The sequence below is a fragment of the Pseudomonas sp. GW823-FHT02E01 genome (assembly GCF_058797535.1).
This window is the reverse complement of record NZ_JBXAJS010000010.1, coordinates 1-57671: the sequence shown is the minus strand read 5'-3', so window position 1 is coordinate 57671 and position 57671 is coordinate 1. Positions and strand designations below refer to the sequence as shown.

The window sequence follows — 57671 nt, the reverse complement described above, 5'->3', positions numbered from 1 at the left end:
TGCCAGGCGCTGGTATCCGTCGGATGCCGAATGCGCCATTTCTTCAGCGAAGGGTCAAAGGTTGTTTCGTAGACCTTGCCACCCTGCCGAATGAAGGTTTTGCCATTTATCCGGTGCAGCCCCGACGCATCAGGGACTGAATGACGAGGCAGGATGAGGTTGCGTTCGTAACCGCTCAGGTCAGGTTTCCATAAGCGGGTTTTGCCGTCGTCGCGTTTGATGGATTGCAGGCGCTCGACCAGCGGTTCGGGTTTCACCGCCGTCAGCTTGGCCAAGCCTTTGCCCGCACCGGCCATCACCGCGGCCAGCGCCAGATTCTCGGCCACATCGACCAGGTGCGCCTTGGCCGCCGTTCGATCTCCTTCACTCCACTCGATCACCCCCTCAAACGACTCGTACAGCAGCTGACCCGCCATGACCGTCAGCATGATCTCCCCCAGTATCGGCACGAACATCGACACCATGTTCAGGCCCAGCATGCCTAATTCCAGCAGATGATTGAGCTTTTGCGCCCGCACTCGCGCATCGACGTCCGCCGTGGGCACCGCATGGCTGCGTGCGTCGGCGATGACTTTCTTGCGGTTTTGCTCGTAGAGATAAGTCCACAGATCACTGTTGGCGGACCAGATGCCCGCCACGCCTTCGCGAATCATCCCGAATGGATTGAGATAAGGATCTTCGACCGGCTCACGTTTGCCCGCAGGTTCTGGCGGCAGCTCTTTGATGCGGGCGACGGACGACAACGGGGGCACGTACTGGAGGACCTTCAACCAGAATGAATGCAAAGGATCAGTCGGAGAGTCGGCGGCCTTGCGGGTGAACTGGCTGAAGTAATAAGGGCGGTCGGCGTAGGCGACGAACTGGCTGAAAAAGCGCTGGTGGGCGGTCGGCCCGCTGCCACTGGTGGGCAATGCGTCATGGGCGGTGAACTGGCGCTTGAATTCTTCACGCAGCTGCTCAGAAGTATAGCGTTTGAGCGGGTGCTCGGGATCGTGGGGAATGTAGACGATGTAGTCGTTGGTATAACGATATTGTTCACTGATGCTGAACACGACGCAGCCCGTCATCCTGCGCTTCATCAGGTTCAGGTCACGAAACCAGACTGGCCTGCTGCCTACACGGGGATGGACCTCGCCATTAACCACCGAAAGGATCATTGCGTAATCGTCGGGTTCGATTTCTTTTTTCAGCAGCGCCAATTCAGCGGCTGCTCTCATTGCCGCTTTCTGACTGGCAATGAATTGCTCGGACACTGTCGATTTCTTCTGCGCAGCCGTTGCCTGGAAAAACGCCTCGACACGGGTTTGATACTGCGCGCCGATATCCAGCTTGCGGCAGAGTGAGAGGAATTGCGTGACCGACATGTTGAGGGCAGTGACCTCGAACGTACCAGGCGTGGAAGTCTCGACTACAAAGCCCGACCCGCGATGAAAGGCGCCCGCCTCGCATTCGGACGCTTCGAAGTTATGCAGTGCCGCCTGCAACAACGAAAGCTTCATCACCTCGAATGTGCTGATCTCGATTTCAAGATCGCTGACTTCCAGCGCTCGCCTCAGACACACCAGGGTTTTGTTGACGTCGACCTCGACCCCGAACTGATCCTTCAGCGCCTTTTGCAGTATCGGCTCGGCAAAGCTTTCGGCATCTGGCAGCGACGACATGGTTTTGTCGAGCAGGGTCTGGCAAACCAGGCTGTCGTTGAAACGGTCTTTCAGTGCCTGCTGTTGCTCGCGGGAGGCTCGCGTGTACCAGTTCGGCGCGAGCGAGCCGCTGGCTTTTATGGCCGCCCGCCGCTGCGGCGTGGCATCGACCAACCAATCAGGCGTCAGCTGTTCAAGTAGTTCGCGGTGAATGCTGGTTTGGCCCGCAACCAGAGGTTGACGGGGCACAGAGGGGGGATGGGTAGACATTGTGTCGCTCCTGAAAAATGGAACGACAGAACATCATTTCAGTGAACCGTATCTGCGGTAGATAGTTATCGCATCGGCCCAGACTGATTTCAAAATGCGTCGATTCGCAGGCCGGCCGCACCACTGGCCGGCGGATTGTCTATGCTCTGAGGACTTACTGACAGGCGAGGGATTTATGGACGATCCAGTCGACAACAAGCCGCCAACCTTCTGGCAGATGTTGCACAGCGTCATGGCGGCAGCGTTCGGAGTGCAGAGCAACAAGAACCGGGCGCGGGATTTTACCCACGGCAAGCCCAGTCATTTCGTGATCCTGGGGGTTTTGTTCACCACGGTATTTGCCCTGACGCTGTTTGGCATCGTCAAACTGGTGTTGCTGTTGGCAGGGATCTGAAACGGCTCAGTGCATCAGGATTTGCAGGCTGAACGGATAGCGGTAGGACGCTGGTCGCCCCTTCGCCGACAGCTTGTGGAAATCCACCCCGAAATTCTGTGCGCGGCCCAACGCCAGCAGTTGTTTGGCTTGCGCCCGGTTAATCAATTGCAACAGCGGAAGTTGTCGGTCCCGACCGCCGTACTGGCTGATGTCGACCCCTTGGTCATAGTCATGCAGCTCAACCAGTGCCCAGCCACCCAGGCTGAAATGCCCGCCCAGCAACACGCTCAGGCGGTTGTCGAGCAGCGCTTGCAATGCTGCGGGTGAATTGTTGATGGCGCCGAACAATGCATCCTTGCCCGGAACACCGCCCGATTCGACATACGCCTGCATGACGCCAAACGCCATTTCGTCGTTGGCCGCCCACACCAGTGAAGTCTGCGGATAACGCGTGAACAACAGTTTGGCTTGCTCGTACGCGCGCTGACGTGTCCAGCCACCGTACACCAGCTGACGCAAACGCACTTGCGGGTGTTCGGCCAGCGCCCGACGCATGCCCTTCTCACGCAACTGCGCCGACGGCGTGACCTTCAAACCGGAAAAAGCCAGCAGGTCAATCATCTGGCCCGGGGCCACCGGGGGATGCAACCGAATCAACTCCTTGAGCATCAGGTAGCCGCCCTCCTCATCGTTGGGCACCAGGCTGCCGATCCAGTCGGGATACTTGTCGGGTCGGGCGCCGAGCAGTTTTACCTGATCCACAGTCAAGGCATTGTTGACCAGAAACAACTTCACCCCGCTGCCTTGTGCCAGGCGCAGCACTTCGGGGGCAACGGATTGTTCGTTGACGAACACAAGGTAGTCGGGACGATTGTGCCCCTGGAGGGCTTCGCGCGCCTGCTTGATGATGTTTTCAGGCACCCGGTCGGAGTACTGGATCCGCAGGTCCATGCCCAGATCCCTGGCGGCGGCCTGCATGAACTGCGAGTAACTGACCCAAAAAGCTTCCTTGGTGGTTCCCGGGTTAAGGAACAGCACTGACGCCGCTTGAGCGCACGGTCCCGCGACCATGCCCAGCGCCAGTAATACACCACTTAGAAACTTCAACATGTGTCGTCCGAGCCCCCGGAAATTCGCCGCGCATTATAGCCAGCGAACGTCCGTAAAACGGCGACTTTTCCGGTTTTTGTCAGACAATCGTCGGAACCGGGCCCGGACGGGGTCGCTTACTGATGACTGACCCAGAATACCGCGGTCCCCACGACCAGAATGATCAGGAACAAAATGGCCCATGCATCAACGGTGCTATCGCTTTTCCGTGCTTTGGTTGGGTTGCTCATTGCATCGCCTCTTGTCGGTTTTATCGGTGATTGCATAAAGACTCGAGCAGAGTAAAGACGACGATTGCCCGCATCACAAACAGGGTCTTTGTAACAGCGCCCCTCATTAGTCGATTTGGTTCTTTACATATGCTCAAACATCACTTTTACGCATAACTGCAAACTGGTATCGTGCCCCGGCTCCGTAGGGAGTGCGCGGCCGTGCGCGCAGAATTGCCGAGGTATTATCGGACGCCAGCAAGCCAAAAAACGCCGCTGTTTCCGACCGGCCCAAGCCTGAGAACAGGACTTATATGTACGTATACGACGAATACGATCAGCGGATCATCGAGGACCGCGTCAAGCAGTTCCGTGATCAGACCCGACGCTATCTGGCAGGCGAGCTGAGCGAAGAAGAATTCCGCCCCCTGCGCCTGCAAAATGGCCTTTATATCCAGCGTTTCGCGCCTATGCTGCGAGTCGCCGTGCCTTACGGCCAACTGACTTCGCGCCAGATGCGAATGATGGCCAGGATTGCCCGCGACTACGACAAGGGCTATGCCCACATCAGTACCCGGCAGAACGTGCAGTTCAACTGGCCGGCCGTGGAAGACATTCCGGACATTCTCGCTGAACTGGCCACCGTGCAGATGCACGCGATCCAGACCAGCGGCAACTGCCTGCGCAACGTCACCACCGACCAGTTTGCCGGTGTCGCCGCCGACGAACTGATCGACCCGCGCCCATGGTGCGAGATCGTCCGCCAGTGGACCACGTTCCACCCGGAATTCGCCTACCTGCCGCGCAAATTCAAGATTGCCGTCAACGGTTCGACTTCCGACCGTGCCGCCATCGAAGTCCACGACATCGGCCTTGAGCCGGTGCACAACGCAGCCGGCGAACTGGGCTTTCGCGTACTTGTCGGCGGTGGCCTGGGTCGTACGCCGGTGGTGGGCGCGTTCATCAATGAATTCCTGCCGTGGCAAGACCTGTTGAGCTACCTCGACGCCATCCTGCGGGTCTACAACCGCTATGGCCGTCGCGACAACAAGTACAAGGCGCGGATCAAGATCCTGGTCAAAGCGCTGACGCCTGAAGTCTTTGCACAGAAAGTCGATGCGGAAATGGAGCACCTGCGCGGTGGCCAGACCACGCTGACCGAAGCCGAAGTGCAGCGCGTCGCCACACACTTCGTCGATCCGGACTACAAGGCGCTGGACAACCAGACCGCCGCCCTGGCCGAGCTCGACCAGCAGCACCCGGGCTTCGCCCGCTGGCGCGTGCGCAACACCCTGGCCCACAAGAAGCCGGGCTACGTGGCCGTGACCTTGTCCCTGAAACCAACCGGCGTTGCACCGGGCGACATCACCGACAAACAGCTCGACGCCGTGGCCGACCTGGCCGACCGCTACAGCTTCGGTCAACTGCGCACCTCCCACGAGCAGAACATCATCCTGGCCGACGTCGAGCAGGACAAGCTGTTCGCCCTGTGGGGCGAGTTGCGCGAGCAAGGTTTCGCCACGCCGAACATCGGCCTGCTGACCGACATCATCTGCTGCCCGGGCGGTGATTTCTGCTCCCTGGCCAACGCCAAGTCGATCCCGATCGCCGAATCGATCCAGCGCCGCTTCGACGACCTGGACTACCTGTTCGACATCGGCGAACTGGACCTGAACATCTCCGGTTGCATGAACGCCTGTGGTCACCACCACGTCGGCCACATCGGCATCCTGGGGGTGGACAAGAAAGGCGAAGAGTTCTATCAGGTTTCCCTCGGCGGCAGCGCCAGCCGTGACGCCAGCCTGGGCAAGATCCTCGGCCCGTCCTTTGCCCAGGAAGCCATGCCTGACGTGATCGAAAAGCTGATCGACGTGTACATCGAACAACGTACCGAAGACGAACGCTTCATCGACACCTATCAGCGTATTGGTATCGACCTCTTCAAGGAGCGTGTCTATGCAGCGAATCATTAAGAACAACGAGGTCGTCGACGAAACCTGGCACCTGCTGCCCAAGGACTTCAACATCGACGAGATCAGCAACTGCGACGACCTCATCGTGCCGTTGCAGCTGTGGCGCGAACATAGCCGCATGCTCCTGGCCCGCGATGGCGGCCTGGGCATCTGGCTGGACGCCGATGAAGAAGCCGAGGAAATCGGTGAAGACGTGGCGCAATTCCAGGTCATCGCCCTGAACTTCCCGGCATTCACCGATGGCCGCAACTACTCCAATGCCCGCCTGCTGCGTGACCGTTACGGTTTCAAGGGCGAATTGCGGGCCATTGGTGACGTGCTGCGTGACCAGTTGTTCTACATGCATCGCTGTGGTTTCGACGCGTTCGCCATTCGCGCCGACAAAGACCCGCACGAAGCCCTTGAAGGCCTCAAGGACTTCTCGGTGACCTACCAGGCCGCTGCCGACGAACCGCTGCCGCTGTTCCGTCGTCGCTGACCGTCACCCCTTGAACCCCGACCCGGGGTTCAAGGGGTTTTACCCTTCGCGCTAAAACACCGAATTATCCACCAGCGGAATCGGACGACCCATGGCGACCCAGTCGCGGTACAGCCGGACTCGATCTTCCAGCACCACGAACAGCCTGAACGGATTGTCCGCATCGGCCATCCGCGTTTCGACACAGTGCCGCAACCAGCCCCACAACTCTTCTGACGCATCCGCTTCGTGGAGCAAGCGCCACACACGCCCCTGCAGCGACCAATAACCGACCCGGAAATCCGCCGTCAGGCTCAACCCATCCATGACCCGGAGCAACGCACTGCCCGATGGCTTGGCGGCCAATCGTTGCCAGATCTGTTGCCGCGCCTCGCGCACGCTTTCATCACCCTCCTCCAGCCAGGGCGTCGCACTGCCGTAATCGGCACCCGGCTCACTCAACCACAAATTGATACCGGTACGCTCACGATGACTCACCAGACGCAACAACGTGTCTTCATCCGTCAGCGGATTACCCCACAGTTTCACCCGGTCCCGGGACACCGCCTGACTCAGTATCGAGTAGGGAACCCGACCGATCCGGTTGCCTCGCAAGTCGAGCGAGGAGAAGTACGGCTGATCGGCGATGCCTATCGGACAATGGCTGATTCCGGTGTTTCTCAGGTTCAACACACGCAGCTCATTCATCCCCAATACCACGGGCGGTACAGTCAACGGGTTGTCACTCAGATCCAGTATTTGCAAGCTCACCAGCTCACGAAACTGCGAAGCCGTGCGCTCCTGAAGCTGCAAAAAGGTGGAACTCAGGTTGAGCGTAGTGAGGCGGGTCATTTGCCGAATCGGTGGAGGCAACACACCTTCCAGCACGCCGTCTGCGTTGAGCCGCCGCAGGTCGACACGTTCCAGGTTCAGGGAACGCAGGTTCGGAAAACTTTCGAGAAAGACGCTCAGGCTCTCGCGCTCGACCAGGTGCAAGCCCCGCATCGATAGCTCGACGACCTCATTGAAGCGCACGTTCATCGCTGGCAACCTATGGTAGTCCTCGAAACCCAGATCCAGCCTGTAACCAGAGAACGTCTCGCCGGACATGACTCTATTGATCTGGGGCGGGCATTTTTGCCAGATGCCCATCAGTTCGTCGCCCAATTCAATTCGCGTTTCACGCTCATAGCCAATCACGGTTTGCAGCAGTTCGACATTGTGTGCCGCCACCTGCTCAGGGCTCATGCCTGCGGCGTCATCATCGTCCACCGCAAGAAAATCCACCTCCATGTCATCGACATCCAGCACGGCCTGGTCGATCCACTGGCGCAGATCGGCATGCAACTGCTGCATCTCGAGAATCAGGCGATCCACCAGCGCTTGAGCGCCGTTACCCGCCATCAGGAGCAGCTCATCCGCCTGGGCATCGGTGAAATCCGGATACAGATTCTTGACCTGCAGTCGCATGATTTCATGGGTCAGCGCAGCGGCCTGTGGCGTATTCGGAAAGCCGCCGCCGCGCAACCCCGTGGCTTCGAAGGGCAACCGCGAATCCATTCGATTCAAGCCGAGTATCAGCTCGGAGCGGGGCAAGGCATGTGTGCCAATACGCAGGCGCAACTGGCTGGCCGCGTCTGGGGAGCGCAGCGACATCGCCGCGCGCTCCTCTCCTGACAATAGATCGACCAGTGCGGTAAACAGATCCGAACCCTCGCCGTCGGTAGCCGCCATCGTGGAGTACCGATAGCGATCACCGGTCTTGATCAAGCGCCGGCAATCCGCCGAATCGAGCGGGCCGCAACGGTCCAGGACCCGGCCACTGATTGACCCGTCGTGCACTTCGATGCGCAAGTCTTTCGGCCAACCGGGCAGGCGTGGCAGGGAATGCAACGCCAGGACATCGGTTTCCGGATGGACGATCGAACGCAAGTACAGACCTTCATAAGCCCGGTTGAGTCGTGCATGTTGTTGATACTCCCGCGACTTGCTGTCCAGGCGCTTGAACAGTAGCAGCGCCTCGTCAGCATCGACGGGCCGATTGATGTCAACTCCCGAACGGTCGAGGATCTGCTCCACGGCACTTTTCGGCAAACCTTGGTATTCACGCTGAAACAGGCGAACCCACTCCTGGTCCGAGTGCTGGAGCGCCTGATATCGGGCATTGAACAATCCGGCCCGTGCTTGCGGGTCGGCGACGATTTCGAGTTCCTGATCGAGCTTGAAGCGTGTGATGGTGTCGGCAAGCAACGGCGTCGGCGGACGGCCAGTCTGCATCAGGCGCAGCATATCGTCGTCGACCGTACTGACCCGGGCGATCTGCGCCAATACCTCATCACTGAAGGCAGCAAGGGGTGTGCAAACGCCACGCATCAGCTCCACACGTGTCGACACCGGCGCCGGAGCCGATCCGGGTGCGGGCTCGACCGGCGTTTCGGGATGCGGCTCGCTCCCGGGTTCCCGGGGTTCGTGCAACGTTCCGGCGATTTTTTCTTCGCCCTTGAGCGCCGCCACCGCCCCGACCAGCGGGAGTGCATTGAGCAAGCCGAACACCGTGCGCGTCACGCCCTCGGAGCGCTGCTCCGGTGTTTTACCGTTGACGGCCTGATCGAGGCCATAACCGGCGTCGATCAGGCCGGCCAGTACCAGGACGCCTTCGCCTCCCGGAATGAACAATGCCAATGGCCCCAGCCGGTTGATCCACTGCACGAGCGGTTCCACCACCGCGCTCAGGTTGTCGCGATTGACCTGGGCATCGTCGCGGATGGTTTTGACGCTGGCCATGGAGGCCTGCTTCATGGTCAGCACCAATTGCGCGAACGGGTCGGTGTCAGTCGGCGCACGCTCAAGGTCGATGTAGTCCTGCGGGTCCCAGAAACCGTCGTTGTTGAACAACCCTGCGTTCTTTTTCAGCCAGTGTTCCTTCGGGTAAACCGCCATGCCCTCCAACGCCGTCGACACCCCCGCATGGAAGGTACCGTCTTCACGATCGTCCTCGGCAAAATGCGCGACCAGCGCTTGCCGTGTGCCGGCAACCCTGCCCTGGTCCACGATCCATTGGCGCAGGTGCCGGAAGTCGGCGAATTCATGCAAGGGTGAGGAGTTGCCGGGAATGTTCAGCAAGACCCGGCCGCTGTGACGGTGGCGATAACACCAGATATCGTCCGAGGTATAGCGATAGATCGTCAGCCGCCCGACCTCGATCGGTGCGCTGATGCGGGTGGCCGCCTGCACCTGGCCGATGGTCAGCGCACTCCAGGTCTGCTGCGCTGGCAACCCGGCGGCCTGCATGGCCAAGACCAGGCCTTCCTGACTCAAACTGCCCTCCTGATGTTGCAGGCAGGCGCTCATGATAAAGGCGGCCTTGACTGAGGTTCTCAGGTCGTAAGGCGCCGCCTGGACGATACGCTTATCGGAGGGCCACGCGCGATCAAGGTAAGCCTGATAGCGGGTTTGCAGATCCAGCTCCCACACCCACTGTTTGAACGCCGCTGGCCTCAGGGCAATTTGCGTTGCCGGCCCATACACCTGTGGCGTGGTCTGGCGATAAATGCCTTCGTAGGTGTGGTGATTGCCATTGCCGTGGTCGGCGAATTCATCGACATGCTCCACGATGCGAACGGACGGACCGACATCGGGCGGTGTGTACAAGCCAAATGCGCTTTCGGCAAAACGCCCGTCACCGACGGTCTGGTAGTTCGCCAGCAACGCCTGCACCAGGGTTTGCGTGTTTGCCACCTGGCCTTGCTCGATACCGTCCTGCGGTGGGTGCCCGCGATAGCGGTAATCCAGGGTGACCAACAGGGCCTTTTGCGGGTCGATGTCTTGCCCCCATTTTGCCTTGATCAACTGGGCACCGAACTGCTCGGGAGACTGCGGCAAAGCCGCACCCACCACAGACGTCAGTGTTTCGCGCAGCGGCGCAAGATCGGGATGAAGCGGTGTCTGTTGGTCATTCATATGCGTTCCATGGCAATTATTCCGGAACACCAACATAACCAACCGCCGCATTACCGAAAGCAGGAACGGTCGCCTGCTGCCTACAGAGATTTCGCCGGGCCGTGGAGGACATCAGGCACGTATTCGCAGGCAAAAAAAAACCGGGGCTAATGCCCCGGCTGGATGTTTTGCAATATCTCCTGCCCCGTTACCAGAAGCGTTGCTGGGTCAAACGGCTCCACCAGCTCAGCAGCACACGATCGACCGAGCCGCTGGCGGCCATGCCAATGCGCTCTTGCAGGCTTTTGCGCTCGGCATAGTGCAGGTGATAAAGCTCGGACTGCCTGGCGCGTTCGGCGAGGTACTCGTCGCTGGTCTTGAGTTCGTCGACCAGGTGTTTTTCCAGCGCCGCCACGCCGAGCCAGATTTCGCCGGTGGCCACTTCATCGATCGCCAGTTGCGGGCGATAGCGCGACACGAAGTTCTTGAACAGTTGATGGGTGATGTCCAGGTCTTGCTGGAACTTCTCCCGGCCCTTCTCGGTGTTTTCGCCAAACACGGTCAGTGTGCGTTTGTACTCACCGGCGGTCAGTACTTCGAAGTCGATGTCGTGCTTTTTCAGCAAACGGTTGATGTTGGGTAACTGCGCCACCACGCCAATCGAGCCGAGGATCGCGAAGGGTGCGCTGATGATCTTCTGGCCGATGCACGCCATCATGTAGCCACCGCTGGCCGCGACCTTGTCGATGCACACGGTCAAGGGCACGCCGGCCTCACGGATACGCGCCAGTTGCGAGGAGGCCAGGCCGTAGCTGTGAACCATGCCACCGCCGCTTTCCAGGCGCAAAACCACTTCGTCCTTCGGTGTGGCCAGGGTCAGCAAGGCCGTGATTTCGTGGCGCAGGCTTTCGGTGGCCGAAGCCTTGATATCGCCATTGAAATCGAGCACGAACACCCGGGGCTTGGCCTCGGGTTTTTTCTTCTGTTTCTTGTCGGTTTTAGCCTGGGTCTTGCGCAAGGCCTTGAGCTGATCCTTGTCGAGCAACGTCTGCTCCAGGCGTTCGCGCAGCCCTTTGTAGAAATCATTGAGTTTGCTGACCTGCAACTGGCCCGACGACTTGCGCCGCCCCTTGCTGCGCAAGGCCGCAAAACTGGCCAGGACCACCAGAATGGCGATCACCAAGGTCACGGTCTTGGCCAGAAAAATGGCGTACTCGGAAAAAAACTCCACAGGGACTCCTCAAACGATGCGCGGCTTGAACGCGCGCGGGATACCTCCAGCATACCCATGCGCCGACCTTGCTACCAGCCGTGAAAGCTCTGGTAACAGGCCTGTAACGGGCATTTCAAACAAGCGTATGTTTTTTCATTGACAGCACACCGCCATCCTCATAACCTCGCCAAACCTTCAACGTACCGGGAAGACGCGGACGTGGGCAGTATCTATTTGATTCGACATGGCCAGGCCTCCTTCGGTGCAGACGACTACGACGTGCTGTCGCCGACCGGTATTCGTCAGGCTGAAATCCTGGGTCGGCACCTGGCCGAACTCGGGATCAGCTTCGACCGCTGCCTGGCGGGGGATCTGCGCCGCCAGCAGCACACGGCCAACAGCGCGCTGGAACAATTCGCCGCGGCAGGCCTGCCGGTGCCGCTGCTGGAAACCGACTCCGCCTTCAACGAGTTCGACGCCGATGCAGTGATCCGCGCGCTGTTGCCGGCCATGCTGCCGGACGAACCCGAGGCCCTGGACATCCTGCGCAACGCCGCGCAAAACCGTGGTGAGTTCCAGCGTATCTTCGCCCTGATCATCGAGCGCTGGTTGGCCGGCACCTACGACACACCGGGCCTGGAGAGCTGGCTGGGGTTTGTCGAACGGGTGAGGGCCGGTCTGCATCGCATTCTCGACCAGGCCGACAACACCCAGAAAATCGCCGTGTTCACGTCCGGCGGCACCATCACCGCCCTGCTCCACCTGATTACGCAAATGCCTGCCCGGCAGGCCTTTGAATTGAACTGGCAAATCGTCAACACCTCGCTCAACCAGCTTAAGTTTCGTGGTCGCGAGGTGTCCCTGGCTTCCTTCAACAGTCATGCGCACCTGCAACTGTTGAAGGCCCCGGAACTCATCACGTTTCGCTGAGTCCGGATTATTGTGACCCTGGCTGTAATCACCCAGCTCTTATTACCCAAGAAAGGATCGAACCATGACCTCCGTAGCTGATGCCGTACAAGCAATGAAAGCCAAGTTCAACCCAGCCGCTGCCGCCGGTCTGGACCTGGTCTTCGGTTTCCGCATCGACGACACCAAGAACTTCTCGCTGATCGTCAAGGACAGCACCTGCGAGCTGCAGGAAGGCGAGAACCCGGACGCCCAGGTGACCCTGGTGATGGACGGCGAAACCCTGCAAGGCATCGTCGACGGTTCGACTGACGGCATGCAAGCGTTCATGGGCGGCAAACTGCGCGCTGAAGGCGACATGATGCTGGCGATGAAACTGTCCGAGCTGTTCCCGTCGTAAGCACCTGGTTCCCGAACTTCGGGAGCGTGCCTGCTGCAAACGAATCCCGCCCTTAGTGGCGGGATTCGTCGTTTTTGCTGGTCCTGTGGCGAGGGGGCTCGCCCCCGTTCGACTGCGAAGAAGTTGCACAACCAGAGATTTCGACTTATCGGAAGGACGTCAAGGGCCGCTTCGCGCCCAACGGGGGCAAGCCCCCTCGCCACAGGTCAGGTGGTGCTCTTACAATGCGGGCACTTACACCACCGGCCACCCCATGGACATCGACCTCGCCCGCACCTTCCTCGAAATCGTCCGCCATGGCAGCCTGGCTGCCGCCGCGGAAAAACTCCATGTCACCCAGACCGCGATTACCGCACGGGTACAAAAACTCGAGAGCCAACTGGGCAGCACCCTGTTCGTGCGCAATCGTGCCGGCGCCCGCCTGACGCCCAATGGCGAAGCGTTCGTGGTGTATGCCAATCAGCTGGTGCAAACCTGGGAAGCCGCGCGGCGTGATTTGCCGTTGCCCGAAGGTTATCGCGATGTGCTGCACATCGGTGGCGAGGTGAGTCTGTGCAACCCGTTGATGCTCGGCTGGGCCGGTGAAATTCGCAAGAACATCCCCAGCCATGCCCTGCGCATGGAAATCCGCGACGGGGAAAACCTGCTGCGCCAACTGGAGTTGGGCGTTCTGGATGCCGCGCTGGTGTATCAGCCCGAATATTGGCCGCGCCTGCAGGTCGAGCAGATTCTCGAAGAAAAACTGATTCTCGTGCGCCTGGCCGACAAGCCCGATCCTTATGTGTACATCGATTGGGGCGCTGATTTTCGACGCCAGCACGACGCCGCGCTGCCGGAGAAGGCCAAGGCTGCGCTGAGTTTCAATCTGGGCCCGCTGGGCTTGCAGTATCTTCTCGAAAACGGCGGCAGCGGCTACTTCCGCACCCGCGTCGTGCAGAGTTATCTGCAAAGCGGCGCCCTGGAACGGGTGCCCAAGGCGCCGGAATTCAACTACCCGACCTATCTGGTCTACTCGCGCGATCGTGACTCGCCGACGCTGCAACGCGCCTTCGACCTGCTGCGCAAAGTCATCGACTCCGACGAAGACTGGTCGCAGCGATGGGATCCGCTGACCTGAGACCGGTTTGCACCGGATCATGGCCGTTGTGTCCTTAAGGTTCGGTCCGTCAAATCACCGGGATCGGCTAATCTGAAAGAGATAACAAAAACGACAGGTGATTGCAGTGAGGCAGACCACCGAAGGATTCCGCGGCCGTTACCGCGCCGACATTCATCCGCTCTACAACCCCTGGCTGCATGGCGCGTTTGTCCTGGTGTTCGGGGCACTGGCAATCAGCGTCTTCTGGAGCAACGTACAACAGGTGCGGCCAGCGGAATGGCTGGCGGTGCCCGTCACGCTGCTGCTGTTCAACCTCGGTGTGTACATGGTGCATCGCCACCTGGGGCATCATAAAAAGAGCTTCGCCCGGCTGTTTTACGCCCGTCACGCAGGCGACCACCACAGCTTCTTCACCCCCGGCCACATGACCTACGACAGCGCCCGCGACTGGCGGGTGATTCTGTTTCCGGCGTGGCTGATCGTGCTGCACACCCTCGCCGTCGCCCTGCCCCTCTGGTGGCTGCTCAAGCACATCAATACCAACGTCGCCGGATTGGTCGGCGGCCTTCTTGTCCTCGGCTACCTGACTTATGAAGTGTTTCATGCCTGCGAGCATCTGCCGTCGCGCAACCCGCTCACACGGCTGCCGTGGATCCGCCAGATGCGCCGCCTGCACGAACTGCACCACCGCCGTGAACTGATGCAGGCGCGTAATTTCAACATCGTTTTCCCGCTGATGGACTACCTGTTCGGCACCCTCTATTGGGAGCCTGAACCTGAACCGCTCAACCCGACGAGAACCCCCATGACCCGCATGCAGCATCAGGTTGTCATTGCCGGAAACCCGATCCAGGTACTTGCCTACGCCAGCACCGTGACCCTTTGGCCGCAATGGCATCCGTCGTCGCTGCGCATCGACGGGCCAAAAGGCCCGCTGCATGCCGGCGCACGTTTCGAGGAAGACATCCGTGCCGGCGGGCGCGACGGGCACTTGCGCTGGGAGGTGGCGGAGTACCTGCCCGGGCGGCGCTGGAGCGCCGAGGCCCGGGGTGACCACGGCCTGTCGCTGGTGGTGACCTATGAATGCGATGCCACCGGCGAAGACACACGTTTCGTCCGCACCCTGGAGTATCAATTCAGCGGCCTGGCAATGCGCATTGCCAACCGCTTGTTGCTCAAGCGGCGCATCGACCGGGAATCGGCGGCGTCGATGTTGGCATTGCGCGACATGGCACAGAAGTATCTGGCCGCGACAGGAGTCGGCGTGTGAGCAGAACCTTCAAATGTCTGTTGCTGGTCATCGTCGTCATCTGCGCCTTCCTGCTGCTGATGCCCACCAAGGTGCGGCCGGTGGCCTGGACACCACAAGCCGCGCCGTCCCTCACCAGCGGAATCTACGCCGACAATCAGCGGCTCAAGGAGGTGGAGCGCGTCGGCGCCGCCAATATCGACGGGCCGGAAGCCTTGTTGCTGGAAAACGACACGCTCATCACCGGCCTGCACGACGGGCGCCTGATCCGTACGAGCCTGGACGGCAAGACCACCAGTATCCTGACCGATACCGGTGGCCGGCCACTGGGCCTGGCCCGGCATCCCAATGGCCTGCTGGTGATCGCCGATGCCGTCAAAGGCTTGTTGTCCCTCGACGCCCAGGGACGCCTGGTGGCCTTGACCACAGAGGCCGACGGCGTTCCCTTCGGTTTTACCGACGACGTGGCCATCGACAAACCCGGCCACTACGCTTATTTCAGCGATGCTTCGAGCCGCTTCGGCTATGGCCACGACGGTGAGGCCGTGATCGAACACGGCGGCGACGGTCGACTGCTGCGCTACGACTTCCAGACCGGCAAAACCTCAGTTGTGCTGGATAAGCTGGAGTTTGCCAACGGCGTGACCCTGGGGCCGGACGATGCCTATGTACTGGTCAATGAAACCGGCGCCTACCGCATCACTCGTTATTGGCTCAGCGGTCCGAAGGCCGGCACCCACGACCTGTTTATCGACAACCTGCCAGGGCTGCCGGACAACCTGTCGTTCAATGGCCACGACCGGTTCTGGGTGGCGCTGTATGCCCCCCGAAACCCCTTGCTCGACGCCACGGCGGCGCATCCGTTCGTGCGCAAGATGATCGTGCGGGCCATGACCGTGTTGCCCAAGCCCGTGGAAAAACACGGATTTGCCCTGGGCCTGGACCTTGATGGCAAAGTGATCGCCAACCTGCAGGACGGCAGCAGCGACAATTACTCCCCCATCACCACCGTGCGCGAGTATGGGGACTGGTTGTATTTCGGTTCGCTGAAAGCCCGGAACATGGTGCGATTGCCGCTAAGCAAGGCATTGCAATGAACAGTCCCCCTTCCTGAATTCACCGAAGCCCCCCTGTAGGAGCGAGCCTGCTCGCGATGGACTCAAATGCACTGCGTTTAGTCAGTAAACACGCGGCATCGTTAACGACCATCGCGAGCAAGCTCGCTCCTACAGAGGGCGGTGTTCATTCTGGATCGATGTCGACACCCTCATCATCCGGCCACTCATCGATGCCCGGCTCTTCCTCGGGATTGATCGTGGTGTGTTCGGGGCTCAGGGGTTCGGGATGAGTGGGGATCGGGTCGTAGCCACCCTGTTGTTCACTGGGGTATTTGGGCTGGGTCATGAGGCACCTCGTTGAGAGCCATAACAGCGGTCTCTGAACATTCGAGGTGCCGGTTGTGATGCCGTTCCAACTTTCCCGCCACCGGTCGTCGGTGGCAGCACGCTGGGTCAGGACGACGAGCCAAGTTGCTTGACGATCTTGTCCTTGACCAGCAGACGTGCCTCCTTGAGCTTCCTTACGGTGTCATCGTTGGACTTGGCCTCCTCTGCTTTCACCACTTCGGCATCCGCCTGGGAATACTTGTTAAGCAGTGAATCCAGTAACGGATCCTTGGTGCGTTTCTGCTGGACTTCTTCCTTTGAGCGTTTCAGATCCTGATAAAGGTCATGGGGCACCGGCATGGAACACCTCCGTTTGTTGATCGGCAGCGAAACGCGATCAATTGCGTTCACCAACTATCAGAATGGCCTCGGTTAGCCTGTTCTGTCGACCACCTGTCAGACCAGCGGTGTCCGTTCGTCGTCCGGTCGCCAATGCGATAAAAACTTGCCTGCGCCGGCACCTCCACCGGTTGACGATCACTCGGTCACCTTTGAAAACCTGCTTGGAGAATCACCTGTTTTTGTCAGCCGTTAAGCACCGTGCGCACCATCTGCGTCAGTGCCTCGGGGTTGTAGGGTTTGCTCAGCAGGTGGGTGTCGGGGCTGAGCTGGTGATTGCGCGAGATAATGTCGCGGGTATGCCCCGAGGTGAACAACACAGCCACCGGTGGCTCCTGCACTTTCGCCCAGGCCGCCAGGTCCGAACTCTTGATCAGGCCGGGCATGACCACGTCGGTGAAAATCAGGTCCACCGCCAGCCCTTCCAGCAACATTTTCATGGCGATGTCACCGTTGGTGGCCGTGAGGACCTGATAGCCCTCCTCGCGCAACAACTCCACCGCCGATACCCTCACGGCCTCATTGTCCTCGACCACCAGGATGCGTTCGTGCCCGCCCCGTTGCGGCACATCAGGGCCCGGCGTTTCGCTGGGGGCCGCGCGCAAGGTGCGCGGGAAGTACAGCTGCACCCGAGTCCCCCGCCCCACGTCGCTGGCGATTTCGATATGACCGCCACTCTGCTTGACGAAGCCAAACACCATACTCAAGCCCAAGCCGGTGCCCTGCCCGTCGGCCTTGGTGGTGAAGAATGGCTCGAACGCCTGGGCCAGCACCTGCGGCGGCATGCCGACGCCGGTATCCGTCACGGACACCCGTACATAGTCCCCGGGGGCAATGCCCTTTGCGGCGCAAAATTTGCGATCGAGGACGATGTTTTCCGCGCACAGGTCAATCCTGCCCTCGCCTTGAAGGGCGTCACGGGCATTGATCGCCAGATTGAGAATGGCGTTTTCCAGTTGGTTGCGATCGACAAACACATTCCAGGAATCTTCGGGTGCCGTCATGTGAACCTGAAGGGTTTCACCCAGGGCACGCAGCAACAGCTCCGCCAGGCCATCGAAAATCTGCCGCAAGGTGAAGACCGCGGGTGACAACGGTTGGCGGCGGGCGAATGCCAGCAATTGCGAAGACAGCTTGGCACCGCGCTCGACGGCGGCAATCGACGCCGAGACCCGGCGCTGCACATTGGCGTTACCCGGTTCATGGCGCGCGAGCAGGTGCAGGTTGCCGGCGATCACTTGCAACAGGTTGTTGAAGTCATGGGCCACACCACCGGTGAGACCGCCGATGGCTTCCAGCTTCTGTGACTGGCGCAGTTGTTCTTCCGCCGCCAGCCGCGCCTCGACCTCATCGGCCACCCGCTGTTCCAGGTTGCGGGTGAACTTGAGCAGGGACTCTTCGGCGGTCTTGCGTTCGTGGATGTCGATCAGCACGCCGGGGAAACGAAACGCCTCGCCCTGCTCATTGAACTCGCAACAACCACTGGCGAGTACCCAGAGGTAGCTGCCATCCGGGCGCCGGATCCGGTATTCGACGTTGTAGGGCTCGCCCGTCTCCACCGACAGTGTGACTCGCTCCTGAACCCAACTGCGGTCATCCGGATGGATCCGGCTTTCAGCGATTTCCTGAGACAGGTTTTGCAGGTCTTGCCCGGGTGGATAAGAGAACGCGCGAGCGAAGCGCTCGTCACCCGACAGCACGTTGGCCTTGATGTCCCAGACAAAGGAACCGAGCAAGGCGCCGGCGTTCAGCGCCAGGCGTACCCGTTCGTTGTCGGCGCGGTAGGCGTCTTCAGCCGCCTGTCGCCGGTGTTCGGAGATCACCCGATCGGTGGTTTCCACCACCATGGCCATGACCCCGGCCGGGCGCCCGTCATCGTCGGCCACCGGGCTGTAGTAGAGGTCCATCCAGACATCTTCCGGAACCCCGTCACGCAGCAGCACCAGTTCTTTGTTGCGATAGGACAAGGTGCCGCCCGCCAGGCAGGTGTCGACCACGTGGCGATTGAATTCGGCAACTTCCGGCCAACCCAGTTCCACGGCAGAGCCGAGCAGATACGGATGACGCCCACCGGCAAACTTGGAATAAGCGTCGTTATAGATCATGTACCCGGACTGGCCCCAGAGCATCACCATCGGCAGTGGGGACGCGAGCATCAACTGCACCGCGCTGCTCAGGCTCCTGGACCATGAATCGAGCGGGCCAAGTTCGGTCCGGCTCCAGTCGAACGCACGAATGCGCCCGGCCATTTCGCCGTTCCACCCGGAGCACCCGTGGCTTTCCTCTAGAAACTGCATCGGCTGGCTCTATCCCGGTAAGTTGCACCCGTTTGTTTCGAGCATCCTGCACGCTATTCGTTTCATAGAGGTATAGCTGATTCTCGCGGGCCACTGGAGATCCCTTGTGGGAGCGGGCTTGCTCGCGAAGGCGGTGTGTCATTCAACATATTCGTCTGCTGATACACCGCTTTCGCGAGCAAGCCCGCTCCCACAATTTGGTCCTCGGTAACCGAGAGTCCGTGCACTACACCTCGATCAAGTGCTTTAGCGGGTTGTAACTGCTTTTCAGGGTGGCCGCGACATCCAGAATGGCCTTCTCGATGCCATTCAAATGCATGCAGGTCAGTTCGATGGCCGCACTCTGGTTGCCTGCTTCGATGTATTCGATCAGCCGCAGGTGTTCGTCGTCGCGACAGGCTTCGTGGCTGTCGTCATCCAGAGCGGCGGCATACAGCGACGCCCGGGAAATCAGCTTCTGGAACCAGTCGAGCAACACCGGGTTGTTCAGGCTGCGGGCCAGTTTGATGTGGAACTCGCCGAGCAGGTGAATCAACCGCTCGTGATCACCGCTTTGATGCGCTTCATCCTCCAACAGCAAGTGATCGCGCAGGTCCTGGGTCACCGCCGTATCACGCCGACGGCACAGTTCGCTGACGATGCCGATCTCGACCAGGCGACGGGTTTCGAACAGCGAACGGATCTCTTCGTCACTGGGCAGCGACACCGACGCACCTTTATTGGGCTCGGTGGTGACCAGCCCGTCGGCTTCCAATTGCTTGAGCGCGGCCCGGACAGACGTGCGGCTGACATTGAACAGCTCGGCCAAAGAGGCTTCGCCGAGCTTCATGCCCGGACGCAACGAACGCTTGCTGATCGCCTCGTAAACCCCTTGGTAGACGCGGTCGACCGTAGTTTCCAGTTTCTTTTCCGTCATTCATCAACTCCTTGCGCCCTGTGCAAACGCCCCTGGCGAATGAACAGCCATTGAAAAAGGGGCTTGCACGGACAGATTAATCCGGGTATTTCTAAATTGCATCCAGATTTTGCATACAATAATTAGAGGAATGCACCATAATGGGTCATCCAACAGCAATCGAAGTGCGAAACGTCTCAAAGCGATATTCCGACGATCCGGGGCTGGCTCCAGCCCTCGATAACGTCTCGGTAGACATTGCCGACAACGAATTCTTCACCCTGCTCGGCCCCTCCGGCTGCGGCAAAACCACCCTGCTGCGCACCATCGCCGGCTTCGAGCATGTCAGCGACGGTGAGATCCGCCTCGCGGGCGAGCCGGTCAACGATTTGCCGCCGTTCAAGCGTCGGGTCAACACGGTGTTCCAGAGTTACGCGCTGTTTCCGCACATGAGTGTTGCGCAGAATATCGCCTTCGGCCTCGAGATGCAGGGCCTTGATCGCAAACTGATTCCGCAGCGGGTCGATGAGATGCTCGCGCTGGTGCAAATGCAGCACCTGGCCAAGCGTAAACCGGCCGAACTGTCCGGCGGCCAACAGCAACGGGTGGCTCTGGCCCGGGCCCTGGCGCCAAAACCCAAAGTGCTGTTGCTGGACGAACCGCTGTCGGCCCTGGACCTCAAGCTGCGTAAGGAAATGCAGGTCGAACTCAAGCGCGTACAGAAAGAAGCCGGGATCACCTTCATTTTCGTCACCCACGATCAGGAGGAAGCCCTGACCCTGTCCGATCGCATCGCCGTGATGTCCGCCGGCAAGATCCTGCAAATCGGCTCGCCCAATGAAATCTACGAACGGCCGCAACACCAGTTCGTCGCGCAATTCATCGGCGACATCAACTTTCTCCCCGGCCACCTCAAGCGCGGCCAGCAGAACGAAAAGCTCTTCGTGCCCAACGGCATGCCCGTGGAAATCCCCTGCCCGGCCCAGGGCTTTGACGGCAGCAAGGTGCAACTGGCGTTCCGCCCCGAGCGCTCGCAACTGGTCGAGCCGACCCAACCGCATCACCTGCGCGGTGTGATCGAGGCCGTGCTGTATGTCGGCACGGCCACGCTCTATCAATGCCGCCTGAACAACGACATCAAGGTCATGCTGCGCGAGAACAACGAAGGCCTGAACCACGGTCGGGTGGTGGGTGATCGCGTCGCGGTCAACCTGCCGCCCCACGCCTGCCTGTTGATGGAGGCCTGAGATGAGCGTCAGCAGCACTTCCCCAGCCCTCAACCGCGCGCTGTTGCTCAGCCCGGTGGTCCTGACCCTGCTGGCCCTGATCGCCATTCCGCTGGGCATCATGGGCTACATCAGCCTGCTGCCGCGCAACGTCTATGGCGGCGTCGACTGGCAGGCCGACTGGCAATTGCAAAGCTACGTGCAACTGTTTTTCCAGGAAGGTTTCGACGGCGAACTGGAGCTGAACTGGGTCTACGCCCAAGCATTGCTGCGCTCGGTGTTCCAGGCCGGTGGCACCACGGTCCTGTGTTTCCTGTTCGGCTTCCCCGTGGCGTTGTGGATGTCGAGCCTGACACCCCGTCGGCGCAACCTGATGGTGTTGCTGATCACCATCCCGTTCTGGACCAACCTGCTGATCCGCAACTACGCCTGGCTGATCATCCTGCGCGAGCACGGCTGGGTCGCCCAGAGCCTCAACGCGCTGTTCCCCCAGGCCGGTGGCATCACCCTGCTCTACAACGACTTCGCGGTCAGCGTCGGCCTGGTCTACAGCTTCCTGCCGTTCATGATCCTGCCAATCTACTCGACCCTGGAAAAACTCGACTGGCGTCTGGTGGAAGCCGCCTATGACCTGGGTGCCAATCGCTGGCACGCGTTGCGGCGGATCATCCTGCCGCTGTCGATGCCGGGGGTGATCGCAGGTGCCTTGTTGGTGTTCGTGCCAAGCCTGGGCGCCTTCATTACCCCGGCGATCCTTGGCGGCGGCAAGACGCTGATGATCGGCAACCTGATCCAGCAGCAGTTCGGTACCGCGCGCAACTGGCCGCTGGGCAGTTCGCTGTCGTTCCTGTTGCTGGGGATCATGTTGCTGTCCCTGGTGCTCTACGCCCTCTATAGCCGCAATGCCGCCAAGACCCACCGCCCGGGAGCACAAGCATGATCGCCCTGCACCTGAAGAAACTGCCCCTGACCCGTGAAGTCAGCCTGTTGATGCTGGCCTACTTGTACCTGCCGATCTTTGTATTGATCGCCTACAGCTTCAACGCCAACCGCTCGGCGACGGTGTGGACCGAGTTCTCGTTCGACTGGTACGGGCGAATCCTGGCCAACCCGTCGATCCAGACCGCGGCGCTCAACTCGATCATCGTCGCCAGCATCGCTACGGTCTGCGCCACGGCGATTGCCCTGCTCGCGGCACTGGCGACCTACCGGCCGTTCTACGGACAGAGAATGGTCGAGGGCGGGATCAACCTGCCACTGATCCTGCCGGAGATCGTCACCGCCGTGGCCACCCTGCTGCTGTTCATGGCACTGGGGATCAAGCTCGGTCTGCTGACGGTGATCGTCGCGCACATCGGCTTCTGCATTCCCTTCGCCTACCTGCCGATCCGCGCGCGGCTCAACGACCTGGACAAGAGCCTGCTGGAAGCGGCGAACGACCTGTACGCCAACCCCTGGCAGGTGTTCCGCCGGGTGACCTTGCCGCTGCTGTGGCCGGCGGTGCTGTCCGGTTCGGTGCTGGCGTTCGTGGTCAGCCTCGACGATTTCATCATGACCTTCTTCGTCGCAGGTCCCGGTTCGACCACCCTGCCGGTGTACATCTTCTCGGCGATCAAGGCCGGCGTGACGCCAGAGATCAACGCGATTTCGACCCTGATGCTGGTGATTTCCATCGTGCTGGTAGTGCTGGCCTTCTGGCTGGGACAGCGCGGCAAACAACAATAAGCCTGGAGACTTCTATATGAGCAAGAAAGTGAAAAGCATGCGTTTCGCCGTTGCCGGTCTGGCCTTGAGTTGCTTCACCGCGTTCACGGCGTTCAGCGCCCAGGCCGCCGAGCCCAAGGAACTGTTCTTCTACAACTGGACCGACTACTACCCGGTGGAACTGTTGGCCAAGTTCGAAAAGGAGACCGGGATCAAGGTCACCATGGACGGCTACGACAGCAACGAAACCCTGCTGGCCAAGTTGCAGGCCGGCGGCGCGGCCTATGACGTGATCGTGCCGTCGCAATCGATCATGCGCACCCTGATCAACCAGGACCTGCTGCTGGAAATCGACGCCTCGGCCCTGCCCAACTTCCAGTACGTCAAGCCGGCGTTCCGCGACCCGAGCTTCGACCCCGGCCGCAAGTTCTCGGCACCGTACCTATGGGGCACCACCGGGTTCTCCTATGACAGCGCCCGGGTGCCCGGCGGCAAGCTCGACGACTCGTGGAAAGAGTTCTTCGAGCCGCGCAAGGAACTGCAAGGTCAGCTCGCCGCCCTCGACACCTCCAGCAGCGTGATCAACGCCGCCAGTCACTACCTGAATGTCGACGAGTGCAGCGAAAACCCGCAGGACGCCAAGCGCATCCTCGAACTGCTGCAAAAACAGAAACCCTTCCTGAAGATGTACAGCTCGGACAACACCGTCGACCGCATGGCCAGCGGTGAAGTGATCATGATGCAGAACTGGAACGGTTCCACCGCGCGGGCCACCTTGCAGAAGAGCACGATCAAATACGTGTATCCGAAGGAAGGCCTGGCGATGTTCCAGGACAACTTCGCCGTACCGAAAAGCGCGCCACACCCCGGCAACGCGAAGATCTTCATCGACTGGATGATGAAACCGGAGAACGCCGCCGCCGTGTCCAACGCCATCGCCTACGCCAACGGCATCCAGAGCGACAAGCTGATCGACGCCAAATGGCGGGTGATGGACGCCATCAACATGCCCGACGAATTCGCCGCGCGCCTGCGCCCGGAAAAGGAATGCAGCAACAAGGCGCGGGAGCTGCAGGACCGCATTTGGGCCAAGCTCAAGGGCTGATTGCCTTTCGACCGAGTCGCGCCCATCGCGAGCAAGCTCGCTCCCACAGGGATTTTGTGAACGTCAAAGATCTACTGTGGGAGCGAGCTTGCTCGCGATGAGGCCCGCCAAGACACCATTGAATTTGAGGTTTGCAATGAATCAACCCCGCTGGCTGCGCAACGTGCGCCCCTACGGCGCCACCGCCGAAGACCTGCTGATCGAAAACGGCCGCTTCAGCCAACGCCGCCCCGCTTCGAACGAAGCCCTGTCGGCCACCGACATCGACGGCCAGAACCAGTTGCTCACCCCCGCCCTGGTGGAAAGCCACGTGCACCTGGACAAAACCCTCTGGGGCCAGCCCTGGCGCCCCAACAGTGCCGGCCCGACCCTCAAGGACTACATCGCCAACGAACGGCGCATCCTGCGTGAAGTCACCACACCGATTGCGCAACGGGCCGGCGCCCTGCTGGAAAACTGCATCGCCCGCGGCTCGCTGACCATGCGTTGCCACGTCGACATCGACCCGGAATTCGGCCTGCGGCATGTCGAGGCCATGCAGCAACTGCGTGAAAACTACCGCGACCTGATCGACCTGCAACTGGTGGTGTTCCCGCAGACTGGTTTGATCAGCCGCCCCGGCACCGCCGAACTGATGCGCGAAGCCATGGCCCTGGGCGTGGAGAACGTCGGCGGGCTGGACCCGTGTGGTATCGATAACGACCCTGTCGCACAACTGGATTTCGTCTTCAAACTGGCCAGCGAATTCGACCGGGGCGTCGACATTCACCTGCATGACAAAGGTGAGCTGGGGCTGTGGCAGATCGCCCTGATTGCCGACTACACCGAGCGCTTCGGCCGCCAAGGCCGGGTGATGATCAGCCACGCGTACTGCCTGGGGATGTTGCCGTGGAGCCAGGTCAAACCGGTGGCCGAACGCCTCGCGACACTGGGTATTTCGTTGATGAGTTCGGCCCCGGCCGATTGCGCGGTGCCGCCGTTCCTGGCCCTGCGCGAAACCGGCGTGAATGTGTGCCTGGGCTCGGACGGTATTCGTGATGCCTGGTCGCCCATGGGCAACGGCGACATGCTGGAGCGGGCGATGTTGCTGGCGTTCCGCTTCGACTTGAACAAGGACGAAGAACTGGCGGCAGCGTTCGAGGCGGCGACCGTCAACGGCGCCCAGGCGCTGGGTTGCCAAGCCAATCGCCTGGAGATTGGCCAGCCGGCGGACTTCCTGTTGATGCCGGTACAAACACTGGGTGAGGCGGTGGTTTCACGGCCGCTGCGTCAGGTCTATCGCGCGGGTCAGTTGATTGCTGCGGGTGGCCGTTTGCTGGAAAGCCGTCTGTGAAGCGCATCGGCTTGCGGGCCAGTTGCGTGGTCGGCTTCGACGGCACGCGGCATGTGCTGTGGCGCGATGGCGAAGTGGTGTTCGCAGGCGCGCGCATCGAGTTTGTCGGGCGCGATTATCCGGGCCCGGTGGATCAGTGGGTTGATTACGGTAATGCGCTGATCGGTCCCGGCTTCATCGATCTGGATGCCTTGGGCGATCTCGATTCCACGGTGCTAACCCTGGACAACGGCGACGAGCGCGACATGGGCCGGATGTGGTCGGCGCAGTATCTGGCCCATGGATCGCGGGAAAGCTACAGCCCCGAAGAAGAAGTCTTCAAATACCGCTACGCCTTCACCCAACTGATCCGCAACGGCATCACCACGGCCATGCCGATCACCTCGATGTATTACCGCGAGTGGGCCGAGACCTACGACGAATTTGCGGCGGTGGCAGGTGTGGCCGCCGAACTGGGGCTACGCACTTACCTCGGTCCCTGCTACATGAGCGGCATGAGTTACTGGCAGGTCGATGGAACCCTGGCGCACCACTGGGACGAAGCCCGGGGCATGGCCGGGCTCGACGCCGCCGAGCGGTTTTTCCGGGATTTCGACGGCGCGCACAACGGCCTGATTCGCGGTGCACTGCTGCCCGATCGCATCCAGACCTGCACCCCGGCGTTGCTGCAACGCACCGCCGCGCTGAGCCGGGAACTCAACGCACCGATGCGTTTGCACTGCTGCCAGGGCCTCGGTGAAGTGGCGATGGTCGAGCAACTGCGCGGCACCTCGCCACTGGGCTGGCTGCAGCAGCTTGGGCTTTTGACCCCGCGCAGCCTGCTGCCCCACGGCATCTACACCCGCGGCGATGACGACCTGCAACGGGTGGTGGACGGCGGCGCCAGTCTGGTGCATTGCCCGGTGGTGTTTGCCCGGGACGGCGAGGCGCTGAATTCGTTTGGTCGCTATCGGGCCAAAGGCATCAACTTCGCCCTGGGCACCGACACCTGGCCGGCAGACTTGCTGGACAACATGCGCCAGGGCCTGAACATCGCTCGCCTTATGGAAGGCGGTAACGATCTGACCAGCACGCTGGACCTGTACAACGCCGCGACCCTCGGCGGTGCCAAGGCACTGGGCCGCGACGATCTCGGACGCCTGGCGCCCGGGGCCAAGGCCGACATCACCGTGTTCAACCTGCGCGGGATGCACCTGGGGCCGCTATTCGATCCACTGAAAAATCTTGTTCTGGCCGGTCGCGGTGACGACTGTATCGCCAGCTACATCGACGGCCGCTGCGTGATGCGGGACGGCCAGGTCGAGGGCCTCGACTACCCCGCCCTGCAAGGCCAGGCCCAACGCCAATTCGAAAAATTGATGCGCAGCCACAGCGACCGGGCCTTTGATCAACCGGACTGGAAAAGCCTGTTCCAGCCCGCCATCCCGTTCGCCGACGACTACAGCGCACAGGCGCCACTGAGCGCGATTGATCCACTTCTCTAGAGATTTCTGCCCATGCAAAGCTTCGACTTCAGCACATTGAGCCCACGGGACAAATACAAGATCCTGATCGGCAGCGTCGTGCCACGGCCGATAGCCCTGGTCACCACCGTCGACGGCGAAGGCCGGATCAACGCGGCACCGTTCAGCTTCTTCAATGCGCTTTCCGCCGATCCACCGATCCTCGCCCTGGGTGTGGAAAACTACGGCGACCAAAGCCCCAAGGACACCACTCGCAATATCCAGCTCAATCAGGAATTCACCGTGAACATCGTCAGCGATGCCCTGGTGGAAGCCATGAACGTCTGCGCCGTGCCCTTCGCCCCCGGCTTCGACGAACTGACCGCCGCCGGCCTCACCGCCATCCCCGGCACCACGGTCAAATGCCCGCGCATCGGCGAAGCTCCGGTGGCGCTGGAGTGCCGCCGGATGATGGCCCTGTCCATCGGCCAATCCCGGGAGATTATCTTTGGTGAGGTGCTGATGGCCCATGTGCGTGACGAACTGATCGATCCGAAAACCCTGTACATCGACCAGTTGGGGCTGGATGCGATCGGACGCATGGGCGGGCATGGCTATGCGCGCACGCGGGACTACTTCGACTTGCCGACACGCTCGTTGCAGGCCTGGACGGATGCGCCGGGGGGTGGCGAGCGGTTTTGGCCGCTGGCCAAATAACAGGCATTGACACAAACCCTGGGGGGAGCGGCTTTTGTGGCGAGGGGGCTTGCCCCCGTTGGGCTGCGAAGCAGCCCCCAAACCAATCACCGCAATAATTTCAGGCACGCCGCATTCAACGGTTTTACGACGGCTTCGCCGCCGAACGGGGGCAAGCCCCCTCGCCACAAAAGCTCCCGCAGCAGATCAATGAAAATCCCGGCTGCGCACAGTAATGCCATCCAGCAACGGGCTCAGGTCACTCAAGCGTCCGGCTATCAGATGCCGCACCTCGCCCTCTTTCTCCCAGCGCCCATCGACCTTGAGCAACTGCGAGCCAACCAGCACCTGGCGCTGACGCTCGGCCAGGTCGCGCCACACCACCACGTTGACGTTGCCGAACTCGTCCTCAAGGGTGACAAACGTCACGCCGCTGGCGGTGGCCGGACGTTGTCGGCCGGTGACCAGCCCGGCAACGCTGACTGGCCGACCGTGCTCGACGTCCAGCAACTCCTTCGAACTGCGGCAGCGCCGCGCCTTCAACTCACCGCGTAACAGGGCCAACGGATGCGGCCCGAGGGTGGTGCCGACACTGGCGTAATCGGCTTGCAGGTCCTCGCCCACAGTGGGCTTTGGCAACGACACCGCGTCCTCCTCCCGGCTCGGCAGGCCGGCGAACAAGCCGAGCTGTTTTTGTACCCCGGCCACTTCCCAACGTGCCCGATGCCGGTCGCCGGCCAGGCCACGCAACGCGCCCGCATCGGCCAGTTGCTCCTGGGCGCGGGCATCGAGTCGCGCCCGTTCGCCGAGGTCGGCAATGTCGGCAAACGCCCCTTTGGAGCGTGCCGCCTCGATGCGTCGGGCATCGTCCTCGCGAAAGCCCTTGATCATGCGTAGCCCCAAGCGAATCGCCGGTTGCGCACCGCTGATCGGTTCCAGACTGCAATCCCAGTCGCTGGTGCGCACGTCCACCGGGCGAACCTGCAAATGATGGCGCCTGACGTCCTGCAGAATCTGGTCCGGGCTGTAGAACCCCATCGGCCAACTGTTGATCAGCGCACAAGCGAAGGCCGCCGGCTCGTGGCATTTCAACCAGCAACTGGCGTAAGTCAGCAAGGCAAAACTGGCCGCGTGGGACTCGGGAAAACCGTAGCTGCCAAAGCCCTTGATCTGCTCGAAGATCTGCGCGGCGAACTCCGGCGTGTAGCCTTTTTTCTTCATGCCGGCGGCCAGTCGATCCTTGTGCGGTTCGAGCCCGCCGTGGCGTTTCCAGGCAGCCATGGAGCGGCGTAGCTGGTCGGCCTCGCCAGGGCTGTAGTCGGCGGCGACGATGGCGATCTGCATCACCTGTTCCTGAAACAGTGGCACGCCAAGGGTGCGTTTCAACACCTCCCGCAACTCTTCGGAGGGGTAGGTTTCAAGCTCTTCCTTGTTTCGACGACGCAGGTACGGATGCACCATGCCGCCCTGGATAGGTCCGGGGCGAACGATGGCCACCTCGATCACCAGGTCATAGAACTTGCGGGGCTTGAGCCTGGGCAGCATCGACATTTGCGCCCGGGACTCGATCTGGAACACGCCGATGGTATCGGCACGACCGATCATGTCGTAGGTCTGTGAATCCTCGGAGGGCACCGTTGCCAGGCTCAAGTCCCGGTTGCGATGACGGCGCAGCAAGTCGAAACAACGACGAATCGCGCTGAGCATGCCCAGGGCCAGGATATCCACCTTGAGCAACCCGACCGCATCGAGATCGTCCTTGTCCCACTGGATGATGGTGCGCTCGGCCATCGCGGCGTTTTCCACCGGCACGAGGTGATCGAGCGGCTGCTCGGAAATGACGAAGCCGCCGGGGTGCTGGGACAGGTGCCGGGGGAAGCCGATCAGTTGCTGTGTCAAGCTCAACACCCGACGCAACACCGGGCTTTCAGGGTCGAAACCGCCTTCACGCAGGCGCTCCACGGGCGGCGTTTCATCACTCCAGTGACCACAGCAATCGGCCAGGGCATTGATCTGGTCTGGCGGCAAACCCAGCGCCTTGGCCACATCGCGCACCGCACCGGCCGCATGGTAAGTGCTGACCACGGCTGTCAGTGCCGCGCGGGTTCGACCATAGCGCTGGAACACGTACTGCAAGACTTCTTCGCGGCGTTCGTGCTCGAAGTCCACATCGATATCCGGTGGCTCGTTGCGCTCCCTGGAGAGAAAGCGCTCAAACAGCATGTTCATTCGCTCGGGGTCGATCTCGGTGATGCCCAAGGCGAAACACACCGCCGAGTTGGCCGCAGAGCCTCGGCCCTGGCAGAGAATCTTCTCGCGCCGGGCGAAGGCGACGATGTCCTGAACGGTCAGGAAATAGCTTTCATAACCCAGCTCGGCGATCAGCCCGAGCTCCTTGTCGATCAGCCCGCGAACCTTTTCGCTTGCACCGTCGGGCCATCGCTCGCGCATCCCTCGCTCGGTCAACGCCCGCAGCCAGGACTCTGCGCTGTGCCCTTCTGGCACCAGTTCGCGAGGATATTGATAACGCAACTGGCCAAGATCAAAGGTGCAGCGCCGGGCGATGTTCAGCGTTTCTGCCAGCAAGCCGGGCGGATAAAGTTCCCCCAGCACGTCCAGGCTGCGCAGATGGCGTTCGCCGTTGGGATGCAGGCGCAGCCCGGCATCGGCCACCGGCAGGTGATGACGGATCGCGGTCATGGTGTCCTGCAAGGCGCGCCGGCCGCGAGCATGCATGTGCACATCGCCACTGGCCACGGCCGCAATACGCAACTCCCTGGCCAGGCTCAGCAGATCGTTCAGGCGCCGGGCATCGTCCTGACCGCGGTGCAACTGCACCGCCAGCCACACGCGCTCGGCGAAGACCTGTTTGAGCCAGCGCCCCTGTTCAAAGGCATCGACAGCGTCCGGCACCCACAACGCCAACAGGCCCGGCAACGGTTCGCTGAAGTCTTCGCGCAGCACTTGATACTGACCTTTCTGCGTGCGGCGCCGGGCGCAGGTGATCAATCGGCACAGCGCCTGATAACCCTCGAGGCTCTCCACCAGCAGCACCAGTTTCGGACCGTTCTCGATGCGTATTTCACTGCCGATGATCAGCGGCAACTTCACGGACTTCGCCGCTTGCCAGGCGCGAACGATGCCCGCCAGGGTGCATTCGTCGGTGATCGCCAGGGCTTGATAACCCTGTTTTTTCGCGCGCTGGAACAGCTCGAGGGCACTGGAGGCACCGCGCTGGAAGCTGAAGTTCGACAGGCAGTGCAGTTCGACATAGTCGATGCTCATGCGAACCAGCCCTGCAGCCACAACGGGCCATCCTCACCGACCGCCCGGTAGGCCCAGCCCTGCTGGCCGGCACGGGTTTCGATCAGGTAATAGTCACGGCGTACGTCGTCACCGTCCCACCAGCCGGACTCGATACGCTCCGGCCCCATGAGGATGCGCGCCGAGCCCTGATGCACGGCCAAGGGTTCAGTCAACAGCCAGCCCGGCCGTTTCACGGCGGCCGGCACCGCGCAAGGCTGGCTGTCGGCACTGGCCTGCCACGCGCACTCGGGACGGTGATCGGCCTGGAAACCCAAGCCATGCACCGCGTCATCCCCCAACCGTGCACGCAGGCGTTCGCGCAGTTGCTCCCAGGGCAAGGACTGCTGCGGGCGATCGTCGAACAGTTCCCGATGCTGGGGCACGAAGGCCGGCAAATCCTCGGCGCGCAAGCGAAAGCCGCGCACCGGCGCCTCGACCTGGACTTGCTCCAATCGCCCCCGGGCCAGTTCGAAGAGCATCGCCGGATCGCGCTCGGCGCTGAGCAGGCCGACCTTGATGAGCGTATCCGGCAACCCGGCGTGTTCCAGATGCAGGTCGAAACGCTGTACGCCGCTGTCGCGACCACAGAGGAACGCCGACAGGTCGCCGGTCAACCGGCGCAACGGAAACAGCAAGGCTTGATGGGACTGCACATCGAAATTGAGCTCGATCCGCACATCGAAGCGGTCCGGCGGCAGGTAAAACGCCAGCGCCAGCCGCCGCAAACCCGACAGGGCATCCAGATGCTTGAGCACCTGAGCCTCGAAACGCCGGGCCAGGCTATGCCGGGGCAGTGCCTGCACCTGGCTCAAGGTGCGCAAGCCCATGCGCGACAAGGCCGTGGCGACCGAGGCTTCGAGGCCGATCCGGTCGACAGGCATTTGCCCCAGGTGATGCTGCAAGGCTTGATCGTCCGGCACCACCAGACCGTCATAGGCGTTGGCCAGCACCCGCGCCGCCACCGGGTTGGGCGCGGCCACGATGCGGTGCCGAAATCCCAGTTCGCCGAGCTCACGGCGCAAAAGCGCTTCGAATTGCGGCCAGGCGCCGAACAAACCGAGGCTGGATTCGATCTCGAACACCACGGCCCGGGGGTAATGCACGCTGACCTGGGAACTGAAGCGATAGGCCCAGGCGGCGAGAAACTGCTGCCAGTGTTCGATTTCAGCGGCGTCGTATTCGGCCGTGACAAAGCCTTTGCTCAAGGCCTGTGCCGCGCTCATGGACTGGCCGGGACGCAAACCCAGCGCCCGCGCTGCGCCGTTGACGGCCTGCAGCACCCGGCGCTGGGCCGGGCCGGTCAGCAACGCCAGGGGTTCCTCGGGATCGGCGCGCTGACGCAGTACCGCGTCCAGCGCCAATTGCGGGAAAACAATGCAGACCCAGCGCATGGCAACCTCAATGCCCCACGGCGAAGGCAATCGGCGCCGAACGGGCCAGGCCGCCGCGGCACTTGAGCACGCGCAGTTGTGCCGGTCGGGCATCGATGGCAATGCGCAGGGCCGCCGGCGAAGGATTGATCGCTTCACTGAGGGGGCGATAGGCGAAGGCCAGGGTCTGGCCGGTTTCCGCCGCCACCTGCAAGCGGCGCAAGGCACGGTCATCGGCCTTGTGCGGCCAGCACAGCACCGCGCCGCAACTGCCCGAACGCAGGCATTGTTCCGCGGCCCACAGCGCATCGCGCTCGCTGGCCTGGATGATCGACAACTGACGCAGATCGACCCCAGCACCCTGCCACGCCTGGGGATACGGCATATAAGGCGGCGCCACCAGCACGATGCGCTCGCCCGCCGCCGACAGCCGTGCCAGCGTCGGCCACACCAGTTGCAACTCGCCCACGCCCTGCCCGGCCAAGAGGATTTCCGTCAGCGCCGCCTCCGGCCAGCCTCCGCTGGGCAATGCAGCGTCCAGCGCGGCATGCCCGGTGGGTTGCGGGCTGGCGGCCGGTGGCGCAGGCCGGCCCTTCCAGACCTGGCCGCCATTGAACAGCGTATCCAGCACAACGACGGCACCCATCAGCCTTGCCTCACCAGGCCACAGAACACGCCTTCGATGGCCAGGTCCCGGTCGGCCTCGACAATGATCGGCTGGTAGGCCGGGTTGCGTGGCAGCAGGCGAACCACATCGCCGACCCGCTCGAAGCGCTTGATGGTGACTTCGCCGTCGAGCCGCGCCACGACGATCTGGCCATTGAGCGCCTCGGGGTTGCGGTGCACGCCCACCAGATCGCCATCGAGAATGCCGTCCTCGATCATCGAGTCACCCCGGACCCGCAGCATGTAGTCCGGCACCCGCGAAAAGATCGACGGATCGAGCAGCAAGCGGCTATGGACCTCCGCATCGGCCCCAATCGGCGCACCGGCCGCCACCCGGCCGAGTACCGGGATGTCCAGCAACTCGGGACGCGGCGGCTGCCCGAGCAGGCGAATGCCCCGGGCCTGATGCGGGTTGACCTCGATAAACCCGGCTTCGGTCAGCGCCAGCACATGCTTGCGCGCCACGCTGCGGGAGGCAAAACCGAACGCCTCGCTGATTTCAGCGAGGCTCGGAGGCTGACCGTGCTCGGCGATGCGATCGCGGATAAAGGTCAGGATGGCGGTACGGCGGGGAGTCAGAGTCGTCATGGAGTACATTTGTACTCTTTTGGCTTTTGCCTGGCAAGGACCGTCAATCATCTGGTGGCAGGACCAGTGACCTGTGGGAGCGAGCTTGCTCGCGATGGTCTTTCATTCAACATATGTGTCGACTGACCGGGCCGCATCGCGAGCAAGCTCGCTCCCACATTGGATTTCAGTGACTCAAGAGGTGAGTTGCGCCAGATACGCCCACGGATAAATCCCGCGCTCATGGCCATCGCTGAAGACCAGTTGCAGTCCATACCCCTGCGAGTGCAATTCGATAACCCGAACCCGCCCATCAACCATCGGCGTCAGCCCCCGCATACGAAACGCCCGGCACTGCGAACACGGGCAATGCCGGCGCAGTTCGGCGTGGTCCAGCCACTGTTCGCGGCCATCCGGCCAACTCAGGCGCAGTTGTTGTCTGCTCCGTGAATTACCCACCGCCAGCGGATTCATTGCAGTTGACTCAAGGCAATGCGCACGGCCTTGCGCACTTCCGGGTCGCCGTCGTCCTGCGCGGCCTGCAATGCCGCGATGGCCCGCGAGTCGTTCAATTCACCCAGGGCCAGGGCGGCTTCCTTGCGCAGGTTGCTGATGCGGTGGCCGAGGGTGTCGATCAACGCATCGAGCGCCGGTCCATAACGCAAGCGACCGAGACTGCGGGTGGCGCGCAGACGCACTTGCCAGTAATCGTCGCCCAAGGCGTCGATCAGGGCCGGGCCGGCGTCGAGGTGGCCGACCTTGCCCAGGGTGGTGGCGGCTTCTTCGCGGACTTGCCAGGCAGCGTCGCGCAAGGCCTGGCGCAGGGCCGGCAGCACCTGCGCGTCAGACGCCAGGCCCACCGCCCCGGTGGCGGCACGCCGAACTTCAGTGTCCGGGTCAGCGCTGGCCAACCGCGCCAGGGCCGGCAAGGCATCGAGTTGCTTGAGCCAGCCGAGCACGCCCACCGCCTCGCGGCGCACGCTGGCGCTTTCATCGTCCAATGCAGCGGCAGCCGCCGTGGCGGCATCGGGGCAACGCAACTCGCGCAACGCCCTGAACGCGGCGATGCGTACACCGCTGTCGGCGTGCCCGGTCCACGGCAGAATGACCCGGCCCGCCGCTTCACTCTTGAGCAGGCTAAGGCTCTGCGCTGCGGCCGCCTGCACCGCCGGGGATGGATCCGTCAGCGCCTGGCACAACGCCTCGACTACGGGCTCGTCCTCCCAGGCTTCCAGCAACCGCGCGGCTTCGGCGCGAACGTCTGCAATCGGGTCTTCGGCCAGTCGATTGATCAACCACTGCAGGCCATCCGGCTCCTCGAGATCGGCCAGTTCGATCAGCGCGATCCGGCGTACGCCGGGGTCGTCATCGGTCAGGCGCGGTTGCAGGGCAAGAATGTCGTCGTTATCGGTTACATCGAATAGTGAGGTCATAGGGCAAATCGCGGCAGTTTGTTTTCAGGGGGAAGACCGAGCGGATTCAAGCGTGGCAGTTGCCGACCGTCTTCGTGGCGCAGGAGTTCGAGGCAATGGCGCTTGAGGTGCGAGAATTCAGGGCGGGTCATCAGTTCCGTGCTGCGCGGCCTGGGGAAGTCCAGGCGCAGGTCTTCGATGATTCGCCCGGGGCGCGAGCTCATGACCAACAGGCGATCAGCGAGGAACAGCGCTTCGTCGATGTCATGGGTGACAAACACCACGGTGGTGCGGATGCGCGTCCAGATGTCCAGCAGCAGTTCCTGCATGTTCAACCGGGTCAGGGCATCGAGGGCGCCAAAGGGTTCGTCCATCAACAACAGGCGCGGACGGTTGACCAGCACCCGGGCAATTTCCACCCGTTGCTGCATGCCGCCGGAGAGCTGGTCGGGCCAGCGCCCGGCAAAACCTTCGAGGCCCACCAGGGCGAGGATTTCATCCGCCGCCTTGTGCCGTTCGGCCTTGCCGACGCCGCGCATTTTCAGGCCGAAGGCGACGTTGTCACGCACCGTGCGCCAAGGAAACAGTGTGTGCTGCTGGAACACCATGCCGCGCTGGGGCGATGGGCCCGACACCGCTGCGCCATCGACATTCAGCGTGCCGGTGCGCGGTTGCAGGTGGCCGGCCAGGGCGCCGAGCAAGGTGGACTTGCCGCAACCGGACGGCCCGAGAATGCACACGAACTGCCCTGGCTCGATCTGGCAGTCGAGGCCCTGTACCGCTTCGAAAGCCGCGCCCCCCTCGCCCAGGCTGATTGACAGCCCGCGAATGTCGATACGCCCTTCCAGGTGTTGAAAAACGCTCATCAGGCTTTTCCTCGAGGCCGATGCCAAGGCGTGAAAAGCCCGCCCAGACGCTTGATCAACAGGCTGCTGCCCATCCCGAGCACGCCGATCAGCAGCATGCCGACGACGATGTCGGCGTAGTTCTGGATTGTGTAGGACTCCCAGGTGTAATAGCCGATGCCGAATTGGCCGGAGATCATTTCCGCCGTCACCAGGCAGAACCACGAAGTGCCCATGCCAATGGCCAGGCCGGTGATGATGCTGGGCGCAGCGCCCGGAAGAACGACCTCCAGCAGGATGGCCCGGCGCCCTGCCCCGAGGCTTTTCGCCGAGGCGATCAGCCGCGGATCGACGCCTTCGACGCCGTGCACGGTGTTGAGCAGGATCGGGAACAATGCGCCGGTGAAGGTGATGAACACCATCGACAGTTCGGATGAGGGAAACATCAGGATCGCCAGGGGAATCCACGCCACTGCCGGGATCGGGCGCAGCACTTCCAGGGGTGGTAGCAAGAGATCTTCGGCCCATTTCGAGCGACCGATGGCCAGGCCCAGGGCCACGCCAATGATCAGCGCCGCGAGGTAACCGGCGAACACCCGGCCGAGGCTGCTGCCCAGGTGCTGGGCGAGCTTGCCCGAGTCGCCGAGGCCGAGGGCGGCTTCAATGACCGCCACGGGTGTCGGGACGTTGGCGAAGGTCACCAGGCCGAGGTTCCAGTGGTGGCTGGCGGCGAGTTGCCAGAACAGCAGGCAGAGCAGCAAGGATGCGGCTCTGGGGATCCAGCGTATAGATGATAGGTACACAATTCCTCCTCACAACCAAGATCTCTGTGGGAGCGGGCTTGCTCGCGAAAGCGGTGTTTCAGTCAACTCAGATGTTGAATGTTGATCCGCATTCGCGAGCAAGCCCGCTCCCACATTTGCCCGAGGGGTACTTGGGATTAGCGAACAGCCACGGCCTGGGCAGTGGCATCAGTGAAGTCGAGGACCTTGCCACCCTGCGCCGTGGCGAACTGTTGGGCCTGGCCTTTGAGCAGGAACGCGCTCAGCTGCCCTTTCCCGTCGGTGGCAAACCACGCCTGATCCGCCAGCAGCTTGATCCCGCTGTCACTGGCCTGGGCGTACACCGCGCGGATGCTCCGGCCTTCCTGCTTGAGGCTGGCCAGCGCGGCAAACGCCGCTTGCGCCGAGGCGTACTGGCGGACTTTCGGCTCGCCGCGCACCCAGATTTCCGCCACGTGGCTGAAGTCGGTGATGGCTTGACCGCTGGCGGCATCGACGGCCTTGAGCGGCGCCTGCCCGTAACTGGCCAGTTGCGCGCTGTAGTCCAGGTTCGAGGCCTTGAAGGCGGCGCGGATGTATTGGTCGTCAATGAAGGTGTTGAGATCCAGACCGCGATCGGCCTTCTTCAACAACTTGAGGGTATCGATGGCGGTGCCCACGGCCTGACGGTATTCCGGCTTCCAGCTCAGGTCGCGGGTCTGCACACCGAGTGGGCCATGGAACAGATAATTGACCTCGGCATCGACCCCGGTGACCTTGGCGATCAACTCGCTGTATTTCTCCGGCTCAGCCGCCAGCAGCTGGTTGGCTTCGATACTCGCCCGCAGGTAAGCGACGACGATTTCCGGGTACTTTTTCGCATAGGCCTGATCGACCAGCGCACCGTGGAAGGTCGGCGCGTTGGCCTGGGCGCCGTCATAAATCTTGCGGGCGAAACCACGGCTGGGGAACAGTTCGGCGAAGGGCACGAAGTCAGCGTGAGCATCGATCTTGCCGGCCTGCAACGCGGAGCCGGCGACTTCCGGCGGCTGGGCGATGATGTTCACGTCCTTGAGCGGGTCCCAGCCCTGGGCCGCGACGGCGCGCAACAGCATGCCATGGGCGGTGGAAGCGAACGGCACGGAAATGGTCTTGCCCTTCAGCTCTGCCAGCGACTGCACACCCGATGCGCTTGGCACCACGATGCCGTTGCCACTGCCCTTGATGCTGCCCGACAGCACGCTGATAAACAGGCTGTGCTTGCCCGCCGTTTCGAACGCCACGCCGTTGAACGCGCCGGGGAAGTCGGCCATGGCGCCGAAGTCGAGTTTGCCGGCCACCATTTCGTTGGTCAGGGGGGCGCCGCTGGTGAAGTTTTTCCACTGCACCTCGTATTGGGCGTCCTTGTAGGGGCCATCGTGGGGCAGGTATTTGTCCAGCAGCCCGAGTTCGCGAATCAACAATCCGCCGGCGGCGCAGTTGATGGTGGTGTCCTGGGTACCGATGGCAATGCGGATGGTTTCGGCCGAGGCCGACAGGGTGAATGAAGCCAGTACCAGACCGGCCAAAGCTGCACGCAACATCATGAGTGTTTCCCCTCGAATCATTTATAGGATGTTCGTCTCCGCCACGATCAGGGCGCGGTGGGAAACGAGGGGTGTCTTGAATCAGGCGTCCGGTGGTGCCGGATGGCGTTTTGGGTTGTTCGAGCTGGCCTCATCGCGAGCAAGCTCGCTCCCACAGGTTTTTCTGGTGTATGCAGGACTTGCGACTGGCCTCGATCCCACAGGGACAGTATTTCAGCGCAGCAGGTACGGGATTTCGACTTTCACCGCACCCGTCGGACAGTCCTTTTCACAGGGCATGCAGTACCAGCATTCGTCGAACGCCATGTAGGCCTTTTGCGTGGCGGGGTTGATCGCCAGCAGGTCCATCGGGCAGACGTCGACGCACACGGTGCAGCCTTTGTGGGCGATGCATTTGTCCTCGTCGACGGTGACGGGGGCGTTGGAACGGAAGAAAATTTCCTGGGCTTGATAGGCCATTTCACAGTCTCTCTTGAGTGATGCTCAGGCGGCATCCGCGCCGACCCGCAGCCGGTCGTAGGCCTGCATCTCGTCGGCATCGAGCGGGATGATGTAAGGCTCGACGGCTTTCTTGAAACTGCTCATCAAACCGTTTTCGTCTTTCTTCAGGTGGCAATGGCAGAACCAGTCGCGGTCGTTGCGTTGCGGGTGATCGACGCGATGGTGGTAAAGCCCCCAGCGGCTTTCGGCGCGGAACAATGAAGCGCGGGCGGCCATTTCGGCGCAGTCGCGGATCATGCTGACTTCCATGGCGCGCATCAGCTCGTGGGCGTTGTGCGCCTTGATCTGGTCGAGATCGCGCTGGATGTCGCTGAAGCGCTGCAGGCCGATCTGCATCTTCCTGGTCACTTTCGGCGGTTGCAGGTAGTCGTTGACCAAGCGCCGCAGCTTGTATTCGACCTGGGCTGGCGGCAGGCCGTGCTCACGCTCCAGCGGTGCGTAGACCCGTTGTTTTTCGGTTTCGATCTGCCGGGCATCCAGCGCTGAAAACTCGTGCCCGGCGACAAAATCCGCCGCGTTCTGGCCAGCGAACCACCCATAGGTAAACGCACCGAGCATGTAGTTGTGCGGCACCGCAGCCATGTCTCCAGCCGAGTACAAACCCTTGACCGAGGTCTCGGCCTTCTCGTTGACCCACACCCCCGACGCCGAATGCCCGCTGCAAAAACCGATTTCCGAGATGTGCATCTCGACCATCTGCGTGCGGTAGTCGGTGCCGCGATTGGCGTGGAACTGGCCGCGACTCGGACGCTCGTTGCTGTGCAGGATCTCTTCGATGTCCTGGATGGTTTCCTCGGCCAGATGATCGAGTTTGAGGAACACCGGGCCATTGCCGCTTTCCAGTTCCTGATGGAACTCCCACATCATCTGCCCGCTCCAGTAGTCGCACTCGATGAAGCGTTCGCCCTTGTTGTTGGCGGTGTAGCCGCCCAAGGGGCCGGTCACGTAGGCGCAGGCCGGGCCGTTGTAGTCCTTGATCAGCGGGTTGATCTGGAAGCATTCCAGGTTCGCCAGTTCGGCCCCGGCGTGGTAGGCCATCGAGTAGCCGTCGCCGGCATTGGTCGGGTTTTCGTAGGTGCCCATGAGGTAGCCCGAAGACGGCAACCCCAGGCGTCCGGCGGCACCGCAAGCGAGGATCACGGCCTTGGCCTTGATTACGTGGAAGTCCGCCGTGCGGCAGTCGAAGCCCATCACGCCGTTGACCGCGCCCTCTTCATCCGTCAGCAATCGGGTGCAGACCAGGCGATTGGTGATACTCACCCGTGCGCGCTTCAACTGCCGATAGAGGACTTTCTTGATGTCGTGCCCTTCCGGCATCGGCAACACATAAGCGCCCATGTGGTGGACCTTTTTCACCGCGTAGTCACCGGTTTCGTCCTTCTCGAACTTCACGCCCCAGCGGTCCAGTTGTTCGATCGTTTCGAAACTGTGGGTGGCATAGGCGTACACCGCGGCCTGATTGACGATGCCGTCGTTGGCGATGGTGATTTCCTTGGTGTACTGCTCCGGCGTCGAGTGGCCGGGAATGATCGCGTTGTTCAGGCCGTCCATGCCCATGCTGATCGCGCCGCTGCGCTTGACGTTGGCCTTGTCGATCAACAACACCCGCAGGTCGCGGTTGCGTTCCTTGGCCTTGATCGCCGCCATGGGGCCGGCGGTGCCGCCGCCGATCACGACGATGTCGTATTCCTGCTCCAAAGTGCTTCGGGTCATGCCTGCTCCCCTTTTTGCCGGTCGATCCGCAGGCGGTACTGGAAGGCATCGCCACGGTAGTAAAGGTGTTCGAAGTCCAGCGGCCGACCGTCGACATCGTGGGTCAGGCGTTCGATGTGCATGATCGGCGAGCCAGGTTCAACGTTCAGCGCGTGGGTCAGGTCGCTGTCGGCCAGTACCGCATCGATGGCCAGGTCGGCGTGCCCCAAGGCCAGGCCGCAGTCGTTTTCCAGGATCAGGAAAATATCGCGGGTGACCAGGTCGGCTTTTTCCAGGCGCTCGCCAATGGCCTTGGGCAGGTAAGTGATTTCCAGGGAAACCGGCTCGCGATTGATCAGGCGCACACGTTTGATCTGCGCCACGACCTCCCCTTCGGCGACCTGCAAACGCTCGGCCACGAGCTTGTCGGCGGCAATGAATTTGAAGCTGCGCAGGCGGTTGATCACCTCATAGCCGCGATTGGTCATGGACTCGGCCAGGCCTTGCAGGGTGCTGACGTTCTGGAAGGTTTTCGGCTTGGCGACGAAAGTGCCCTTGCCGTGGATCTTGAAGATCAGCCCTTCCTTTTGCAGATCGCCCAAGGCCTGGCGCACGGTGATGCGGCTGACCTTGAACAACGCGCCAAGTTCGCTTTCTGAAGGCATCTGGCTGTCTTGCGGGTATTCGCCGTCGAGGATGCGGGCGCGCAGCACATCTCGCAGCTGGGTGTGCAACGGGACGCTGCTCAGGGATAGAACGTTATCGGTCATGGCAGATCACTTGTTATAACGAGTTATGACGTGATCTTAGATAAGTTATGACAGGGTTGAGAAATACCGAATGCGCATAAGGTTAGAAGTACGAAGCAAGAACAAATGTGGGAGCGGGCTTGCTCGCGAAGGCGGTGTGTCAGTCAACTCAGATGTTGAATGTTGAACCGCATTCGCGAGCAAGCCCGCTCCCACAGGGGGTTATGTGTGATCTGAAGAATCAGTGGCGCTTGAGAATCTGGTCCATGACCCAATCGGTCTTCAGCGCCTGCTCGGCCACGGCGGGGTGCTGCGTCTCGCCACGAATATGCGCATTCATGCCCAATACGTGGTGCCACTGAATGTGTGCGTGATGCTCGATGGTCAGGCTGAGGTGCTCGCCAGCGTGCAGCTCGTCGGCGTGCAGTTCGACCGGGTGTTCATCGAACACTGAAAAGGTGATCCGGCCTTTGCTGCCAATCACTTCGACCCGGTCTTCGCGACGGTCTGCAACGAAGTTCCAGCAGCCCATCCCCAGTGCCCCGCCGGCAAACCGCCAAGTGGCGCTGACGGCGTCTTCGGCCGCGTACAAGCCGGCCTGCCGTGCAGTGAACCCGGCAACTTCGACGATATCGCCGAGCAGGTACTGAAACAGGTCCAGGCCATGGCTGGCCAGATCGGCGAAGTAACCTCCACCGGCAATTGCCGGGTCGGTGCGCCAGTTATCGGTGCCGCTCCGGTCCGCTGCCGACGGGGCTTTGGTGAGGGTCCAGCTCAGGTGCCGGACCTCGCCGATCCGCCCCTCTTCCAGCCATTGCCGCACTTGCCGGAAGCGTGGCAGCGAACGTCGGTAATAGGACACGAACAGGTGCAACCCGGCATCGGCAAACACCTGCTGCATTTCACGGCTTTGCCCGGCATTCAGCGCCATCGGTTTTTCCACGCAGCAATGCTTGCCGGCCGCGGCCACTTGCAAAGCATAGGCGTGATGGCTGTCGGGCGGCGTGGCGATGTACACCGCGTCGACCTCGGGATCGTTGATCAGCGCCTGCGCATCGGTGTAGACCCGAGCGATGCCGTGGCGCGTGGCGTAGTCGGTGACGGCTTCCAGGCGCCGGCCCATCACAGCGACCAACGCCGATCCGGGCGCCTTGTAGAAGGCCGGCCCGCTTTTGCGTTCAGCGACACTGCCACAGCCGATCATGCCCCAGCGCACCAGGTTCATAGGCACTCCTTGCGGCTCAGCCGACGCGCAATGCGCGCAGGTCCAGTCGACCGTCCTTGAGCGGCGGGCACCAGTAGTAGCCACCGGTGATCGGACGGCTGATGCGGTACAGACCGTCGGTGATGCCGTCTTCCAGGCCACTCATGCGGCGCAGTTGGGCTTCGAAGGCGTCGAGGGAAAAACCGAAGGCCAGGAACATCAGGCCGGCACGGTCACCTTCGATCCACGGCATCGAGCGGCGCACCACGAAGGCTTCAGGCGCAAAGCTTTCCTGGGCGGTGCGTTTGACGTGGGCGGAAACCGGCGCGTCGTCGATCTCTTCGTTATCGCTCAAGCGGCGACCCATGATGTTGTCTTTTTCATCCGCCGACAGCCCATGGAAACCTTTCAAGTCATGCTGCCACTGCTGGATCGCGGCGAAGCTGCCACCCACCATGCCGTCCGCGCCCTCACCCACCAGGGCGGCGGTCACGGCGGCTGCGTCGTGGGGGTTCTCGGTGCCATCTTCGTAGCCGGTCAGGTCATGGCCGGTCATGTGGCGGAAGGTTTCGTTCATCTGCACCAGGCGCAACGCCGGGGCCAGTGCCGCCGAGATGGCGTTGCTGCGGTTGAGCAATTCGCCACGGTCTTCACCGTGCAGCCAGCACCAGAGCGCGTGTTGGGTCGACGGATTGTCGACGCCGACGCCAGTCAGTGCCGGGAAAGTGCGCAGGCCTTCGATCTGCCCATCCAGCGCCTTGACCAGGGATTCGCCGAAGCCGACGACAGCCGATTTCCCGTCCACCAGTTGCATCAAGTTGTCGAGCGCGGCCGGCAGTGCCGCAACGGATTCGAGGGCGAAGAACATATGGCGAGCTTGAGGCGGAACGGGGGTGGCGAGAATGCCCGGCTGGTAATGACTCATATGAACTCCTTGAAAAAGAGCATGGAGTTTAACCGGAGTACGAGGGTTTGTGTGCCGTCAGAGGCCAGGAACCTGTGGCAAAGGGGGCTTCTGTGGCGAGGGGGCTTGCCCCCGTTGGAGCGCGTAGCGCTCCCCTGCATTTTCAGTCATACCGAGTCGCCAGGTTTTGGGGCTGCTTCGCAACCCAACGGGGGCAAGCCCCCTCGCCACACAAGCCCGCTCGCCACAGAAGATCAAACCACGCCGGGGCTTTCGTTGCGAAACGCACTCGGGCTCTTGCCGGTCCAGCGCCTGAAAGCCCGGCGAAAGCTGCGCACGTCGCTGTAGCCGACTTCCTCGGTGATGCGTTCGATGGACATGTCCGGGTTGGCCAGCAGGCTCATGGTGCGGGCCTGGCGCACTTGTTCCAGCAGCGTTTCGAACGTCAGCGCATGTTCGGTGAGGCGGCGGCGCAAGGTGCGGCTGCTCATGTTCAGGTCGCCGGCGATTTTCTCGATGTGGCTGCCCTCGGTCAGGTCCCGGGCAATCGCCCGTTCCACCGCCTGGATCAGATCCATTTTCTGATGCACCTGCGCGGCTTCCAGTTCGAGCAATTTCACGGCCTGGCGCAGGGCCAGGGAATGGTGATTGGGCAACTGAACGTCCAGCCAATGCGCATCGATCACCATGCGGTTTTGCAGGCAACCGAAACGCACGTCTGGCCCCAGCAGGCGCGAATATTCGCCGAGATAGTCCGGCGCGGCATGCACGAACTCCACGGCCGTCGGCTTGAAATCCGCCCCGACCAGCGCCCGGCCATACACCAGCAGGCTGGCGAAAAACTCCTCGACCGCGAACAACTGCACGTCGGCGAACGGCAAGCGGCATTCAACGTCGATAAACACCCGATCCCCCGCCTCCTCCACACTCGACACGACAATGCCGCCAGAGGTGTGTTGATGGCGAATGCCCAGTTCGAAGGCATCGCGCAGGGTCTTGCACAGCGACAACACATGCCCCAACAACCCCAGCGTGCCGAGCACATTCTGCGCGCCGACCCACAAGCCCAGCCCCTGATTGGGCAAGGCCTTGAGCGCGCGTTGAATCATGGCCACGGCCTGGCGATGGGAAATGCGCTGCGCCGGGTCCTGCAGGTCTTCAAAGGTAAAGCCCAACCCTCGGCACAGGCTCTCGGGGTGGATGCCTTTTTGCTCGGCGACTTCGGCCAGGGTCTGCAGGAGAAACGGCGACACCAGCGCCAGTTCAAAGGTGGGATCGATCACTTTCATTTGCATGGGGCTATACATTCCGGGTCGAGCTGCATTCTTATTTTTGTAACCGGTTATGTCGAAGGAAGTTAGCACAGGGCTCAAAGACTGTCCGCAGAAGTCCCCCTAAATGGCCGCCAATACCCTGCCTTGCAGGGCGCAGACAGCTTATTTCTATGTTGCGGCCCTCGTATGGATGCCGGACAGCCCGACAACAATAATAATGAGTACACCCATGATCCCGACCCGCACGACACTCCCCCTGACGGTCATTGGCCTGGCCGGCGTCTGCGCCCTGCAACCGGCACTGGCCACCGAGACTGGCGTGGACAACATCGGCACCGGCACCGACGGCTTTTTCGTGTTGCCGCTTTCGCCCGACAGCCTTCCGGACAACATGGTTGCGTTCAACCTCTACTACAACCACTACAAAGCCACGAAGCTCAATATCAGCTCGCTCGGCGGCAAGGTGCCGAACGTCGAGATCGAGTCCACGGCGGTCATTCCGCGCCTTGATTACCTCAGCCCGGTGCGCGTGTTTGGCGGCCGGCTGGCCGGCTACATCGCGCAGCCCTGGCTCAAGCAGGAAGTCTCGGTGTTCGGACTGCCGCAGGACACCCGTGAAGGCATGGGTGACACAACGTTTGCGCCGATCATTCTCTGGGACATGGGCCCGAACCTGACCCTCGGCGCCGCCATCGAAATCACCGTGCCGACCGGCGAGTACAGCGTTGACCGCCTGGCCAACACCAGCAACAACTTCTACACCTATAAACCGTTGTTCTCCTTCACCTGGCTGCCGACGGACAGAACCGAGGTGTCGATGAAGACCACCTACAGTTTCAACGAGAAAAACAAGGACACCGACTACAAGTCGGGGCAGATTTTCCACTTCGATTATTCCGCCAGTTTCAAGATCACCGACGACCTGATGCTCGGGTTGAACGGCTACTACCTCAAGCAAACCACCGACGACAAACAGTTCGGCCACACCGTGCAGTTCAATGGCCAGGACGTGAACGACGGGGTGCGCGGCCAGGTGTTTGCCATTGGTCCGGCGCTGCACTGGACCTTTCTCGAATACGCCAGCGCGGAGATTCGCTGGGCCAAGGAGTTCGACGTGGAAAACCGGCCTGAAGGGGAAATGCTTTGGGCCAAGGTCAGCATTCCGTATGCGTTTTGACTGAACTGACGCCATCGCGAGCAAGCTCGCTCCCACAGGGGGGGATGCATTCCAACTGGGAAATGCATTCCAAATTGTGGGAGCGAGCTTGCTCGCGATGACGGCGGAACAAACACTGAAAAACTTCAGGAATACACAGGCCAGCTATCCACAATCCGCCCACCCCGAACCGCCAGCAAATCCCCGAACTGCAACAACACCGACTCCGTCTGGGCAGGCCGCAAGAACACCTGGTCCTCCACCGTCAGCCCCACCGCCGCCGAACCATTGACCATTTCCTGGTTCGAACTGCGGCCATACACGCCATTGCTCTGCAACCCCGCTGGCGATTCGAACTCCGCCATCCAGTTACCGCCATAGATGAAATACGTCTCGCGCTGATTGGTGTCCCACCAGGAAAACAGCCTGGACTTGCCATCCAGCGCCGGGATGTTTACAGCCCCGGTGCTTTTCAGCACTGGCGTGGCGATAAAAGCGGCCGGCACATGCTCCGCCAGTGACGGCAAATCATAATGAGTGGGCTTGAGCAGCCCCGTCCCCACCGACACTTCGCTGCTGAGCTGTTCGTGTTCATGCATGCGATAGCTCGGGCTGCCGGCCGTATTGAGGGTCAGCCCTTCGCGCCACAGACCGGGGTATTGCTGACGGGTGAAATCGACGCAGCGGTTGTAAACCACCATCACCTTGGCGAACAGCTCCTCGGGCGAGCCCAGGATCCCCGGCACGCCCATGCCCACGAACGGGTCGTAGCCCATGTACCCGGCGAATTCCAGGTGCTGCGGGTGCTGGCTGATCAGCGCCAGCATCTGCCCGAGTACGCCAAGGTCACTGACGCCACCGCGATGCAGCCCGACATCCAGTTCGATGTTCACCCGTACTCGCGTGCCCAGCCCTTGAGCCAGGGCGAGGTATTGCTGCAAGCGTTGCGGCGTATCGAGCAACCATTGCAATTGCTTCGAAGGGTCGAAAGAACCCTTGTGCGACTGATAGAACAACTCGGCCGAACGCACCGGCAGCGGCTTGCCCAGCAGAATATCGGCCTCGGCAAACTGCACCGCGTCATGATTGAGAAACGGTTGGTGAAACGACATCAGCCGTTGCGTACCGGCGCGCTGGGCGATGTAGGCCAAAAGCCCCGGTGCCGGCAGTGACTTTTCCACCAGGCGCAGGTGCTTGTCGGCGCGCTTGACCGATTGCATCACCACATCGATGTTGTGATCCAGCCGATCAAGGTCGATCAGCATCACCGGTCGCATCGGCCCGTGGTCCTTGAGTTCGCGGTTCAGCGTAAGGAAGTAATCGCTGTACGGCGCACCTCGGTCACCCGGCCGCAGCCACGCCCCGACACCCACCAACAAGGCGCCGACACCGGCGGTACCGAGCAAGAAATTGCGGCGATTGACGGCCATCAGCTCACCCCCAGAATGGATGACAAGTGCGCGTTGAGAAATTTGCCGCTGGGGTCGAGCGCTTGCCGCACCTGGATGAATTCCTGCCAGCGCGGGTACAGCGGCTGCAGGTTTTTCGCATTCAGCGTGTGCAACTTGCCCCAGTGCGGCCGGCCGTTGTACTTCCAGAAAATCGGCTCGATGGCGGCGAAGAAGTTGTGATGATCCATCTGGTAATGCTGGTGGACCGAGATCGAACAGCTGTCGCGGCCTTCGAACATGCTCAGGGGAATGTCGTCGGCCTTGACGTAACGGTACTCGATCGGAAACCAGGTGCGCAGGTCCTTGTCCTGGATCAGTTTGAGGATCTCGCGCAAACAGGCTGGGCCGTATTCGGCCGGCACGGAGTATTCCATTTCATTGAAACGTACCGTGCGCACGTTGGCATAGATGTCGAACGAGTCACCCACCCGGTCATCGAAACTGGCCAGATGGCGCAAGTTATTGAGCATCGTGCGACGCAGGTCCGGGAAGTCGCTGGCGTATTTGTCGATCTTCTCGATCAGCGTGACAAACTCGTTGCCGCCCTCCTCATCCGCCGGGACCGGTGGTGTCGCCGGGTCGCTGGTTTCGTTCAGGGCGATCGACAAGGCGTAGTCGGAATGCGTCACCACGAGCATTTCCCAGTGCTGGTTTTCCCGGGTGTTCTTGTCCAGGTCTTCCAGCAGCTCTTCGGTTTTAGCGATCCATTGGCGCTCCCGCAATCGATACGCCGGGCGGTTTTGCAGGCGTACCCTGGTGGCCACGCCCAACGCGCCCAAGGACACCCTCGCGGCACTGAACACCTCAGGATGGCGGCTGGCATCGCAGTCGAGCACGTCGCCGTTGGCGGCCACCAACTGCAAGCCGCAGACATGCGCCGAATACGATTGAAAGTCTTTGCCGGTACCGTGGGTCGAGGTCGAGATCGCGCCGGCCAGGGTCTGGTAATCGATGTCAGCCATGTTTTGCAGGGCCTGGCCGATGTCCTTGAGCGGCGTGCCCATGCGTGACATCGGCGTGCCGGCGGCGAACTCGGCCTGCAGCGTTTGCCGATCGTGATCGAGCAAACCCGTGAAATAGCTCAGCGACAGCAAGGTGCCGTCGGTGGGCACCAGTGCACTGAAGGAGTGCGCCGAGCCCACCGGACGAATCTTGCCGGGGGCCTGGCGCACCACTTGCGTCAACTCATCCAGGTTCTTGGGCGCCAACCGCGCCGCCGGCAGGCAACTCTGGCCTCCCGACCAGTTGCGCCAGGGAATCAGGCGTGGCGCGCGCAGCAGCTCGGCCAGTGCCGGCGTTGAGCCGAGCGCGGTAAAGGCGCCAATGACGCTCGCCCGTTGCAACAACTGACGCCGTGTCAGGTCCATCGTCATGAATCGCACCCTGCCGTTCTTGTTATTGGATTTGCTGGCCGGACATAAAGGCAATCAGCGCCAGGAACTGTTCTTGCGAACACTGCATGCACATCCCCATCGGCGGCATGCCGTTGTAACCGTTGATCGCGTGATCGAGCAGCGTGTCGGCGCCCTGTAATACCCGTGGTTGCCAGGCCTTGATATCGCCGGTCAGCGGCGCCCCGGCCGCTGGATTGGCATGGCAAAGCTTGCAGCTGTTGTCGTAGACCTGCGCGAGTTCCGCGTCGGCGGGCCTCGCGGCACCTGCTTCGCTGCGGGTCGGCGGTTTGTTCGGCTCTTTGCCGCACCCTGCAAGCAACGCCGCAAAGACACAGCCCACCAAGGCCAAACAAAGGCTAGGCTTTTCAGTTAATCGGCTTGCCCGCATGGCTGTCCTCTCAATGGCTGCCCGGCCAGCCGGGTGCACTTTTTTGTTGTGATCAAGGAGAGTCAACATTAAGGCACCCCGCGCGGGCAGGTTGAGGGCATTGGGGGCCAACAAGGGGCGCTTCTGAGGCCATGACGCAAGGCACCGACAAGTCCCCGACATCATGCTGTTCGGCAAAACCCTGAGATGAGTCATGACAAGCGTTGCCGAGGTCTGCTAAAACGATTCATCAGTGCATCAGCCAATCCAGAGGGGTAGCGACATGACCACAGCCAATAATCTCCAGAACCTGTTCCCAAGCCCCGCCGAGATCCCGGAAAAGTACCGCCTTGACGGCCAGACCGAGCAGCGCGAGTACCTGGTCGATGGCCAACTCAGAACCTGGAACGGGCCGCTGGCCCTGGTCCGCAGCCCGGTGTACCTGGCAGGCCCGAATGGCGATGAACAGGTGATCCTCGGCAGCACGCCGCTGCTGGATGCCGACACCGCCTTGACCGCTCTGGACGCAGCGGTCCGTGCCTACGACCGTGGCCAGGGCCTGTGGCCGACCATGCGCGTGGCCGAACGCATCCAGCACGTCGAAACCTTCCTCGGGCGCATGCGCGAGCAGCGCGACGCCGTGGTCAAGTTGCTGATGTGGGAAATCGGCAAGAACCTCAAGGACTCGGAAAAGGAGTTCGACCGCACCTGCGACTACATCGTCGACACCATCAACGCCCTGAAGGAACTCGACCGCCGCTCCAGCCGTTTCGAACTGGAACAGGACACCCTCGGCCAGATCCGTCGCGTACCGATGGGCGTGGCCCTGTGCATGGGGCCTTACAACTATCCGTTGAACGAAACCTTCACCACGCTGATCCCGGCGCTGATCATGGGCAACACCGTGGTGTTCAAGCCGGCCAAGCTCGGCGTGCTGCTGATTCGCCCGCTGCTGGAGGCCTTCCGCGACAGCTTTCCGACCGGGGTGATCAACGTCATCTACGGCAGCGGCCGCGAGACGGTCAGTGCGTTGATGGCCAGCGGCAAGATCGACATCTTTGCCTTCATCGGCACCAACAAGGCCGCCAGTGACCTGAAAAAACTCCATCCGAGACCCCACCGCTTGCGCGCGGCGCTGGGCCTGGATGCGAAAAACCCGGGCATCGTCCTGCCGGAAGTGGATCTGGACAACGCGGTCAGTGAAGCGGTGACCGGTTCGCTGTCATTCAACGGCCAGCGCTGCACCGCTCTGAAGATCCTGTTTGTCCACGAAGACGTGGTCGAGTCCTTCATCGACAAATTCAATGCCAGGCTCGCCAACCTCAAACCCGGCATGCCCTGGGAAAGTGGCGTAGCCCTGACACCGCTGCCGGAATCGGGCAAGGTCGACTATCTGCATGCACTGGTGGCGGATGCCGAAAGCAAAGGCGCCAAGGTAGTCAACCCCAACGGTGGCGAGGCTCGTGCGTCATTCTTCTACCCGGCGGTGCTGTACCCGGTCACGCCGCAGATGCGGGTTTATCAGGAAGAACAGTTCGGCCCCGTCATCCCCATCGTGCCCTACCGTCATCTGGATACCGTGATCGACTACGTGCTGGAGTCGGACTTTGGCCAGCAATTGAGCATCTTCGGCACCAACCCGGTGGCGGTTGGCCGGCTGGTGGACACCTTCGCCAACCAGGTCGGGCGCATCAACCTCAATGCCCAGTGCCAGCGCGGCCCGGACACCTATCCATTCAATGGTCGCAAGAACTCGGCCGAAGGCACCTTGTCGGTCCATGACGCACTGCGGGTGTTTTCGATCCGCACCCTGGTGGCCACCAAGTTCCAGGAGACCAACAAAGACCTGATCAGCGAGATCATCAGCGGCCGCAGTTCGAGCTTCCTGACCACCGACTACATCTTCTGAGGAGAGCCAGCCTGAGTACATCCAGAGCCCATCGACTGCCACCGCTGCTGCGCCGATTGCTGCGTCCGTTGCTGGACCCGTACCGGCGCTACCGCCATGCCCGGGTGATCCATGCGGTGCGGGTGTCGCTCGGGTTGCTGGCGACGATCCTGCTGACCACCGGCATCAATCTACCCCACGGTGAGTGGGCGTCGGTGACCATGCTGGTGGTGATCGGCGGCTTGCAGCACCACGGCAACATCGGCAAGAAAGCCGCCGAACGCGCCATTGGTACCTTGATCGGCGCCGGTGTCGGCCTGGTGTTGGTGGCACAACAGGCCTGGCTGGGGATGCCCTGGCTGACCTATTTCGCGATGTCGGTGGTCTGCGGGTTTTTCTCGTATCACGCCATCGGCAAGGGTGGTTACACGGCGCTGCTGTCGGCGATTACCGTGTTCATCGTCGCGGGGCACGGCGACAACCCGGTCACCGATGGCTTGTGGCGCGGGGTGGATATCCTGATCGGCATTGCCCTGGCCCTGGCGTTTTCCTTTGCCCTGCCGCTGTACGCGGTTTATTCCTGGCGCTACAACCTGGCCGATGCGCTGCGTGATTGCGCGAAAGTCTACGGGCGCATCATTGACGGCCAGGCCATCACCGCCGACGAACACCTCAAGCTCATGACTCGCCTGAACGCGGTGATGGTGCAACTTCGCTCACTGATGCCCTCGGTGTCCAAGGAAGTGAAGATTTCCATGACCGAACTCGATGCCCTTCAGCGCAACCTGCGCATGTGCGTCAGTACCCTGGAAATCCTCGGCAATACCCGACCGGATGCCAATGACCTCGAGGCGATGTCGCTGATGCAAACGGCATTGAAAGCCGAGCATCGACAGATTCGCGTGCAATTGATCGGCATGGCCCGGGCGTTGAAATCAGGCGCCGCCCAGCGGCTCAATCGCCCCGTGGATGTGCCGCTTGTCAGCCTTGATGCGCCGGTCTACAACACGCTGGACGGGTATCGTTTGCTGACCCAGCAACTGGCCGCCAACGTCGGGGAGATGCGCCAGCGCTTGGCCAAGAGCGCACCGCGCTGGAACATCTGACGCTCCTGGTTGACACTCAAGGCGTCACCGTGCGCCGAAACTTCAGCGACCAGCCTTGTTGCATGCCGGCAGCGGCCAACAGAATCGCCGCGACTCCAATCCATTGCAGTGGCTCCAGGCGATGACCGAAGGCAAACCAGTCGACGAAAATCGCCGCGATCGGGTAGATGAAGGACAGCGCGCCCGTCAACGCCGTCGGCAGTTTTTGAATCGCGCCGTACAACAACACATACATCACGCCGGTGTGCACCATACCCAGCGTCACCAGGCTGGCCCACGCGCTTGGCGCCTGGGGCAGTACCGAAAGATTCGCGAAGGGCGCGAGCAACAGCACGCCTGTGCTGACCTGGATCAGCGCGATCAAATGCGGTGGAGTTCCAGTCAGTCGCTTGATGATCAACGCGGCAATTGCGTAGAGAAACGCCGCGCCCAACGCCAAGGCAATGCCCGTCAGGTAATCGCTGCCGCTTTCGCCCTGGCTGCCATGGGCACTGACAATCGCCAGCATCCCGAGAAACGAAACGCCCAGCCAGGTCAGTTTCTGCGCGGTGATCTTTTCGTTGAGGAACAACGCCGCCAGCCCGACCAGCATGAAAGGCTGGACGTTATAGACGGCAGTGCCGATGGCAATCGACGCCCGGGAATAGGACGCGAACAACAGCACCCAGTTGCCGACGATCGCCACACCGCTGAGCACTGCGAGCAGGAACGTGGTGCGGGTCAGAATGCCGGGGCGCAGAAAGCCGAAAGCCGCGCAAATGAGCAGCAAGGTGCCAGCACCGAACAGGCAGCGCCAGAACACCACATCCAGCACCGGTTGCCCGGACACCAGCACGAACCAGCCGATGGTGCCGGAGATCAGCATGGCGGCCGTCATTTCGAACGAACCGCGGCGTAGGGTTTTGTCCATCATCAGACTCCTGTGTTTGTGGCCAAAGTATGCCAATGCACCCAGGGGCTACTCCAGAGCAAAAAGCAGGCTAAACTCGGGATCTGCCTTTTTTATCAAGGCCTTTTTGAAAAAATGCCTAACAGAGGGTTTCGCCATGACCGATGACATCGACCAGCTGCTGATCACCGCGCTGATGGAGGACTCGCGACGCTCGCTCAAGGCCCTGGCGCAAATCAGCGGCCTGTCTTCCCCCAGTGTTGCCGAGCGTCTGCGCCGCCTGGAAGAGCGAGGCGTACTCAAGGGCTACACCGTTGAAATCGACCCGAAAAGCTTCGGCTATCAACTCCAGGCCATCGTGCGTATTCGCCCGTTGCCGGGGCAATTGCAGGAAGTGGAGCGGCAAATCATGGCCATTCCCGAATTCACCGAGTGCGACAAGGTCACCGGCGACGACTGTTTCATCGCGCGCCTGCATGTGCGCTCGATGGAACAACTGGACACCCTGCTCGACCGACTCAACACCCACGCTGAAACCAATACGGCGATCGTCAAGAAAACCCCGGTCAAGCGCCGGTTGCCGCCCATGGCGTGAGTGATATTTGTTTCAGACTGAAGTAGATTGAGGGTTTCCGGCGAAGGATTGACGGCATGAAAACTCAGGCAATACTACTGGTGGCTACGATGTTGGCGGGTTGCGGCACGATTCAGACGGTTGTGCGCAGTGACGAAGTGGCCTCGAAAAGTCTCAAGGAACAAAAGAGTTACTGCGGCGCGGTACCGCGAATCTACAGCGGCGTGACCTACGACTTCTGCTACCTGAACGCGCCCCTCGAAGACGGCCGGGATGCGCAGGTACATGGTCCCGCCCCCGCTATCGTGCTGCTCGACGTGGTCGTGTCCGGGGCGATGGACACACTGCTGTTGCCCTACACCATCTACCGCCAACAAGCCGACGGCAGCATCGTCATTACAGAGTAGGCCTGGATTTGTGGTAATAAAAAACCCGCCTGAGCGGGTTTTTTAGTTCAAGGCCGAGGATCAGTCATCGCGGCTCATGATGCCGAACAGCTGCAACAAGCTGACGAACAGGTTGTAGATCGATACATACAGGCTGATGGTGGCCATGATGTAGTTACGCTCGCCGCCATGAATGATGGCGCTGGTCTGGAACAGAATGCAGACCGAGGAGAACAGCACGAAACCTGCGCTGATCGCCAGTTGCAGGCCGCTGATCTGGAAGAACAGGCTCGCCAGCGTCGCACCCAGCAGTACAAAGAAGCCTGCCGTGATGAAACCGCCGAGGAAGCTCATGTCCTTGCGGGTAATCAGCACATACGCCGACAGACCGCCGAACACCAGCGCCGTCATCGCGAAAGCCGAGCTGACCACTTCAGCGCCGCCCTGCATACCCAGGTAACGGTTGAGGATCGGGCCAAGCAGGAAACCCATGAAACCGGTCAGGGCAAATGCCGACACCAGGCCCCAGGCCGAATCACGGAGTTTGTTGGTGAGGAAGAAAAGACCGTAGAAGCCGATCAGCACCACGAAAATGTTCGGGTAGCCAACATGCATCTGCTGGGCAACGTAGGCTGTCACACCGCTGAAAGCCAGGGTCAGGGCGAGCAAGCCGTATGTGTTGCGCAGGACGCGGCTAACCTCTAGCTGCTCAGCCTGCACGCTGTTATTAACTGCGTAATCCTGTTCGCGCATGGCGACACTCCTGTTGGTTTGAAACGTTCAGTCGCAAAGATCATAACAGACGCTCTGTAACAAGCTATGCAGAGAGTTTGACAGTGTGTTTCATTCAGGTATTATGGCGCCCGCAACGCAAACGGAGGTGTGGCCGAGTGGTTTAAGGCAACGGTCTTGAAAACCGTCGACTGTAACAGGTCCATGAGTTCGAATCCCATCGCCTCCGCCATATTTGTACCGACAAAGCCCTGATTATTCAGGGCTTTGTCGTTTCTGGGGTTTGGGAATCGGTGCTGCTTTTCAGAGCCGTTACAAAACCATTTGGTAACCCCTCGACCAAGCTGAAAGCGCCGCTACAGGGAAAAGGTCGCCAGCTGACCTTCTTGACCGACAGTAAACGGCTATGGATTTAGCCGGTCGCGACAGGCAGTAATCATCCAATCCGCTCTTCCCGCAGAGATCTCGCGGCCCTCGGCCCGAAACCTTCTCGGCCGTTTAAACCTTCCAGGCAATCCCCATTCGTTGCTGCTTTAGCAGAATCCTCAAAAAAACAAAACGATTCCACCTGGCCAATTCGTGACCGATTGGTATTCGCTGTGAACGCTAAGTTGGCACGTGTCGATATCAGGCAAGGAGGTGGCGTGAACAGGTAACTGAATTATCGAACAAGCCGGGTAAGGTGGCGCCTCTTTTCATGGAAAAAACCACATCGCGACGATGGGTTTGATAAGTACGGCAGCGTTTGAAGGGTGCCACTTTCAGGAAGCGGCAGCAGGAAACGATGATGATCCGTTGCCCCCATCAATTCGCTTAAATGTCGATCAGCAGAGAAAAAAAACCCGATGATTAGCCCGAGCTCCAAGGATTCGAATGGCCAATTGGCACAGGGCTTCAAGCCTCGTCACGTAACAATGCTGTCAATCGCCGGGATTATCGGCGCCGGTTTATTCGTTGGCTCAGGACATGCCATTGCAGCTGCTGGCCCGGCCGTCCTGCTGGCCTACCTATTCTCAGGCCTGCTTGTGGTTCTGGTCATGCGTATGCTCGGTGAAATGGCGGTGGCCAACCCGGACACAGGCTCGTTCTCCACCTATGCCGACCAGGCAATAGGTCGTTGGGCAGGCTTCACCATCGGTTGGCTGTACTGGTGGTTCTGGGTACTGGTGATCCCTATCGAAGCACTGGCCGCCGGCCATGTGTTGAACCAGTGGTTTCCCCAGATCGATGCCTGGCTGTTCGCCCTGGTGTCGATCATTGCGTTGGTGATCACCAATCTGTTCAGTGTCTCCAAGTACGGCGAATTCGAATTCTGGTTCGCCATGGCCAAGGTGGTGGCGATCATCGGTTTCATCGGCGTTGGTTTTGCCGTGCTGATGGGCTGGGTTCCCGATCGGGAAGTCAGCGGCTTGAGCGGACTGATGGCCGAGCATGGCGGATTTGCCCCCAACGGCCTGTCGGCGGTAGTCGGCGCTTTCATCACCATCATGTTCAGTTTCATTGGTACTGAAGCGGTCACCATCGCCGCCGCCGAATCCGACAATCCCTCGCAGAACATCGCCAAGGCCACGCGTTCGGTGATTTGGCGCATCGGCGTGTTCTACCTGTTGTCGATTTTCGTGGTCATCTCCGTGGTGCCCTGGAACGATCCGCTGCTCGCCCAGGTAGGCTCCTACCAGCGTGCACTGGAAATCATGAACATTCCCCACGCCAAGTTCATGGTGGACGTGGTGGTGCTGATCGCCGTGGCCAGTTGCATGAACTCCTCGATCTACATTGCTTCGCGCATGCTGTACTCGTTGGGTCGTCGTGGCGATGCGCCGAAGGCGCTGAAGGCGACCTCCTCCGAGGGCGTGCCGCGTGCAGCAGTCATCGCCAGCACCGTGCTGGGCGCGGCGATCACCGTGTGGAGCTACTTCATGCCCGCCGGGCTGTTTAACTTCCTGCTGGCCAGCTCCGGCGCGATTGCCTTGCTGGTGTACCTGGCCATTGCGGTGTCGCAACTGCGCATGCGCCGGATGTTGCGTCGGCAGAACGTTGAGCTGACCTTTCGCATGTGGCTGTTTCCATGGCTGACGTGGCTGGTGATTGCGTTCATTTGCGCAGCGCTGGCAGTCATGATGATCACCCCGGAGCACCGTACCGAAGTCAGCACAACAATTGGCCTGGCGCTGGCGATTTCCTTTATCGGCCTTGTGACGTCGCGTCACCCTGCGCAGGCTGCGAGGGTGACGTCAGTGGGATAAACCAAGGAGGTATTTGCGCCAAACCTACTCCCTACGCCAACGCTGGGGAGTATTACCAGCTCCTGCGTCTCAGGCCGTAATCGCTCTCTGTGAGGACATGACCACGATGTCATCGAACTCCACCGTGTCCGACGGTACGACTCAATCCGTTGGTTTTCTGCTGTTGGATAAATTCACACTCATTTCCCTGGCGTCCGCAGTAGAGCCACTGCGCATGGCCAATCAGTTGTCGGGACGAGAGCTATATCGCTGGCATACGTTCAGCCCCGATGGAGAGCCTGTCTGGGCCAGTGACGGCGTGCCGATCACTCCGGATGCTTCGTGGAACAATCCGTTAGTGGCGGACACTGTAATCGTGTGCGGTGGTGTTGGAATCCAGAACGTGATTACCCGCGAGCACATTACCTGGCTGCAAGCCTTGGCGCGTCAATCCAGACGGTTGGGAGGTGTGTGCACCGGCAGCTGGGCGCTCGCCAAAGCCGGGCTGCTCGACGGCTACGAGTGCAGCGTGCATTGGGAATTTTTGGCCGCCATGCAGGAGGCTTTCCCGCGAGTCAGCATCAGCGCGAGCCTCTTCACCCTGGACCGAAACCGATTCACCAGCTCGGGCGGCACCGCGCCGCTGGACATGATGCTGCACCTGATTGGTCGCGATCATGGTCGTGAATTATCCGCAGCCATCTCTGAGATGTTTGTTTACGAGCGCATACGCAACGAACAGGACCATCAGCGGGTTCCGCTCAGACATGTGTTGGGAACTCATCAGCCTAAGTTGCAGGAGATCGTCGCGTTGATGGAAGCCAATCTCGAGGAACCGATCGACCTGGATAACCTTGCAGAATACGTGGATCTGTCACGTCGACAGCTAGAACGGCTATTTCAGAAATACCTTCACTGTACGCCGTCACGCTACTACTTAAGGTTACGTCTTGTTCGAGCGCGACAACTGCTTAAGCAAACATCATTGTCGATCATTGAGCTGGCGTATGTATGCGGTTTCGTGTCCACACCACACTTTTCCAAGTGCTATCGCGAGTACTTTGGTGTTCCACCAAGCGACGAGCGTTCCGGCTCTGAAATGAGTCGCAAACCGGCAACGCTCGCGACTACGCAGCAGTCATCAACTAAACCACTGACAGCGCTCGACCAGGCACGAAACGAATCGACTTTTGCCAGTGTTCGAATGATTGATCGTTTCGACTTGGCGCAATCGTGCTGACAGGACGTCCCTGCCGCCCCATTCATCCGTAGTGCATGGGTTTACTCAATAAGATCACGCAGGAGATTTGACGTGCACATTGGTGTTCCTCTCGAAACCC

General features: G+C 61.1%; 50 protein-coding genes and 1 tRNA gene (1 of these 51 running past the window's edge). 23 read left to right on the top strand and 28 right to left on the bottom strand.

The features are described from left to right. A protein-coding gene (locus tag AC1RDQ_RS22705) for an NEL-type E3 ubiquitin ligase domain-containing protein (protein WP_492588186.1) crosses the window boundary here: on the bottom strand, window positions 1-1910 show its 5' portion. The gene continues 4669 nt to the left of window position 1, outside the view; only the first 1910 of its 6579 coding nucleotides appear in the window; its start codon is at window positions 1908-1910; the stop codon falls past the left edge of the window. A 175-nt stretch (window positions 1911-2085) separates the two neighbouring features. Here AC1RDQ_RS22705 and AC1RDQ_RS22700 point away from each other — a divergent pair, with 175 nt between their 5' ends. Continuing rightward, on the top strand, window positions 2086-2304 hold the full coding sequence (locus tag AC1RDQ_RS22700) for a DUF2970 domain-containing protein (RefSeq protein ID WP_492588185.1): 219 nt from the start codon (window positions 2086-2088) through the stop codon (window positions 2302-2304). A gap of 6 nt (window positions 2305-2310) precedes the next feature. On the opposite strand, the gene AC1RDQ_RS22695 is transcribed toward AC1RDQ_RS22700, so the two are convergent. After that, window positions 2311-3396 carry an ABC transporter substrate-binding protein gene (locus AC1RDQ_RS22695; protein ID WP_102671344.1) on the bottom strand — a complete coding sequence of 362 codons (1086 nt, stop codon included), beginning with the start codon at window positions 3394-3396 and terminating at the stop codon, window positions 2311-2313. Window positions 3397-3919: 523 nt separating this feature from the next. On the opposite strand from AC1RDQ_RS22695, the gene AC1RDQ_RS22690 reads away from it, so the two are divergent. Both AC1RDQ_RS22690 and AC1RDQ_RS22685 read left to right on the top strand, forming a co-directional pair. Then, window positions 3920-5578 carry a nitrite/sulfite reductase gene (locus tag AC1RDQ_RS22690; protein WP_057714379.1) on the top strand — a complete coding sequence of 553 codons (1659 nt, stop codon included), beginning with the start codon at window positions 3920-3922 and terminating at the stop codon, window positions 5576-5578. After that, window positions 5562-6056 carry a DUF934 domain-containing protein gene (locus tag AC1RDQ_RS22685; RefSeq protein ID WP_057714377.1) on the top strand — a complete coding sequence of 165 codons (495 nt, stop codon included), beginning with the start codon at window positions 5562-5564 and terminating at the stop codon, window positions 6054-6056. Before AC1RDQ_RS22690 ends, AC1RDQ_RS22685 begins: the two co-directional genes overlap by 17 nt. 51 nt (window positions 6057-6107) lie before the next feature. Here AC1RDQ_RS22685 and AC1RDQ_RS22680 read toward each other — a convergent pair whose 3' ends face one another. After that, window positions 6108-9995 carry a dermonecrotic toxin domain-containing protein gene (locus AC1RDQ_RS22680; protein WP_492588184.1) on the bottom strand — a complete coding sequence of 1296 codons (3888 nt, stop codon included), beginning with the start codon at window positions 9993-9995 and terminating at the stop codon, window positions 6108-6110. A gap of 187 nt (window positions 9996-10182) precedes the next feature. Further along, window positions 10183-11205: a protease SohB gene (gene sohB / locus AC1RDQ_RS22675; protein ID WP_090455662.1), complete on the bottom strand. Its 1023-nt coding sequence runs from the start codon at window positions 11203-11205 to the stop codon at window positions 10183-10185. 201 nt (window positions 11206-11406) lie between these two features. Between sohB and AC1RDQ_RS22670 the strand changes: the two genes are divergently transcribed. The 5 genes from AC1RDQ_RS22670 to AC1RDQ_RS22650 all read left to right on the top strand — a co-directional run bounded on the left by AC1RDQ_RS22670 (window position 11407) and on the right by AC1RDQ_RS22650 (window position 15941). Further along, window positions 11407-12117, top strand: coding sequence for a histidine phosphatase family protein (locus AC1RDQ_RS22670; protein ID WP_154859778.1), 711 nt, complete (start codon window positions 11407-11409; stop codon window positions 12115-12117). 64 nt (window positions 12118-12181) lie between these two features. Beyond that, entirely contained in the window at window positions 12182-12496 is a 315-nt protein-coding gene (locus tag AC1RDQ_RS22665) for an SCP2 sterol-binding domain-containing protein (protein ID WP_007946492.1), read from the top strand. Window positions 12497-12749: 253 nt separating this feature from the next. Next, entirely contained in the window at window positions 12750-13613 is an 864-nt protein-coding gene (locus AC1RDQ_RS22660; RefSeq protein WP_057714369.1) for a LysR family transcriptional regulator, read from the top strand. A 106-nt stretch (window positions 13614-13719) separates the two neighbouring features. Next, a complete protein-coding gene (locus AC1RDQ_RS22655) occupies window positions 13720-14865 on the top strand; it encodes a sterol desaturase/SRPBCC family protein (RefSeq protein WP_223501989.1) in 1146 nt (381 codons plus the stop codon). Beyond that, the gene (locus tag AC1RDQ_RS22650) at window positions 14862-15941 is read left to right on the top strand and encodes an SMP-30/gluconolactonase/LRE family protein (protein ID WP_154946718.1); all 1080 of its coding nucleotides are present in this window, start codon (window positions 14862-14864) and stop codon (window positions 15939-15941) included. The genes AC1RDQ_RS22655 and AC1RDQ_RS22650 overlap by 4 nt, the downstream gene beginning before the upstream one ends. Window positions 15942-16086: 145 nt before the next feature. On the opposite strand, the gene AC1RDQ_RS22645 is transcribed toward AC1RDQ_RS22650, so the two are convergent. From AC1RDQ_RS22645 to AC1RDQ_RS22630, 4 genes are all read right to left on the bottom strand, one after another. Continuing rightward, window positions 16087-16248, bottom strand: a complete 162-nt coding sequence (locus AC1RDQ_RS22645; RefSeq protein ID WP_492588183.1) for a hypothetical protein — start codon at window positions 16246-16248, stop codon at window positions 16087-16089. Window positions 16249-16355: 107 nt separating this feature from the next. Next, window positions 16356-16589 carry a DUF465 domain-containing protein gene (locus AC1RDQ_RS22640; RefSeq protein ID WP_057714363.1) on the bottom strand — a complete coding sequence of 78 codons (234 nt, stop codon included), beginning with the start codon at window positions 16587-16589 and terminating at the stop codon, window positions 16356-16358. 224 nt (window positions 16590-16813) lie between these two features. Then, window positions 16814-18925, bottom strand: coding sequence for a hybrid sensor histidine kinase/response regulator (locus AC1RDQ_RS22635; RefSeq protein WP_223501991.1), 2112 nt, complete (start codon window positions 18923-18925; stop codon window positions 16814-16816). Window positions 18926-19151: 226 nt separating this feature from the next. Beyond that, on the bottom strand, window positions 19152-19841 hold the full coding sequence (locus AC1RDQ_RS22630; RefSeq protein WP_007973313.1) for a GntR family transcriptional regulator: 690 nt from the start codon (window positions 19839-19841) through the stop codon (window positions 19152-19154). 140 nt (window positions 19842-19981) lie between these two features. Between AC1RDQ_RS22630 and AC1RDQ_RS22625 the strand changes: the two genes are divergently transcribed. The 7 genes from AC1RDQ_RS22625 to AC1RDQ_RS22595 all read left to right on the top strand — a co-directional run bounded on the left by AC1RDQ_RS22625 (window position 19982) and on the right by AC1RDQ_RS22595 (window position 27347). Next, window positions 19982-21067: an ABC transporter ATP-binding protein gene (locus AC1RDQ_RS22625; RefSeq protein ID WP_154909259.1), complete on the top strand. Its 1086-nt coding sequence runs from the start codon at window positions 19982-19984 to the stop codon at window positions 21065-21067. A gap of 1 nt (window position 21068) precedes the next feature. Next, a complete protein-coding gene (locus AC1RDQ_RS22620) occupies window positions 21069-21986 on the top strand; it encodes an ABC transporter permease (RefSeq protein ID WP_407516798.1) in 918 nt (305 codons plus the stop codon). Further along, the gene (locus tag AC1RDQ_RS22615) at window positions 21983-22771 is read left to right on the top strand and encodes an ABC transporter permease (RefSeq protein ID WP_492588182.1); all 789 of its coding nucleotides are present in this window, start codon (window positions 21983-21985) and stop codon (window positions 22769-22771) included. The genes AC1RDQ_RS22620 and AC1RDQ_RS22615 overlap by 4 nt, the downstream gene beginning before the upstream one ends. A gap of 16 nt (window positions 22772-22787) precedes the next feature. Then, complete coding sequence (locus AC1RDQ_RS22610) at window positions 22788-23855, top strand: extracellular solute-binding protein (protein ID WP_057714355.1); 1068 nt, start codon at window positions 22788-22790, stop codon at window positions 23853-23855. 136 nt (window positions 23856-23991) lie between these two features. After that, window positions 23992-25188: an amidohydrolase family protein gene (locus AC1RDQ_RS22605; RefSeq protein ID WP_492588181.1), complete on the top strand. Its 1197-nt coding sequence runs from the start codon at window positions 23992-23994 to the stop codon at window positions 25186-25188. After that, complete coding sequence (locus AC1RDQ_RS22600) at window positions 25185-26672, top strand: amidohydrolase family protein (protein WP_492588179.1); 1488 nt, start codon at window positions 25185-25187, stop codon at window positions 26670-26672. Before AC1RDQ_RS22605 ends, AC1RDQ_RS22600 begins: the two co-directional genes overlap by 4 nt. A 12-nt stretch (window positions 26673-26684) precedes the next feature. Beyond that, a complete protein-coding gene (locus AC1RDQ_RS22595; RefSeq protein WP_007973324.1) occupies window positions 26685-27347 on the top strand; it encodes a flavin reductase family protein in 663 nt (220 codons plus the stop codon). A gap of 186 nt (window positions 27348-27533) precedes the next feature. Here the strand turns inward: AC1RDQ_RS22595 and AC1RDQ_RS22590 are convergent, their stop codons facing one another. The 15 genes from AC1RDQ_RS22590 to AC1RDQ_RS22520 form a co-directional block, all read right to left on the bottom strand. Then, window positions 27534-30632 (bottom strand): error-prone DNA polymerase, encoded by a 3099-nt coding sequence (locus tag AC1RDQ_RS22590; protein WP_492588178.1) that lies wholly within the window; start codon window positions 30630-30632, stop codon window positions 27534-27536. Then, window positions 30608-32023 (bottom strand): Y-family DNA polymerase, encoded by a 1416-nt coding sequence (locus AC1RDQ_RS22585; RefSeq protein WP_492588177.1) that lies wholly within the window; start codon window positions 32021-32023, stop codon window positions 30608-30610. Before AC1RDQ_RS22585 ends, AC1RDQ_RS22590 begins: the two co-directional genes overlap by 25 nt. Before the next feature lie 7 nt (window positions 32024-32030). Beyond that, window positions 32031-32648 (bottom strand): translesion DNA synthesis-associated protein ImuA, encoded by a 618-nt coding sequence (gene imuA / locus AC1RDQ_RS22580; RefSeq protein WP_492588176.1) that lies wholly within the window; start codon window positions 32646-32648, stop codon window positions 32031-32033. Next, entirely contained in the window at window positions 32648-33265 is a 618-nt protein-coding gene (gene lexA, locus AC1RDQ_RS22575; RefSeq protein ID WP_007987463.1) for a transcriptional repressor LexA, read from the bottom strand. Before lexA ends, imuA begins: the two co-directional genes overlap by 1 nt. Before the next feature lie 165 nt (window positions 33266-33430). Further along, the gene (locus tag AC1RDQ_RS22570) at window positions 33431-33709 is read right to left on the bottom strand and encodes a DUF971 domain-containing protein (protein ID WP_218497292.1); all 279 of its coding nucleotides are present in this window, start codon (window positions 33707-33709) and stop codon (window positions 33431-33433) included. Further along, on the bottom strand, window positions 33706-34668 hold the full coding sequence (locus AC1RDQ_RS22565) for a HEAT repeat domain-containing protein (protein ID WP_492588175.1): 963 nt from the start codon (window positions 34666-34668) through the stop codon (window positions 33706-33708). Before AC1RDQ_RS22565 ends, AC1RDQ_RS22570 begins: the two co-directional genes overlap by 4 nt. Beyond that, a complete protein-coding gene (locus AC1RDQ_RS22560) occupies window positions 34665-35513 on the bottom strand; it encodes an ABC transporter ATP-binding protein (RefSeq protein ID WP_154859768.1) in 849 nt (282 codons plus the stop codon). The genes AC1RDQ_RS22565 and AC1RDQ_RS22560 overlap by 4 nt, the downstream gene beginning before the upstream one ends. Then, window positions 35513-36295, bottom strand: a complete 783-nt coding sequence (locus AC1RDQ_RS22555; protein WP_150815123.1) for an ABC transporter permease — start codon at window positions 36293-36295, stop codon at window positions 35513-35515. The genes AC1RDQ_RS22560 and AC1RDQ_RS22555 overlap by 1 nt, the downstream gene beginning before the upstream one ends. A gap of 137 nt (window positions 36296-36432) precedes the next feature. After that, window positions 36433-37839: an ABC transporter substrate-binding protein gene (locus AC1RDQ_RS22550; RefSeq protein WP_492588174.1), complete on the bottom strand. Its 1407-nt coding sequence runs from the start codon at window positions 37837-37839 to the stop codon at window positions 36433-36435. A 213-nt stretch (window positions 37840-38052) separates the two neighbouring features. Next, a complete protein-coding gene (locus tag AC1RDQ_RS22545; RefSeq protein WP_008050632.1) occupies window positions 38053-38298 on the bottom strand; it encodes a 4Fe-4S dicluster domain-containing protein in 246 nt (81 codons plus the stop codon). A 24-nt stretch (window positions 38299-38322) separates the two neighbouring features. After that, a complete protein-coding gene (locus AC1RDQ_RS22540; protein ID WP_492588173.1) occupies window positions 38323-40053 on the bottom strand; it encodes a fumarate reductase/succinate dehydrogenase flavoprotein subunit in 1731 nt (576 codons plus the stop codon). After that, the gene (locus tag AC1RDQ_RS22535; protein WP_492588172.1) at window positions 40050-40802 is read right to left on the bottom strand and encodes a GntR family transcriptional regulator; all 753 of its coding nucleotides are present in this window, start codon (window positions 40800-40802) and stop codon (window positions 40050-40052) included. Before AC1RDQ_RS22535 ends, AC1RDQ_RS22540 begins: the two co-directional genes overlap by 4 nt. 220 nt (window positions 40803-41022) lie before the next feature. Continuing rightward, complete coding sequence (locus AC1RDQ_RS22530; RefSeq protein WP_492588171.1) at window positions 41023-42006, bottom strand: Gfo/Idh/MocA family protein; 984 nt, start codon at window positions 42004-42006, stop codon at window positions 41023-41025. Window positions 42007-42022: 16 nt separating this feature from the next. Then, the gene (locus AC1RDQ_RS22525; protein WP_489338642.1) at window positions 42023-42910 is read right to left on the bottom strand and encodes a Dyp-type peroxidase; all 888 of its coding nucleotides are present in this window, start codon (window positions 42908-42910) and stop codon (window positions 42023-42025) included. A 233-nt stretch (window positions 42911-43143) separates the two neighbouring features. Next, window positions 43144-44184 (bottom strand): AraC family transcriptional regulator, encoded by a 1041-nt coding sequence (locus AC1RDQ_RS22520; protein ID WP_492588170.1) that lies wholly within the window; start codon window positions 44182-44184, stop codon window positions 43144-43146. 208 nt (window positions 44185-44392) lie between these two features. Here AC1RDQ_RS22520 and AC1RDQ_RS22515 point away from each other — a divergent pair, with 208 nt between their 5' ends. Beyond that, a complete protein-coding gene (locus AC1RDQ_RS22515; RefSeq protein WP_492588169.1) occupies window positions 44393-45340 on the top strand; it encodes a SphA family protein in 948 nt (315 codons plus the stop codon). A gap of 125 nt (window positions 45341-45465) precedes the next feature. Here the strand turns inward: AC1RDQ_RS22515 and AC1RDQ_RS22510 are convergent, their stop codons facing one another. The 3 genes from AC1RDQ_RS22510 to AC1RDQ_RS22500 all read right to left on the bottom strand — a co-directional run bounded on the left by AC1RDQ_RS22510 (window position 45466) and on the right by AC1RDQ_RS22500 (window position 48552). Further along, on the bottom strand, window positions 45466-46674 hold the full coding sequence (locus tag AC1RDQ_RS22510; RefSeq protein ID WP_492588273.1) for a DSD1 family PLP-dependent enzyme: 1209 nt from the start codon (window positions 46672-46674) through the stop codon (window positions 45466-45468). Window positions 46675-46748: 74 nt separating this feature from the next. Beyond that, on the bottom strand, window positions 46749-48143 hold the full coding sequence (locus AC1RDQ_RS22505; RefSeq protein ID WP_492588168.1) for a D-arabinono-1,4-lactone oxidase: 1395 nt from the start codon (window positions 48141-48143) through the stop codon (window positions 46749-46751). Window positions 48144-48165: 22 nt separating this feature from the next. Next, a complete protein-coding gene (locus AC1RDQ_RS22500; RefSeq protein ID WP_492588272.1) occupies window positions 48166-48552 on the bottom strand; it encodes a c-type cytochrome in 387 nt (128 codons plus the stop codon). Between the two features lie 262 nt (window positions 48553-48814). On the opposite strand from AC1RDQ_RS22500, the gene AC1RDQ_RS22495 reads away from it, so the two are divergent. Continuing rightward, window positions 48815-50440, top strand: a complete 1626-nt coding sequence (locus tag AC1RDQ_RS22495; RefSeq protein ID WP_090455715.1) for an NADP-dependent glyceraldehyde-3-phosphate dehydrogenase — start codon at window positions 48815-48817, stop codon at window positions 50438-50440. A gap of 44 nt (window positions 50441-50484) precedes the next feature. Further along, the gene (locus AC1RDQ_RS22490) at window positions 50485-51525 is read left to right on the top strand and encodes an FUSC family protein (protein WP_492588271.1); all 1041 of its coding nucleotides are present in this window, start codon (window positions 50485-50487) and stop codon (window positions 51523-51525) included. 16 nt (window positions 51526-51541) lie between these two features. Here AC1RDQ_RS22490 and AC1RDQ_RS22485 read toward each other — a convergent pair whose 3' ends face one another. Then, window positions 51542-52435, bottom strand: a complete 894-nt coding sequence (locus AC1RDQ_RS22485) for a DMT family transporter (protein WP_154859759.1) — start codon at window positions 52433-52435, stop codon at window positions 51542-51544. A gap of 136 nt (window positions 52436-52571) precedes the next feature. Here AC1RDQ_RS22485 and AC1RDQ_RS22480 point away from each other — a divergent pair, with 136 nt between their 5' ends. Further along, window positions 52572-53009, top strand: a complete 438-nt coding sequence (locus AC1RDQ_RS22480; RefSeq protein WP_090455719.1) for an Lrp/AsnC family transcriptional regulator — start codon at window positions 52572-52574, stop codon at window positions 53007-53009. Window positions 53010-53065: 56 nt separating this feature from the next. Then, on the top strand, window positions 53066-53395 hold the full coding sequence (locus AC1RDQ_RS22475) for a YceK/YidQ family lipoprotein (RefSeq protein WP_057714311.1): 330 nt from the start codon (window positions 53066-53068) through the stop codon (window positions 53393-53395). 60 nt (window positions 53396-53455) lie between these two features. Here the strand turns inward: AC1RDQ_RS22475 and AC1RDQ_RS22470 are convergent, their stop codons facing one another. Further along, entirely contained in the window at window positions 53456-54127 is a 672-nt protein-coding gene (locus AC1RDQ_RS22470) for a Bax inhibitor-1/YccA family protein (RefSeq protein WP_057714309.1), read from the bottom strand. Between the two features lie 123 nt (window positions 54128-54250). On the opposite strand from AC1RDQ_RS22470, the gene AC1RDQ_RS22465 reads away from it, so the two are divergent. The 3 genes from AC1RDQ_RS22465 (at window position 54251) to gbdR (ending at window position 57571) form a co-directional block, all read left to right on the top strand. Further along, window positions 54251-54338 (top strand) — tRNA-Ser (locus AC1RDQ_RS22465). 613 nt (window positions 54339-54951) lie between these two features. Continuing rightward, window positions 54952-56352: a GABA permease gene (gabP, locus tag AC1RDQ_RS22460; protein ID WP_223502003.1), complete on the top strand. Its 1401-nt coding sequence runs from the start codon at window positions 54952-54954 to the stop codon at window positions 56350-56352. Between the two features lie 106 nt (window positions 56353-56458). Next, window positions 56459-57571 carry a choline metabolism transcriptional regulator GbdR gene (gene gbdR / locus AC1RDQ_RS22455; protein ID WP_489338648.1) on the top strand — a complete coding sequence of 371 codons (1113 nt, stop codon included), beginning with the start codon at window positions 56459-56461 and terminating at the stop codon, window positions 57569-57571. Window positions 57572-57671 lie beyond the last annotated feature (100 nt).

Bases quoted from the DNA above. Each gene is read 5' to 3' on its own strand.
- AC1RDQ_RS22700 (WP_492588185.1), top strand. From the start codon at position 2,086: ATGGACGATCCAGTCGACAACAAGCCGCCAACCTTCTGGCAGATGTTG.
- AC1RDQ_RS22560 (WP_154859768.1), bottom strand. From the start codon at position 35,513: ATGAGCGTTTTTCAACACCTGGAAGGGCGTATCGACATTCGCGGGCTG.
- AC1RDQ_RS22605 (WP_492588181.1), top strand. From the start codon at position 23,992: ATGAATCAACCCCGCTGGCTGCGCAACGTGCGCCCCTACGGCGCCACC.
- AC1RDQ_RS22585 (WP_492588177.1), bottom strand. From the start codon at position 32,023: ATGCGCTGGGTCTGCATTGTTTTCCCGCAATTGGCGCTGGACGCGGTA.
- AC1RDQ_RS22495 (WP_090455715.1), top strand. From the start codon at position 48,815: ATGACCACAGCCAATAATCTCCAGAACCTGTTCCCAAGCCCCGCCGAG.
- AC1RDQ_RS22480 (WP_090455719.1), top strand. From the start codon at position 52,572: ATGACCGATGACATCGACCAGCTGCTGATCACCGCGCTGATGGAGGAC.
- AC1RDQ_RS22570 (WP_218497292.1), bottom strand. From the start codon at position 33,709: ATGAATCCGCTGGCGGTGGGTAATTCACGGAGCAGACAACAACTGCGC.
- AC1RDQ_RS22635 (WP_223501991.1), bottom strand. From the start codon at position 18,925: ATGCAGTTTCTAGAGGAAAGCCACGGGTGCTCCGGGTGGAACGGCGAA.
- AC1RDQ_RS22525 (WP_489338642.1), bottom strand. From the start codon at position 42,910: ATGAGTCATTACCAGCCGGGCATTCTCGCCACCCCCGTTCCGCCTCAA.
- AC1RDQ_RS22485 (WP_154859759.1), bottom strand. From the start codon at position 52,435: ATGGACAAAACCCTACGCCGCGGTTCGTTCGAAATGACGGCCGCCATG.
- AC1RDQ_RS22625 (WP_154909259.1), top strand. From the start codon at position 19,982: ATGGGTCATCCAACAGCAATCGAAGTGCGAAACGTCTCAAAGCGATAT.
- AC1RDQ_RS22630 (WP_007973313.1), bottom strand. From the start codon at position 19,841: ATGACGGAAAAGAAACTGGAAACTACGGTCGACCGCGTCTACCAAGGG.
- AC1RDQ_RS22660 (WP_057714369.1), top strand. From the start codon at position 12,750: ATGGACATCGACCTCGCCCGCACCTTCCTCGAAATCGTCCGCCATGGC.
- AC1RDQ_RS22475 (WP_057714311.1), top strand. From the start codon at position 53,066: ATGAAAACTCAGGCAATACTACTGGTGGCTACGATGTTGGCGGGTTGC.
- AC1RDQ_RS22470 (WP_057714309.1), bottom strand. From the start codon at position 54,127: ATGCGCGAACAGGATTACGCAGTTAATAACAGCGTGCAGGCTGAGCAG.
- AC1RDQ_RS22680 (WP_492588184.1), bottom strand. From the start codon at position 9,995: ATGAATGACCAACAGACACCGCTTCATCCCGATCTTGCGCCGCTGCGC.
- AC1RDQ_RS22505 (WP_492588168.1), bottom strand. From the start codon at position 48,143: ATGACGATGGACCTGACACGGCGTCAGTTGTTGCAACGGGCGAGCGTC.
- gabP (WP_223502003.1), top strand. From the start codon at position 54,952: ATGATTAGCCCGAGCTCCAAGGATTCGAATGGCCAATTGGCACAGGGC.
- AC1RDQ_RS22500 (WP_492588272.1), bottom strand. From the start codon at position 48,552: ATGCGGGCAAGCCGATTAACTGAAAAGCCTAGCCTTTGTTTGGCCTTG.
- AC1RDQ_RS22515 (WP_492588169.1), top strand. From the start codon at position 44,393: ATGATCCCGACCCGCACGACACTCCCCCTGACGGTCATTGGCCTGGCC.
- AC1RDQ_RS22620 (WP_407516798.1), top strand. From the start codon at position 21,069: ATGAGCGTCAGCAGCACTTCCCCAGCCCTCAACCGCGCGCTGTTGCTC.
- imuA (WP_492588176.1), bottom strand. From the start codon at position 32,648: ATGGGTGCCGTCGTTGTGCTGGATACGCTGTTCAATGGCGGCCAGGTC.
- AC1RDQ_RS22685 (WP_057714377.1), top strand. From the start codon at position 5,562: ATGCAGCGAATCATTAAGAACAACGAGGTCGTCGACGAAACCTGGCAC.
- AC1RDQ_RS22565 (WP_492588175.1), bottom strand. From the start codon at position 34,668: ATGACCTCACTATTCGATGTAACCGATAACGACGACATTCTTGCCCTG.
- AC1RDQ_RS22640 (WP_057714363.1), bottom strand. From the start codon at position 16,589: ATGCCGGTGCCCCATGACCTTTATCAGGATCTGAAACGCTCAAAGGAA.
- lexA (WP_007987463.1), bottom strand. From the start codon at position 33,265: ATGTACTCCATGACGACTCTGACTCCCCGCCGTACCGCCATCCTGACC.
- AC1RDQ_RS22535 (WP_492588172.1), bottom strand. From the start codon at position 40,802: ATGACCGATAACGTTCTATCCCTGAGCAGCGTCCCGTTGCACACCCAG.
- AC1RDQ_RS22645 (WP_492588183.1), bottom strand. From the start codon at position 16,248: ATGACCCAGCCCAAATACCCCAGTGAACAACAGGGTGGCTACGACCCG.
- AC1RDQ_RS22615 (WP_492588182.1), top strand. From the start codon at position 21,983: ATGATCGCCCTGCACCTGAAGAAACTGCCCCTGACCCGTGAAGTCAGC.
- gbdR (WP_489338648.1), top strand. From the start codon at position 56,459: ATGTCATCGAACTCCACCGTGTCCGACGGTACGACTCAATCCGTTGGT.
- AC1RDQ_RS22520 (WP_492588170.1), bottom strand. From the start codon at position 44,184: ATGCAAATGAAAGTGATCGATCCCACCTTTGAACTGGCGCTGGTGTCG.
- AC1RDQ_RS22695 (WP_102671344.1), bottom strand. From the start codon at position 3,396: ATGTTGAAGTTTCTAAGTGGTGTATTACTGGCGCTGGGCATGGTCGCG.
- AC1RDQ_RS22610 (WP_057714355.1), top strand. From the start codon at position 22,788: ATGAGCAAGAAAGTGAAAAGCATGCGTTTCGCCGTTGCCGGTCTGGCC.
- AC1RDQ_RS22665 (WP_007946492.1), top strand. From the start codon at position 12,182: ATGACCTCCGTAGCTGATGCCGTACAAGCAATGAAAGCCAAGTTCAAC.
- AC1RDQ_RS22690 (WP_057714379.1), top strand. From the start codon at position 3,920: ATGTACGTATACGACGAATACGATCAGCGGATCATCGAGGACCGCGTC.
- AC1RDQ_RS22595 (WP_007973324.1), top strand. From the start codon at position 26,685: ATGCAAAGCTTCGACTTCAGCACATTGAGCCCACGGGACAAATACAAG.
- AC1RDQ_RS22540 (WP_492588173.1), bottom strand. From the start codon at position 40,053: ATGACCCGAAGCACTTTGGAGCAGGAATACGACATCGTCGTGATCGGC.
- AC1RDQ_RS22530 (WP_492588171.1), bottom strand. From the start codon at position 42,006: ATGAACCTGGTGCGCTGGGGCATGATCGGCTGTGGCAGTGTCGCTGAA.
- AC1RDQ_RS22550 (WP_492588174.1), bottom strand. From the start codon at position 37,839: ATGATGTTGCGTGCAGCTTTGGCCGGTCTGGTACTGGCTTCATTCACC.
- AC1RDQ_RS22545 (WP_008050632.1), bottom strand. From the start codon at position 38,298: ATGGCCTATCAAGCCCAGGAAATTTTCTTCCGTTCCAACGCCCCCGTC.